This is a genomic window from Paenibacillus helianthi, from assembly GCF_001909055.1.
Classification (GTDB): domain Bacteria; phylum Bacillota; class Bacilli; order Paenibacillales; family Paenibacillaceae; genus Paenibacillus_AQ; species Paenibacillus_AQ helianthi.
Genome location: NZ_LVWI01000053.1, coordinates 1 through 55,639 on the forward strand (window position 1 = coordinate 1; position 55,639 = coordinate 55,639).

A 55,639-nucleotide genomic window follows, 5' to 3' on the forward strand; every position below is an offset into this window, starting at 1 on the left:
GGTATTAGCTACCGTTTCCGGTAGTTATCCCAGTCTAGAGGGTAGGTTGCCTACGTGTTACTCACCCGTCCGCCGCTAAGCTTATCCCGAAGGATAAGCTCCGCTCGACTTGCATGTATTAGGCACGCCGCCAGCGTTCGTCCTGAGCCAGGATCAAACTCTCCAAATTGGTATTTAGAAAGAGCGATTGCTCATTTTGAAACATCTGACGAGAATAAAATATTCTCTATTTTTGGATCTCACTTGCGTGAAATCCCACTCACTCGTTGTTCAGTTTTCAAAGATCAATGTCTCGTTTTCACTTCATCACCGCGTCTCAGCGGCGACCTTTATAATATATCACAGCTCTTAAGTATTTGGCAAGTGTTTTTTTGAAAAAATGTTTTTTTCATCTTTTCTTGCCGATGGCTACTCTTCAACACATTGAAAAGGAGCGCGAGATATAATGTATCACAGCGGCTCCCTTTTAGTCAACCTATTTAATTAAAATCACTTTTCTAATGTTTAGACTGGGAATAACGTCCTCCCCATGCATACTTGGATAGCTCCTTCTGCGGGGCAAAACGCGCATACATCCGGAATACAGTTTTATATCGATTGGCTATGGCATGTCTGATATTTTGGTCCAAGCGTTGATCACTTAAATCAAGGAGCATTTCATCAAGCTCTTTACGAAGAACATAATCCAGCTCCTTGCACTCTTTTTCATTGAACAACATTCCCAACATATGCTTGGCCTCCTTCATCAAATTAAATTCGACAAATTCTTAAATGCTGCTACTTGTGCTAAAGAAGATAGTCCATGGGTTGGGGAAAGCTGCGTTAGATATCCACTTACACTAGATTAACCGGAGCATCGCATCTATAACCATAATTATTAAAATATCCTACATGGCCATCTTCCAAGCTCGAGCATATAGCTTTACCTTTCTGTCCCCGGAATGAAAGGCTTTAATGTTATGCTCAATTCTCTGAATTTTTATGATAACAACGAAAAAGTAATTGTGCTTTCAATGATTGCGGCAATAAACAGCAGAATAACAATCCATATGGAGGCTCTTAGAGTTTGGCGCATAAAGGCCGGCCACGCACCGCTCCTCTGTTCTCTCGTGGCAGCTGAACTGAACAAATCGGAGATTACATTCCAGCCAAACTGCAAACCAAACGCGCAGGCGATAATGATCGCCGGGATTTCAATAATCCCATGCGGCAGCAGTCCTTTAACGATAAGGTCAAACATATCTAGTCCCTGCATGGCTGACAAATGAATCAGATAACCGATCACTCCACCATTAATCAATAAAAACACTGCAGGCAATATTCCGAATATAGCGCCTAAGAAGATAATGAGCACTCCTTTGATACTGTTGTTCAGAAATATAAATTGAAAAAAGCTCCATTTCGGATGTGAGGACTCTTTAAGGCTGCCGCTGATTTTACTCAAACCCTCCAACTGATCGGATAGAAGCCTTTGCAGACTGCCAGTGCCAATCCAGCCAATAATCCCTCCCGCCACAAATAATAAAAGAGCGAGTAATACTGCTTTGCGAATTGCGGATACATCTCTTGCGAAAGCGGGGAAAGACAGCATAATTACCTCCTGAACGTATGTTGGACATATATAAGGTCATAAGCGCCCTGTACGAGCATACATTTAGAACAAACAAGCATTTCGCATGGGAGAGGAGCGCTAACAATATGAATTCATTTTATGTATTCAGCGGCAAAAAGATAAAACGGTTCATCTATATCTTTGCCGCTGCGCTTCTTGCTGCCGGTGTCGTTTATGTCGAGAGAGGCAATATTACCGTTTTTTCGGAAACAGCCCCTTCCGCCATTTACAGCGTACCGACAGAGAAGAAGCTCATCGCCTTAACGTTTGACATCAGCTGGGGAGAGAAACGGCCTGGACCGATTCTGAAGGTGCTCGAAGATAAAAAGGTAGATAAAGCGACCTTCTTCCTCTCATCTCCCTGGAGCAAAACACATCCGGAAATTGTTACAAGCATTAAAGACGCCGGTTACGAAATCGGCAGCCATGGCCACAAGCACGTCAATTACAGCACCTTGAGTAATGAAGAAATCAAGACCCAGATTACAACTGCCCACACTGTACTGACTGAATTGACCGGCAAAGAGCCTAATTTGATCCGGATGCCGAATGGTGATTTTGACAAAAGGGTACTTCAGGTTGCAAGCGGTCTGGGATACAAGGTGATACAGTGGGATACAGACTCGCTGGATTGGAAAAACATCGGTGTGGATAATATCGTGAAACGTGTGACCAGCAAGGCACATCCCGGTGATATTGTGCTTTTACATGCGAGTGATTCCTGCAAGCAGACCCATGAAGCCCTTCCGCAGATTATTGATAACCTCCGTAGTCAAGGCTATGAATTTGTAACTGTATCCGAACTAATCAGCCAAAGCAGTGCTGAGGGCAAGGAAGTCCGTGATTCCGCTATGCTCAATGAAGGTTTGGAAGATGCTGCCGGCATGTAAGATCCAAGTTTGTTTCTCGCTGTCCTTCTGTTGCCCAAGGTGAATATCCTAGTGCCGCGGAGAAATGAGTTCTGAAATATCAGGTGTGGGAGTATCCAGCTTTGGATAGCTCAGATCCAGACTCTCCAGGGTCTTGACAACAATGGCTAAAGCCAAGTAATTGCGGTACCAACGGTGATTGGCAGGAATCCAATACCACGGTGCATTATCGGTACTGGTCTCCTTAAAGACATCTTCATATGCTTCCTGATAATCGTCCCAATACTCCCGCTCCTGCAGATCACTTGCATCAAACTTCCAATGTTTGGTCGGGTCCTGCAGCCGTTCCTGGATCTTTTCTAGCTGCTTATCCTTGGAGATGTGCAAAAAAAGCTTAATTATCGTTGTTCCCTCTTCCGCCAGCATGGCCTCAAACTCACGAATGTAGCGGAAACGACGTTTCATTTCTTCTTTTTTGAGATTGTCGTGCACCCGGGGTACCAGAACATCCTCATAATGAGAACGGTTGAATGCGGCGATGTAACCCTTGGGAGGTGTCTTCATGTGCACTCTCCACAGGAAATCGTGGGCTTCCTCCTCCAAGGAAGGTTTTTTGAAGCTGGTGACCATAAATCCTTGTGGATTAATGCCGGAGAAAATATGCTTGACCGTTCCATCTTTCCCGCTGGAGTCCATTCCTTGAAGAATGACCAGTAGTGAGTGCTTTTTCTGGGCGAAAAGAATATCCTGCAGTTCGGCGAGACGCTCCTTGAGCTTTGCCATTTCGGCCTCTGCCTCTTCCTTTGATTTAAAGTCCCCGCTCTCTTCGGGATCGAGTTTTTTCAGGACAGATTCATTTTTGTCTTTTATCATATAGCGCTTGATGTTCATATATACCCTCCTAGTCGTTTCAATCGATTTTTAGTTATGTACGCTGTTCTTAAAGATTAACCTGCTGCTTCTGTTTTTAATCTTATCAAGTAGAAACAGCTACGCCATGCTATTCAGGCTGGTATCCTTTTTTTACAAAACCCCGACTTCTCATAACCGAGGAGCGGGGTTGTTTACTGCATATTTTATCATTGTTTTGGCTTAAGGATCCGGTGGAGCATCAAGATTTGGAATGCATTACAGGCAATGAGCGGGACCACAATAAAAACAGTGGCACTGTCTACTCCTATGCGGAGTACTCCAATGATCTCCACTATGGTAATGGCTGTCAAAAAGAAAAATGTCGGAATCCAGGCTGATCTGTTCGTGCTCCGTACTTTGAAATAGGCCACGATAATCGCAGTAAGCAGAATGCCGATGCCCAAAAGCAAATCAGAGACTACATTTCTGCCTCCGCCTACAAAAGTACGCAAAAAAATCAGTTCGAGCAGGGCAAGCAGAGACAGTATAATCTGGATATATTGCCATGCCTTTCGCGGGAACACCCCGATTCCCATATAATTCAGAATCAGATACGCAAAAAAACCCAGTTGAGCGTAAACGCTCACAAGCATGCCGTAGCCTAGAAGGATCAGCGGATAGATTAATGAATCGGCTGTGCTTTTGAAATCAATTCCACCGTTAACAACTTGCAGTAAAAGTCCGGCAATGACGGCCCCTCCCGCCCCGATCAGAAGCGTGGTCCAGAATAAATAAAACCATTTCCTTATATTCAGCCTTTTCACCTCCCACACGTCAGATTTATTTTACCAAGCTTACCGTCAAAAAACCATTCCAAGCGCAACATAAAAGCTTACCTCTGCGGCATACTACATGCAGGAATCCCATAAAGGAGGGCAGCGCCAATGAAGTGGAGGACTTTGTGGACTGGGAGCTTGTTGCTCAGCATGGTTATCACCCTAACGGCTTGTGGCAGCGAACAGAGCAGTTCCTCTTCCGGACAGGTCAGTTACAAGGAAATGAAGACAATGGTTGTAGATATATTGAAAAGCGAAGAGGGAAAGAAAGCAGTGCAGGAGGCATTGTCTGCTCCAAGCTCCGGCTCTGAGGGAAGCAGCTCCAGCGGCCTGAGTATGAAGATGATGCCAATGCAAACCAACGAGCAAATCAGAGTTGCGGTAAAGGATACCATCACTGCACCGGAGTATCAGAAGGAAATTGAAAAAATCATGACAGATCCACAATTCGCAGGAGATTTCGCAAAAGCAATTAATTCACAAAACAAAGAGCTCCACCTTCAGTTGATTAAAGATCCAACATACCAGAAGTCCGTTGCTGAAATCATGAAATCACCTGAAATGATGAAGATGTTCCTTGATCTTACCAAAACTTCTGATTACCGCAAACAATCCATGACCATCATGCAGGAGGCCATGCAAAATCCATTGTTCCGAATGGAGGTACTCGATCTCCTTAAGACTGTAGTTCAAGACGAATTGCAGCCTAAGGTTGAAAAGAAGGATTCGGGTAAAGAGAAGGGAAGCAGTGGAAACAAAGGCAGTGATGATTCAGGATCCTGATTCAAAAAAAGAGGCCTTCCTATTAACGGAACCGGCCTCTTTTGGTTATTTACACACACTATTCGTATTTGGAAATCAACTTGTCAGCCATCTCAGCGAACAGCTGTGCGGTTGCTGTCTCCGCCTTGTACACAGACGGCGAGAAATCCGGCTCGGAAATATGATTATCCGGTGCGCCCAGAGGAATCTGGGCAAGCAGCTCCGTATGAAGGGTTTCAGCCAATCTCGCTCCGCCTCCCCGGCCAAAGATGTAATCCTTCTTTCCGCAGGAAGAACACTCATAATAAGCCATGTTCTCAATGACCCCAAGAACCTCATGATCGGTCTGCAGCGCCATAGAGCCCGCTCTCGCCGCTACAAATGCCGCGGTTGCATGAGGGGTAGTAACAATGATCTCCTTACTGTGCGGCAGCATCTGATGGACATCAAGTGCTACGTCACCCGTTCCAGGCGGCAAATCAAGCAGCATATAATCAAGCTCACCCCAGCCGACATCGCTGAAGAACTGGCGAAGCATTTTGCCAAGCATTGGTCCCCTCCAAATGACAGGGCTATTCTCACGGATAAAAAAGCCCATAGACATGACTTTTACTCCGAAACGTTCGACAGGAATAATAGTTCCTTCTTCTACAATCGGGCCTTCTTCAATCCCCATCATATCGGGAATGCTGAAACCATAGATGTCAGCGTCAATCAGTCCGACCTTTTTGCCTTTTCTGGCCAATGCCACTGCCAAATTAACGGTGACTGTCGATTTGCCTACTCCACCCTTGCCGCTGGCAATCGCGATGAACTTCACACCTGAGTTCTCATTGATCAGCTCATGCCCCTCAAGACCCGCTGCGTGTCCTTTTAACGGTTCGCCTTGTTCTTGCACGGTATGGTCCTCCGAGCTCTCTCCGCGAAGAATAGCACGCTCATAATCTGTGGCATCACGCAACCGGATATGAACATTGCCCGCTCCTCCCTCATCCAGCAAGAGGCGAACACTTTGTTCAAGCTCCATACGGCTTTTCTCATCGGTATCGAGACATACAAGAGATAGTGAGATTCGGTCCTCTTTGACCATGATATCGCGAATCAGCTGCAATTCGATAAGGCTTTTCCCGGATTCCGGGTCAGTAAGCGGCTGCAATAATTCCTGAATTTGTTCCCTGGTCAGCATGGAAAGCACCTCTATTTCCTCTCCGGACGGGTAAGGTACCGGTATTTTTGATTTATTATACCATTACCCTTCCGCAAAAGCGTAGTAACTACTCAAGACCGTTCAGAAGCGTATCTCAGAATCCCCCGGTAGATGCTGGTAGCAACCTTTCGCTGGTAGACGTCATCCCCAAGTAAAGCCGACTCCTGAGGATGGGAGAGGAAGCCTACCTCTACAAGTGCTGCAGGCATTTTTAATGCTTTCAGCAAATACACGGTATTCACAGTCTTCGCAACCCGGTCCGTGTTCTCAAGTGTGGTTCTGAGCTCATCCTGTACAAAGCCCGCCAAAGCTTTATTCCCTTCGTTGTTCGGGTAATAGAAGGTCTGCGCTCCGCTCCAGCGTCCTGAAGGCACACTATTCATATGCACACTTATAAACAAATCTGCCCCCTTCTCCTCTATACTTCTTACCCGTTGCTTCAGGTCTTCTGTCTTGCGCTTAGAGTAGCCTTTGGTATCTTGCTGGGCTAAGTCATAATCGCCTTCCCGGGTCATGATCACTATCGCTCCTGCCTGCTGTAAATAATCCCGCAGGTATAAAGAGACTGAAAGATTGATATCCTTTTCAATCAAGCCATCCCGGCTGACTGCCCCCCCATCAGGGCCTCCATGCCCTGCATCAATAGCAATTACTTTTCCTGACAATGGCAGGCTCCAGTAATTCAGCGTCTTGGCAGTTGGCATATCATAAGCAATAATGCCGATCATTATTACCAGCAAAACAGCACCTACCATGCTTTTTTTGATGCTGCTCCATGTGATCCAGACCGAGACTTCCCCTTGCTTCCGGCCAGACATAACAAAGACCCCCTCGTCCCGATAGATTCTACTCATCTATATGGGACAAGAGGGCCAAATAGTACTGGCTATTAGGATTGGGCAGTGACTTCTGCGGACATTCCCTCAATAAGAATTTCTGCTACCTCTGGACGCGTAAATTCCGGAGGCGGGCATTTCCCATCTCTTAGCAACGCGCGCACTTTCGTGCCTGACAATGTCAAATGCTGATCGCTTGGATGTGGGCAGGTCTTACTTGAAGCCATGTTACCGCATTTCACACAGAAGAAACTGTGTTCAAAGAATAATGGGGTAATTCCTAACTCATCTGCTGTGAAATTCGAAAAAATTTCTTGGGCTTCATAAGTGCCGTAATAATCACCTACACCCGCATGATCCCGGCCGACTATAAAATGGGTACAACCGTAATTTTTACGAACCATCGCATGAAAAATCGCTTCCCGCGGTCCGGCGTAACGCATTGCAGCAGGGAATACACCCAAAAAAGTGCGGTCTTCCGGATAATAGTTCTCCAGCAGTGCAAGATAGCTTTTCATGCGTACATTGGCTGGAACATCATCAGACTTCGTTTCTCCTACCAGAGGATTAAGGAACAGCGCATCCACAACCTCCATTGCACACTTCTGAATGTACTCATGTGCACGGTGCACCGGGTTGCGCGTCTGAAAGCCTACAACAGTTCTCCAACCCTTGTCCGCAAAAATTTGACGTGTCTCGGCCGGATCAAAGTAAAATTCTCCGAACTTCTCCGGCTGCGGACGATTTAGAACGGTAATGGGTCCACCAACATAAGTTGTCGGCCTAGCCAGCAACTTGCTCACACCTGGGTGTGCGGGATCCGTTGTTTTGAACACATTCTGCGCTTCAAGCTGCTGATCTACACTATAAATACTTTCAATATCAAGTAATCCATAAATAACTCCGTCGTCCTCACCAATCAGTGAGACCCTGTCACCTACCGCAAGACCTGAAACCACTTTATCTTCCACAGACAAAGTAACAGGTATACTCCATACCGTGCCATTTGCAAGACGCATGCTTTTGACTACAGAGTGGTAATCTTCTTCATTCAGAAAGCCTGTGAGCGGAGAAAATGCACCTACCCCGATCAGATCCAGATCTGACAAAGTCCAAGTGTTTAAGGTAATCGATTTGTGACCAGAAGCCTGCTGAAGCAGTTCTTCTCTCTGTGTCCCTTCAGCTACACGCTGGATCAGTGTTCCTCCATGAGGATGTATTGAAGTCATCTATGCTCTCTCTCCTTCTGTGCAATTCGATTTCCGTTCTTATTTATGCAATCCGCATTCAGTCTTGTCCGATCCGGACCATCTTCCCGCACGTGGATCTTCACCTGGCATCACCGCCCGTGTGCATTGCTCGCAGCCGATGCTCGGAAAATTACGGTCATGTAAAGGGTTATACACAACATCATTCTCACGGATATAGTTCCATACATCCTCTGTGGTCCAGTTAGCAATCGGATTAAATTTAACAAGACCGAACTTATTATCGTATTCGACTTTTTTGGAATTGGCGCGAGTTGGTGCCTGATCACGGCGAATTCCTGTAATCCAGGCATCATACTGTGAAAGAATCCGGGTAAGCGGTTCTACCTTACGGATCGCGCAGCATTGGTTGGGATCGGTATTCCATAGTGCCTCACCGTACTGAACCGCCTGTTCCTCCGGTGTAATTTGTGGGGATACGCGAACAAACTCCATTCCGTATTTTTCAGCCATCACATCTCTTGTCTCATACGTTTCCTTGAAATGATAATCTGTATCCAGATAAAAAACGTCTGTTGAGGGACTAACTTTCTGCAGCATATCAACGAGCACTACATCTTCAGCACCGAAGCTGCAGGCAAAGGTTATATTAGGAAAGGTATCTACGGCCCAGCGGATGATTTCCTCCGGCGTTGCATTTTCTAATTCCTCGGCCTTAACTCTGATTAAATCTTCTTTCTCCATTAAGTTCATTAATATGCTCCTCCATCCTGGTATCTCATTAAACACTAAAACCTCAATACCCGCTAATTCCAACTAATCTTATATGGAATAGTATAAGGCATTCGGGACCGAAGTCAATGGTTTTATCCATTTTGGGTGAAAGTTTTGAATGCATACAAAGCCCCGCAGCTTCTCAAGAGTTTTCGGAGAAAAAAAGCAGCCCTACCGGAATCCGGCAGAGCCAAAGCAGGCATGAAATATTACATACTAACTCGGGATATCTATAGTGTAATGGGGAAATGTTTTTGGAGTATTTTGGATGATGGGGAATTGAATTAAAAGTAAACAAAAAGCCCCTGACCATAAAGGCCAGAGGCTTGATTTCCTTGATATACAAGGGATATTAACGTTTCGAGAACTGTGGAGCACGACGAGCCGCTTTGAGGCCGTATTTCTTACGTTCCTTCATACGTGGGTCACGAGTCAGGAAGCCGGCTTTCTTCAGAGCACCGCGATATTCAGGGTCAACTTTGAGTAATGCACGGGAAATCCCGTGACGAATTGCTCCAGCTTGACCGGAAATGCCGCCACCATGTGCAAGAACGATTACATCGTAGTTGCCCAGAGTTTCAGTCAGGTTCAAAGGTTGTCTTACGATCATCTTCAGTGTTTCCACACCGAAATATTCGTCCATCTCGCGTTTGTTAATGACAATGCGTCCTTCACCCGGTACAAGGCGAACACGTGCTACCGAATGTTTACGACGACCTGTCCCATAGTATTGTACTTGTGCCATGAAACTGTCCTCCTCTATTCTTATCCGCGAAGTTCGTAAACTTCAGGTTTTTGTGCTGCATGTGGATGTTCAGCGCCAGCATATACTTTGAGTCTCAGTTTCATGTGATCCCCTTGACGAGTCTTAGGAATCATGCCGTGAACTGCGAATTCAATCATACGCTCAGGTCTGGTTTTGATCAGGTCTTCTGCAACAGTAACCTTCAGACCGCCTGGGTGCATCGAGTGACGGTAGTATTTCTTGTTTTGCATTTTCTTGCCGGTCAGGTGAATCTTCTCAGCGTTGATAACAATTACGAAATCTCCAGTATCAACATGTGGAGTGAATTGCGGTTTGTGTTTGCCACGGATCAGAGCAGCGGCTTCGCTTGCCAAACGACCAAGTGTTTTGCCTTCGGCATCAATGATGTGCCAATTGCGTTCAACTTCGTTCGGCTTCGCCATATAGGTGGTACGCATGAATGTTTCCTCCTTGTTCTCGTACGAAAATCATCTGTTTCGTATATCTTGTTTCTCATTGGATTACAATTATGTGAGTTAAGAAAAACTTGTTTGTTGGCATTCTCTTGATCGGGGCTGTGGGATAGCCATCAAGAAAACACAACTTTTATATTACAGCATAAACATAACTAGCGCAAGTGATTTCTTATATTCAACGCATAATATTTTATAAATACAAATGCACTGAACATCTAGCTACCTGCTTCGTCATATTCCACACTCCACAGTGCTAATCCCTTAGCTACAGCCGTAGGCCCCGCTTCTGCACGGTCGCAGGCAGCAAGAATATCGGCAACCGCCTCTGCACGAATCTTACCTTCCCCTACATGAATCAGCGTTCCCATAATAATGCGAACCATATGCTGTAGAAAGCCACTGCCTGTAATATAGGTATGAATTACTCCCTGGTCTGCAGATCCGTTCCGGCACATACTGAGATCAAGCTCCATATGCGCCTCAAAAATCGTCCGGACATGTGAAGTCTTCGTAGATTTCCTTGATGCGAACGACGTGAAGTCATGGGTGCCTACAATATGGGCCAGACCTTGCTGCATTGCAGAGATATCAAGCTTCACCGGATGATGATGCTGCCATCGCCGCTGGAATGGATCCGGGAAACGGTTGCCATTAATCGTATACCGATAGGTTTTGCGCTTAGCTCCTCTACGAGAGTGAAACTCTAGCGGTACCTCCTGTGCCTCAGTGACTACGATATCCTGGGGCAGCCGTGCATTCAAGGCCAAGCACCAACGCTCTAACGGGATCTTGGAAGAGGTAAGGAAGTTAAACGGCTGGCCATAAGCATGCACACCTGCATCAGTCCGTCCTGAGCCCGTTATTTTGAGTTTCTCGCCGGTCAGATGCAGTATGGCATGTTCAACATGGTCCTGTATCGTATTGCCCTGAGGCTGGGTCTGAAAGCCATCATAGCGGGTACCGTCATAATTGACCTTCATCAATAGATTACGCATTTCCGTTCTTCCTTTCAGCGGTTCCAAACTACATCACCATTCGTCTTCAAAAAAAAAGAGCCCCGGCAGGAGCTCCTTCTATTCTATACAAGGTGATTCCCGCGGATATTGTACGGCAGGGCCTAAATGCCCCTGCAGCACAATAACGTTAAATACTTCTCTGCCCATACTACATAGAGCATGTGCGATAAGGGGTACATCCGGAAATCATAACTTGTGATCCTACGCGCGGTCTACCAATTCAAGATAAACCATAGGCGCAGCATCGCCACGACGAGGTCCCAGCTTCAGGATACGAGTGTATCCGCCTGGACGCTCTGTGTAACGAGGAGCAATGTCAGAGAACAATTTTTGGATTGCATCCTGTTCACCGTCTACAGTCTCACGGCGGACAAATGCTGCTACTTGACGACGAGCATGAAGATCGCCCTTTTTCGCTTTAGTGATCAGCTTTTCAGCGATAGAACGAACTTCTTTCGCTTTAGCTTCTGTTGTTTGGATACGCTCATAAAGAAACAGATCCGTTACCATGTCCCGGAACAATGCTTTACGCGCACTGGAATCACGGCCCAACTTTTGGTATGCCATTTGTTTTCCCTCCTTTACTCAAGCAATCTGCCAGCTATTCTTCTGTACGGAGTCCCAAACCAAGTTCCTCAAGCTTCTCTTGAACTTCTTCCAAAGATTTGCGGCCCAGGTTACGGACCTTCATCATATCTTCTTCAGTTTTCGTAGTCAGCTCTTGCACGGTATTAATACCGGCACGTTTGAGGCAGTTGTAAGAACGCACAGAAAGATCAAGCTCTTCGATTGTCATCTCAAGCACTTTTTCTTTTTTGTCTTCTTCTTTTTCCACCATAATTTCGGCGTCTTTCGCTTCGTCCGTAAGACCTACGAACAAAACGAGGTGCTCGTTCAAAATTTTGGCTCCCAGGCTAACAGCTTCTTCCGGTCTGATACTGCCGTCCGTCCAAATTTCCATCGTCAACTTGTCATAGTTGGTCACTTGACCTACACGAGTATTGTCGATGCCATAATTCACACGGGAGATAGGCGTATAGATGGAATCCACCGGGATAACTCCGATGGGCTGATCGTCGCGCTTGTTACGGTCCGCTTGGACGTAACCGCGGCCACGGCCTGCAAAAATTCGCATGTGAAGTCTCGCGCCAGGTCCCAGCGTTGCAATATGAAGATCCGGGTTCAGGATCTCAACATCGCTGTCCGCACGGATATCACCTGCGGTAACGATGCCTTCACCTTCAGCATCAATCTCGAACACTTTCTCTTCGTCTGAATGGATTTTCAGGGAAAGAGCTTTAAGGTTCAGAATGATTTCCGTCACATCTTCCATTACGCCAGGAACGGTCGAGAACTCATGCAGAACGCCGTCAATTTGGACCGAAGTCACTGCGGCTCCCGGAAGGGAGGAAAGCAAGATCCGGCGAAGCGAGTTCCCCAGAGTCGTGCCATATCCACGTTCCAGCGGTTCAACTACGAATTTCCCATAGGTTCCTTCATCATTGGCTTCTACGGTCTCAATCTTCGGCTTTTCGATTTCTATCACGAGTGTACCCCTCCTTCAAACGTCGCTCCTATATGAAACTGTCACCCCATCAGGTGTATCATGTAGTATGCCTAAACACCTATTATTAGCAGATGCGTCAGAATTATACCACAATCACAATTCTGATTTCACTATACGCGGCGACGCTTCGGCGGACGGCATCCATTGTGAGGAACCGGAGTTACGTCTTTAATGAGGTTTACTTCAAGGCCAGCGGCCTGAAGGGAACGGATGGCTGCTTCGCGGCCCGCGCCCGGTCCTTTAACCATAACTTCAACGGACTTCATGCCGTGTTCCATAGCTGCTTTTGCAGCAGTTTCGGCTGCCATTTGCGCTGCAAATGGAGTCGATTTACGGGAACCTTTAAATCCTTGACCGCCGGAGCTTGCCCAGGAAATTGCATTTCCGTGAGGGTCCGTGATCGTAACGATAGTGTTGTTGAACGTGGAACGGATGTGTGCCACGCCAGACTCGATATTTTTCCGGTCGCGACGTTTAGTACGTACGACTTTTTTCGGTTTAGCCATTGTCTCTTATCACCTCTTCTTATTTCTTTTTGTTTGCTACCGTACGACGCGGGCCTTTCCGGGTACGGGCATTCGTTTTAGTACGTTGACCGCGAACAGGCAATCCACGACGGTGACGAACACCGCGGTAACAGCCGATCTCAGTAAGACGTTTAATATTCAAGGAAATTTCACGACGAAGGTCACCTTCAACCTTAACTTCTTTGTCGATCGTTTCACGCAGTTTGCTGACTTCATCTTCCGTCAAATCACGGACACGTGTGTTAACGTCAATGCCTGTTTCATTAAGAATTTTCTGGGAAGTCGTTTTACCGATTCCGAAAATATAAGTCAAGGCGATCTCAACGCGTTTATCACGTGGCAAATCCACTCCAGCTATACGAGCCATTTTACGCTACACCCCCTTCTTAACCTTGTTTTTGTTTGTGTTTCGGATTTTCGCAAATTACCATAACAGTCCCTTTGCGGCGGATGACTTTGCATTTTTCGCAAATGGGCTTTACAGAAGGTCTTACCTTCATGTTAATTACCTCCTCAAAGTTTTGCGAAGCAAAACTTTTGTTGTAGTTCCCATCTATTTACGGTAAGTTATACGTCCTTTTGATAAATCATAAGGCGATAACTGCACGACCACTTTGTCTCCGGTTAGGATACGGATAAAGTGCATCCGCAATTTCCCGGACACATGGGCAAGTATTTGATGACCGTTCTCAAGCTCAACCTTAAATGTTGCATTCGGCAACGGTTCAATGACCGTACCTTCCACTTCAATGACATCTTCCTTAGCCACAGTTAGTCTCCTTTCTCATAAGCACTTTTTCCAGCAGGTGTAGCATACTTCATGACTGCAAAACGCAGCTTTCCGTTCGTTACCCGGCCGGTTTCTTCCAAACTGTTCACAATCTCACTGCTGATGAAGGGTATGAGCTCCAAATGCTGAATATTCTTCTTCTTCGGTGCATCAAACTTGCGTTTGTCTCCATCGGCAATATATACAAATCTGCTATCAACAACTGCGATAACAACGGCAGCCTCTCCGGCATCTTTGCCTTTGAGAATTCTCACGATTTGACCAATCTGCGGGCTGCTCCCAGTATTCACGTGAAGATCACCTACGCATTCAGTTTTGTGAAAATTTCCATGCCGTCCGGTGTAACTGCTACTGTATGCTCAAAGTGAGCACAAAGTGAACCATCTACCGTAACGACCGTCCAGTTATCTTCCAGCGTTCTGACATATCTGTCCCCTGCGTTAACCATCGGCTCAATCGCGAGCACCATACCCGGTTTCAGACGTGGTCCGCGGTCCGCTATGCCATAATTCGGAATTTGCGGTTCTTCATGCAGTTCTGCCCCAATGCCATGGCCAACATACTCGCGTACGACGGAGAATCCGGCATCCTCGATGTATTGTTGAATTGCATGGGAGATTGTAAACAAGCGCACATCCGGTTTGACTAACGCCAGTCCCGCGTACAAGGAGCCTTCCGTAACATCCAGCAGACGCTGGGCCTGTTCGGAAATGCTGCCCACCCCGTAAGTCCAGGCGGAATCACCGTGATAACCGCGGTACTCTGCACCAATGTCCAGCGTAACAATATCGCCTTCGACCAGTTTTCGCTTACCCGGAAATCCATGCACCAATTGTTCGTTGACTGAAGCGCAAATGCTGGCAGGAAAACCGTTGTAACCTTTGAAAGACGGCACAGCACCTTGACTGCGAATGTATTGATCGGCGATTCTGTCGAGTTCTCCAGTCGTTACCCCAGGCTCAATGGCCTCAGCGATCAGACGGTGACTCTCGGCAACAATTCGACCAGCTTCCCTCATAAAGGCAAGTTCCTGTTCGGATTTACAAATGATCATTACATTAACCTCGCAGCAAAGATACGATTTCGGAAGAAACGACATTGATTTCGTTTTCCCCGTTCACCTGACGCAAAAGACCTTTATTGTCATAAAACGCAAGCAGTGGCGCTGTCTTATTGTCATACTCGTCCAGACGCTTGCCTACACTTTCTTCGTTGTCATCCGGACGTTGATACAATGCACCGCCATCAATATCGCAAATGCCTTCTTGCTTCGGCGGGTTGAAAATCAAATGGTAGGATGTCCCGCAAACAGTACAGATTCGGCGTCCGGTAAGGCGCGCCATCAACAGTCCACGGTCCACATTCAAGTTGATTACATGATCCAACGATCGATTCAAGCGGCTCAAGATATCTTCCAGCGCTTCCGCTTGCGAAAGGGTTCTTGGAAAGCCATCCAATAAGAAACCTTTTTCGCAATCGGACTGCTGCAGCCGTTCTTCAACAATTCCAATGGTCACATCATCAGGTACAAGCAGACCTTGATCGATATAAGATTTGGCCTTAAGTCCAACCGGAGTACCTTGCTTGATAGCCAAGCGGAAAGCATCACCTGTCGAAATATGAGGAATATCCAACTCTTTTACAACTACAGCAGCCTGTGTCCCCTTGCCTGCCCCAGGAGGGCCCATGAATAAAATGTTCACGATTTCTCTTCACCCCCCAAAAGTTCGCCACCAAGCAAGAAACAGCACAATAGGTGCCGGGAAGTCTGTGAGTCTATGCTTCGCCGGAACCTATCGACTATTTATTGATGAAGCCTTTGTAATGGCGTTTGATCAATTGGCTCTCGATCTGCTTCATCGTATCCAATGCTACACCAATTACGATCAGCAGTGAGGTACCACCAATCTTGACCGAACGGGGTAGACCAGACAAGTTACCAAAGAATACCGGAAGGACAGAGATCAGAGCCAGGAAAATCGCCCCTGACATAGTCAGACGAGACATTACCCGGGTCAAATATTTCTCAGTCGCTTTACCTGGACGAATGCCTGGGATATAGCCACCGTTTTTCTTCATATTGTCAGCCATTTGCTGCGGATTCATCTGAACAAACGTATAGAAGAACGTAAATCCGATGATCATGACCACATAGAGGACCATGCCGAGCGGCTTATCATAATAAAGATTTGCAGTAACCCATTTAGCCCATTCATGACTTGCCCAGAAGCTCGATATTACAATTGGAAATTGAAGCAGTGATACGGCGAAGATAACCGGAATTACACCTGCCGCATTGATTTTAAGCGGAATGTGTGTATTCTGTCCACCGTACATTTTGTTACCGACCACTCGTTTAGCGTATTGTACAGGGATTTTCCGGATACCTTGTTGTACAAAGATAACCCCTGCAATAATCGCTATAATCACGATCAGAACAATAACGACTTTAAGAATATTCAGGAACACCTGATCCGGCTGAATAAAGCTTGATTGTGCCGTAGTGGTAATATATCCCGGGATGGCGGCGACGATGCCCGCAAAAATCAGGATCGAAATCCCGTTTCCTATTCCCTTTTCTGTAATCTGCTCACCCAGCCACATCAGGAATGATGTACCAGCCGTCAAGATGATCGCGATAAGCAGGTAATCCGCAAAAGTTGCATTTGGAATCATCTCAGTGCCATATATCCGGTTAAACCCGATTGATGTAGCAAAAGCTTGAATCAAACCGAGTACTACGGTGCCGTAACGGGTAATTTGCGCCAGTTGCTTTTTCCCGTGCTCCCCTTGTTTAGCCCATTCGGCAAACTTAGGAATTACATCCATAGAGAGCAATTGCACAATGATAGATGCAGTAATGTACGGGTAAATACTGATCGCAAAGATAGAGAAGTTTTTGAGCGCTCCGCCCGAGAAGGTGTTTAAAAGACCCATCAAAGCGTCCCCGCTCTGATTTGTTGATTCCAGTACATCTTTGTTCACACCGGGAACCGGTACAAACGAACCGATGCGGTAAATGATCAGAACGAACAGGGTAAACAGGATCTTTTTGCGCAAATCTTCAACATGCCATATATTCTTAAGCGTCTTGAACATTAGATCACCTCGGTTTTACCGCCGGCAGCCTCGATTTTCTCTACCGCAGATTGAGAGAACTTATTTGCTTGTACAGTCAATTTAACGGCTAGTTCGCCATTACCGAGAATCTTAATGCCGCTTTTGGAATTCTTGACAACACCAGTTTCAATAAGCAACTGTGGAGTCACTTCAGTTCCTTCAGCAAAGCTGTTCAGATCTTCCAGGTTCACAATCGCATACTCTTTACGGGTAGGATTAATGAAACCACGTTTAGGCAGACGACGATAGAGTGGGTTTTGTCCACCTTCGAAGCCCGGACGAACACCGCCGCCGGAACGGGAGTTTTGCCCTTTATGACCGCGGCCGGAAGTTTTACCGTTCCCACTACTAGGACCACGACCAACGCGATTGCGTTCTTTGCGTGAACCAGGAGCTGGAGCAAGTTCATGTAACTTCATCGTTTGCACCTCCTTATATTTGTTAATTTATGAGAGGCGTTTAGCCTTCAATTTCAGTAACGGATAACAAGTGGCTCACTTTATTGATCATTCCGCGAATTGCAGGAGTGTCATTGTGGACCACGGACGAGTTGGTCTTACGCAGGCCGAGCGTCTTAACAGTAACACGTTGTGTTTCTGGACGTCCGATTACGCTGCGTACGAGGGTAATTTGCAATTTTGCCATTGACGTTCCCCTCCTTAACCGCGCAATTCTTCGACAGATTTGCCGCGAAGTTTCGCGACCTCTTCAATGCGTTTCAGACGGGAAAGTCCCTCCAAAGTTGCATTGACCATGTTCATGGAATTCGAAGAACCCAAAGATTTTGTCAAGATGTCGCCAACGCCTGCCAATTCCAATACCGCACGAACAGGACCACCGGCAATAACGCCAGTACCTTCTGATGCTGGTTTCAGCAACACGCGTCCTGCGCCGAAATGTCCAGTAACCAGATGGGGAATCGAAGTTCCTACGATTGGAATGTGAATCAGGTTTTTCTTGGCGTCTTCAATGCCTTTACGGATGGCATCCGGAACTTCGCCGGCTTTACCGATACCAGCACCGACGTAGCCGTTGCCGTCGCCCACAACAACAAGTGCGCTAAAGCTGAAACGGCGTCCGCCTTTTACAACTTTTGCAACACGGTTAATGTGTACAACTCTTTCTGTCAGTTCTAAACTGTTCGGATCTACACGCAAGTCGTTAACCTCCTTTTAGAAATATTCTAGAATTCAAGACCGGCTTCGCGAGCTGCGTTAGCCAAAGCCTGAATCCGTCCATGGTACAAGTATCCTCCGCGGTCAAATACAACCACAGCATATCCTTTTTCTTTGGCACGCTCAGCGATCAATTGACCTACTTTGCTTGCAGCTTCAACGCTACCGCCATTTCCGATGTTAGCACTCAGATCTTTATCGAGTGTCGAGGCAGATACGATAGTAACGCCTGACACGTCATCGATCAGTTGAGCGTAGATGTGTTTCGACGAACGGAACACATTCAAACGTGGACGCTCAGCAGTCCCCTGAATTTTCTTACGAACACGCAGGTGTCTTTTGAGACGAGCCTTGTTTTTATCCTCTTTTGTAATCATGACTTCCCTTTCACTCCCTTCAGTTTGCCGTAAACAGCTTCACTTTAAGATGCACGGGGTATCTTACAATTAAGATTAAACCGGTTATTTTTTCTTACCGGCTTTACCTTCCTTGCGGATGATACGCTCGCCTTCATATTTGATACCTTTACCTTTGTACGGTTCAGGTTCGCGTACGGAACGGATTTTGGCAGCATAAGCGCCAACGCGTTCTTTATCGATGCCCTTAACGATGATCTTCGTGTTCGCAGGAACTTCGAACTCGATACCCGCTTCCGGTGTGATTTCAACCGGGTGGGAGTAACCAACGTTCAGTACGATTTTATCTCCGGATTTGCTTGCACGATATCCGACCCCAACCAGCTCCAGAGATTTCGAGAAACCTTCAGTCACACCACTAACCATGTTGTTGACAACGGAGCGGGTTGTGCCGTGAAGTGAACGATGCAATTTGTTGTCCGACGGGCGAACAACGGTGATTTCGTTATTTTCAACTGTAACCTTCATGTCTTTATGAAGCTCACGAGTCAAAGTGCCTTTAGGACCTTTTACTGTAATAACGGTGTTGTCCAAAGTGACATCTACACCGCTAGGTACTGCGATTGGTTTGCGACCAATACGAGACATGTGTTGCACCTCCTTATCTTGTGACGTTTATTACCAAATGTAGCAGACAACTTCTCCGCCCGATTTAGATTGACGAGCTTCTTTGTCGGTCATAACTCCCTTAGATGTGGAGATAATCGCGATTCCAAGGCCGCCGAGTACACGAGGCACTTCATTGCTCTTCGTGTAAACGCGAAGGCCTGGTTTACTGATTCTTTTTAGACCGGAGATAACGCGCTCCTGGTTCGGGCCGTATTTCAAGAAGATACGGATAATCCCTTGTTTGCTGTCTTCAACGAATTCAGCGTCACGGATGAAACCTTCACGCTTCAGAATGTCCGCGATTTGTTTTTTCATTGTCGAAGCAGGCATTTCTACTGTCTCGTGACGCACAGTGTTGGCGTTACGAATACGAGTAAGCATATCTGCGATAGGATCAGACATAGTCATGTGTGTAAACCTCCTTCCCGTTTATAAACTTCTTACCAACTTGCTTTTTTCACGCCAGGAATCTGGCCTTTATAAGCTAACTCACGGAAACAAATTCTGCAAATTTTGAACTTTTGCAGTACCGAATGTGGACGACCGCAACGCTCGCAACGTGTGTATGCACGTACTTTGAACTTGGGCTCGCGTTGTTGTTTAACTTTCATTGAAGTTTTTGCCACTTAGCCTGACACCTCCTAAACATTTTCGGAGAAATGGATGAAACGTCCTTATTTTGTGAAAGGCATTCCCAGTTGAGTCAGAAGCTCACGGGATTCCTCATCCGTCTTAGCAGTCGTTACAATAACGATGTCCATACCGCGTGCTTTATCTACTTTATCATATTCGATTTCGGGGAAAATCAATTGGTCCTTAAGACCAAGTGTATAGTTACCGCGACCGTCAAATGATTTAGTCGAAACCCCACGGAAGTCACGTACGCGTGGAAGTGTTACGTTAAGCAATTTGTCCAGGAAGTAATACATGCGATCTCCGCGCAGTGTTACTTTAACCCCGATCGGCATGTTTTCGCGCAGTTTGAAACCGGCGATAGATTTCTTTGCTTTGGTGATTACCGGTTTTTGACCAGCAATCAGTTGCATATCGTTAACTGCAGCATCAAGTACTTTGGAGTTTTGAACAGCGTCACCTACACCCATGTTGATGACGATCTTCTCGATCTTAGGCACTTGCATTACAGTCGTGTAGTTGAACTTCTGCATCAAAGCAGGTGTGATTTCATTCAGAAAACGTTCTTTCATTCTTGCTGCCATGAAGATTTACCTCCTTTCTTTAGGACTGTATTAGTCGATAATCTCTCCGGATCTTTTAGCTACCCGAACCTTCTTACCGTTATCGAGCACTTTATAACCAATACGGGTAACTTTACCGCTCTTCGGATCAATGTGCATTACGTTGGACACATGAATCGAAGCTTCTTGCTCAATGATTCCACCTTGTGGATTCAACTGGTTCGGCTTCTGGTGTTTTTTCACCATGTTCACGCCTTCTACCAGAACGCGGTTTTCACGAGGATAAGCAGCGATGACACGGCCTTTTTTACCTTTGTCTTTCCCGCTAATCACAAGTACCACATCATCTTTTTTCACGTGCAGTTTATTGTTATGGGATTCCAGAACTTTTTTCACTCTAGGCATTTATTACACCTCCTATGACACTTTTTGGGACATTTCCTTTAGATTACTTCCGGTGCCAAGGAAACGATCTTCATGTAGTCTTTATCGCGAAGTTCGCGAGCAACTGGTCCGAAGATACGTGTTCCGCGCGGGCTTCTGTCGTCTTTTACAACAACAGCTGCATTTTCGTCGAATGCGATGTAAGATCCATCTTTACGGCGAACGGAACGTTTGGTACGTACAACTACCGCTTTAACAACATCACCCTTTTTGACAACGCCGCCTGGTGTTGCTTGTTTAACGGAACAAACGATCAAATCACCGATTGCTGCTGTACGGCGTCCAGTACCACCCAGTACGCGGATACACATCAGTTCCTTCGCACCAGAGTTATCAGCCACATGCAAACGTGTAAATGGTTGAATCATTATTAATTTCCTCCTTCCGATCAAGCTTCATAGGTCGTCTTAAATGATAACCGCTGCTTCTACCACTTCAACAAGTCTCCAGCGTTTGTCCTTAGACAACGGACGAGTTTCCATGACTTTCACGATATCACCGATTTTCGCAACATTCTCTTCATCATGTGCCTTGAATTTCTTCGTGGACTTGATGCGTTTGTGATACAGATTGTGCTTCTTATAGGTTTCAACAGCAATTACGATGGTTTTATCCATTTTGTCGCTGACTACTTTACCGATCAGCACTTTACGTGCATTACGTTCTTCGCTCATAGTTAGCCTCCTTCCTGATTACGGATTAAGCATCCGCCGTCACTTAACTGATCCCAAGTACTCTTTGATGGATAACGGTTTTAGCACGAGCTATTTCCTTGCGCACGTCACGAATCCGAGTCGGGTTATCCAGTTGGCCAGTTGCCAATTGAAAACGGAGATTGAAGAGTTCTTCTTTGAAACCAGCGATCTTCTGTTCAATCTCGGCAGTGGTTAAGTTGCGAAGTTCATTAGCTTTCATTTGCTTCACCACCCAATTCTTCACGTTTCACAAACTTAGTCTTTACAGGCAGCTTGTGAGCGGCAAGACGCATCGCTTCACGAGCGATTTCTTCCGACACGCCTCCGAGTTCGAACATAATCTTACCCGGTTTAACTACGGCTACCCATTTTTCAACGTTACCTTTACCACTACCCATACGAACCTCAAGAGGCTTTTGAGTAATAGGCTTATCTGGGAAAATCTTGATCCAAACCTGACCACCACGTTTGATGTAACGTGTCATTGCAATACGGGCAGCTTCGATCTGACGGTTAGTGATCCAAGATGGTTCCAGAGCTTGCAGGCCGAATTCGCCGAAGTTAAGTTCTGTACCGCCTTTTGCCATACCCTTCATGTGACCGCGTTGTTGCTTGCGGTGTTTAACGCGTTTTGGTACCAACATGATTAGTTGCCTCCTTCCTGAGCAGCTTGTTTCTTAGCTGGGGGAAGAACTTCTCCACGGTAGATCCATACTTTCACGCCGATGCGGCCGTAAGTAGTATGTGCTTCAGCCGTTCCGTAATCGATATCGGCACGAAGCGTATGAAGTGGAACTGTTCCTTCGCTATAACCTTCTGAACGGGCAATCTCAGCGCCGCCAAGACGTCCGCCAACTTGAGTTTTAATTCCTTTTGCGCCGGAACGCATAGTTCTTTGAATCGCTTGTTTCAGAGCACGACGGAACGATACACGACGCTCCAATTGTTGTGCAATGCTTTCAGCAACAAGAATAGCATCCAATTCAGGGTGCTTAATTTCGTTGATGTTGATGTGAACCTTTTTACCGCCAGCAATTGCTGTAACTGCGCTGCGAAGTACTTCTACTTCTGCTCCGCCTTTACCAATTACCATACCTGGCTTAGCAGTGTGAATTGTAACGTTCACTCGGCTTGCCGCTCTTTCAATCTCGATGCGGGAAACAGAGGAATCCTTCAACTTGCCTTTAAGGTATTCCCGGATTTTGACGTCTTCCATTAAAAGAGTACCGAAATCTTTGCCTGCATACCATTTAGATTCCCAATCGCGAATAATACCGATTCGGAGTCCGACTGGATTTACCTTTTGACCCACGTGTTATCCCTCCTTATTTCTCAGATACCACCAAAGTAATGTGGCTGGTACGTTTATTGATCCGGCTTGCGCGGCCCATGGCGCGCGGACGGAAACGTTTCATAGTAGGACCCTGATTAACGAAAACTTCGCTAACGAACAAACTGTTCACGTCCATTGAGTAGTTGTGCTCAGCATTGGCGATCGCCGAGTTAAGCAATTTCTCAACTACCGGAGAAGCGGATTTTGGAGTGTGGCGAAGAATTGCAATTGCTTCCCCCACTTGCTTGCCGCGAATCAAGTCAACAACCAGTTTCGCTTTGCGAGCGGAAATCCGCACCGATCTAGCATGTGCTTTTGCTTCCATTGTTTTCCCTCCTCTCAAACGAAGACGTTAATTATCTTCTGGTTTTCTTATCGTCACCCGCGTGGCCTTTGTAAGTACGTGTTGGCGCGAACTCGCCCAACTTGTGACCTACCATATCTTCCGTTACGTATACAGGCACGTGTTTGCGGCCGTCATATACACCAAACGTATGTCCGATAAACTGAGGGAAAATGGTTGAGCGACGGGACCAAGTTTTAACTACAACTTTTTTATCAGCCTCGTTCAAATCCTCAACTTTTTTCAGCAGGTAGCCATCAATAAACGGCCCCTTCTTTAAACTGCGACCCATGTGTGAATCCTCCCTTCATCCGGTTCTTCAAACCGCGAATCGACGCTTCGCGTTAAGCTAACTTATCAGAAGCGTCTTATTTTGTGCGGCGGCGAACGATATATTTATCAGATGCCTTGTTTTTCTTACGCGTTTTGTAGCCGAGGGTTGGTTTGCCCCAAGGAGACATAGGCGATTTACGTCCGATAGGAGCGCGACCTTCACCACCACCGTGCGGGTGATCGTTCGGGTTCATTACAACACCGCGTACTTCTGGACGTTGGCCAAGCCAGCGACTGCGTCCGGCTTTACCGATTTTGATCAGTTCGTGATCTTCGTTACCTACGGAACCAATCGTTGCGCGGCATACGCTGAGGATTCTGCGTACTTCACCGGAGTTCAAGCGAACGGATACGTATTTTTCTTCCTTACCCAGCAACTGAGCTTCAGTACCAGCAGCACGAACCAATTGTCCGCCTTTGCCAGGTTTCAACTCAATGTTGTGGATAATTGTACCTACCGGAATATTCTCCAGAGGAAGGCTGTTACCAACTTTGATGTCGGCTGCAGGGCCGGACTCAACTTTATCCCCAACTTTCAGACCTTTAGGAGCGATAATGTAACGTTTCTCTCCATCTGCATAGTGGATCAAAGCAATGTTGGAAGTACGGTTCGGGTCATACTCGATCGTAGCAACGCTACCTGGTATGCCGTCTTTAGTCCGTTTGAAATCGATGATACGATATTTACGTTTGTGTCCGCCGCCATGGTGACGAACCGTAATTTTACCTTGGTTGTTACGTCCCGCTTTTTTGCTCAGCGGCGCAAGCAACGATTTCTCTGGCTGGTTTGTTGTGATTTCTTCAAACGTAGACACGGACATGCCGCGTCTTGCCGGAGATGTCGGTTTGTACTTTTTGATTGGCACTATAGTTCCCTCCTTACTTCACAGAGTTTTATTCTACCGCTTCAAAGAATTCGAGCGGTTTGCTGTCCGGGCTAAGTTTAACGATGGCTTTTTTCCACTCTGGAGTGTAACCAGAATATTTGCCGTAACGTTTCAGTTTACCAGGCACGCGCATTGTATTCACACTAACTACTTTCACTTTAAAAATAGCTTCAACAGCTTTTTTGATTTCGGTCTTGTTAGAACGGATATCCACTTCAAAAGCGTATTTCAATTCGCTCATGTATTCGGATGTGCGTTCCGTAATCACCGGACGCTTGATAATATCACGCGGATCTTTCATTACGCGAACACCTCCTCTACCTTCAGAACTGCTTCTTTAGTGATGATCAGTTTGTCGTACGTCAGTACGTCAAGAACATTGATGCCGTCAGCCGCTACGAATTTCACCCCAGGGATGTTACGAGCGGAAAGTGCTACATTGTCATCATAGCTAGGAGCTACGATCAGAGCTTTGCTACCCACTTTAAGGTTGTTCAGAATCGCTGCGAATTCTTTCGTCTTCGGAGCATTCATAGTCAAGCTGTCCAATACGATGATGTCGTTCCCGAGTACTTTCGAGGACAACGCGGATTTGATGGCCAACCGGCGAACCTTCTTAGGCAATTTCCAGGAATAGCTGCGTGGTGTTGGTCCGAAGACTACGCCGCCGCCTTTCCATTGTGGTGAACGAATGGAGCCTTGACGAGCACGACCTGTACCTTTTTGTTTCCAAGGCTTACGTCCGCCGCCACGCACTTCAGAACGTCCTTTTACTTTGTGTGTACCACGACGAAGGGAAGCTCTTTGCATAAGTGCAGCTTCATGCAGCACATGTACGTTCGGTTCGATACCGAAAACTGAATCACTCAGTTCAACTTCGCCAACTTCGTTACCACTAATATTAAAAAGTGTTACTTTTGGCATTTCATGTTCCTCCTTTCTTCAGAAATTATTTCTTAACGGTTTGTTTAACTTTCACGAAGCTGTTTTTAGGGCCCGGAATCGCGCCTTTAACCAGCAATACATTACGTTCTACGTCAACTCGGATGATCTCAAGCTTTTGAACCGTTACAGTCGTGTGACCCATATGTCCTGGCAGGCGTTTACCCTTAGGAACACGGTTAGCTTGAATGGAACCCATGGAGCCTGGTCTTCTGTGGTAACGCGATCCGTGTGCCATTGGTCCGCGGCTTTGTCCCCAGCGCTTGATGTTACCCTGGAAACCTTTACCTTTCGAAGTACCTGTTACGTCAACAAATTCGCCTTCTGCGAAGATGTCAGCCTTAAGCTCTTGTCCAACCTCGAGTGACCCGAGGTCAACACCGCGAATTTCGCGAACGTAGCGCTTAGGTGTTGCATTTGCCTTTTTGGCGTGACCCTGTTCAGGCTTGTTAGAGCGACTTTCCTTCTTATCGGAAAAGCCCAACTGCACTGCTTCATATCCGTCGATATTCAGGTCTTTCTTTTGCAGTACCACACAAGGTCCAGCTTCGATTACCGAAACGGCAATTACATTACCTTCTGGAGTAAACACTTGAGTCATACCGAGTTTTTTTCCTAAGATACCTTTCAATGTTGACACCTCTTTTCTTTTCTTAATTACTCAATGATAGTATTACAATTTGATTTCGATATCTACACCGGACGGTAGATCCAAGCGCATCAAGGCATCCACAGTTTGTGGTGTTGGGTTCACAATATCGATCAAACGTTTGTGAGTCCGTTGTTCAAACTGTTCACGGGAATCCTTGTACTTGTGTACCGCACGGAGAATAGTAATAATTTGCTTCTCAGTTGGCAACGGAATCGGCCCGGATACACCAGCACCCGAACGTTTTGCTGTTTCAACGATTTTCTCTGCGGATTGATCAAGAATTCTGTGGTCGTATGCTTTCAAGCGGATACGAATTTTTTGCTTTGCCATTTTAGTCCCTCCTTCTATCGCCCAATTTATTATCGGACATACTCCGTGAAAATTTTCTGACGTCGACCTCATGGCAAAGGGGCCGGGTGTGTCAGTAACCTCTCACATCATCGCAACGTCTCAGAACAACATTTATTATTATATATAATAGACGGCAAGATTGCAAGTGATAATCAAAAATAGTTCACGATTTTTTCATCCGCTGTTTCTTTCTATAATATAGGCATTTCGATATTCCAAATCTATATTTCGGCCTTTTCAACGGTCACAATTTCCTGCATCTAAACTACCTGGATTCTGCTTCATAAATCAGATTGCCGATATGTAAAGCTATGCCAGTGTGCATATCCTTTCTTGTCATTCCCTGAGACTCTGGAACGTACAGAACAGTACTGTGGCACGTAATTTGTCCACTTCATCATTACACTCCACCAACTGCACTACAGCTGCATTAGTATCGATGCTCAGTGCAATGAGCTCAACGCTGAATTCAGTAATCTAGCTATTTGGGTACGGTCTGAATAACTTCTTGTGTTAATGATCTGGAAAAGACACTATTTCGGTTTTAATCTCTTATATATTGTTCATCAATAAAGAAATGCGACTCAGCTTTATTTATATCCCCCAATCCGTAAAAGTGAATCCATATCAAGGATCTCCACTTTTCTGTTACGTAAAGTAATTATATTAACACTTATTAATTTGCGCAGTTTTCGGCTTAATGTTTCCGCAGATGTTCCAATCATAGCTGCGATTTCTTTTTTTGCAGAGGGTAATTCTATGACTTGCCTCTGAGCTGTGTTGACTTCCCCCGATTTGTTTCCAGATGCAAGTTTCACTAGAAGTCTCGCAAGTCTTTTCTCCACCTCAAACATATGCATGACTCCTGCCGTCTCTTCCGCCTGCTGCAGTTGCTCACTCATTGACATAAGAAAACTGAATGCCAGCGAAGCGTTCTGTTCTAAAAGGGGCAGAAAATCCTTCCGTCGCATCTGACATACACTCCCGCTCTCAACAATCTCCGCCGTGAAATTATTCTGCTTATGATGCAGTAAGGCAAACTGCCCGAAATAATCTCCCGGGAAAAGATATCGCACTACATGCTGTTTTCCTTCTGCATTACATTGAGTTAATTTGATCAGGCCGCTTTTAACCACAAACAATGCATCTGATTCTTCGCCTTCTCTGAATACCTGTTGCCCTTTATTGTAGTAATTGGATTCGATTATGGACTGAATTACAGATAATTCTCCATCTGAAAGAGCCTGAAATACTGGCACTCCCCGGACACAGGAAAGCGATTCACAAATATCACAGTTCATTGTTTACACATCCTATTCCTTCACTTTTCTCTCAACATATCAAGAATGCTAAGGGAACCGAGTGACTACCCGCACAAATTCCAAAAAACTTGATCCACATCAAGGAATATTCTCTTCACATCCCTCAAAATAAAAGTATAGAGAGAGAACAATAAGAAGGAGATGAAATTAATGAATCTGCGATACACCTTTGATGATATGAAAAAAGTGGATCGATCACAGCTGGGGGAGATGGTTCCTCTGGAGCTATTTCGAACGATTCGTCTTATTGGCTTAAATCAAGGCTTACCGCTTGGCGGTAAAGGAACCACACTAACTATAGGAAGGAAGATTGGTGAGAGCCTGCCTGTTACCTCTGTAGAGGAACTGATTATGCTATTCGAAGATCTCAAGATTGGACTCCCCCGAATAGTTCATTCAGATGAACACAAAATAAACATTGCAGTCGAGGATTGCTTCTGCAAAGGTCTACCCACCCTTGCTGAGGAAAAAATGATTTGCGATTTGGAAGGAGCCATTCTGGAGGGAGCTCTAACTAAAATACTGGGAAGAAAAATTTCAGTAAAAGAGATCAAGTGTAATGCAACTGGCCATGAACATTGTGAATATGAGGTTAAACTGTCATCTTAACAAATCAAACAATTGAAAGCAGGGAATGACATGGAGAAAAAAACTGTAGCAGAAGCAATTCATTATCAGGAAGAGCGTTTTACAAAGAGAATTCTTTTTCAAAAAGGGGATAGCTTAGTCTTCGTGCTTAATTTCATGCCAGATCAGCAGTTACCTGTCCACAAGCATCCAGGATCCGAAGTATACATCTTAGCGTTAAAAGGAGAAGGGACCATTCAAGTGAATGATATTGATTATCCTTTCGCTGAAGGAGAAATTCTGCATATTGCCGGTGATGAATCATTTGCTTACAAAAACAGCAGTGATCAGCCCGCAAGCCTGCATGTAGTATTAAGTAAAACTCCTAATTCAATGTACTCTAAGGAGATATAGGAGATAGTTCCAACTCTACTTTCAATCTATTTGGAGGTAGAGTTTTTTTGCGTAAAAAAGCAGGGACTCTTCGTTAGAAGAATCCCTGCTCTTGTAGTTCAGATCTATCCTTACGGATAGAGCCGAATTATTTTTGGATGGAAGCTACGGAACCGGCACCAACTGTACGTCCGCCTTCACGAATGGAGAATTTAGTACCTTCTTCAATAGCGATTGGGGAGATCAGGGAAACAGTTACAGTGATGTTGTCACCAGGCATAACCATTTCAGTACCTTCTGGCAGGTTGATGATGCCAGTTACGTCAGTTGTACGGAAGTAGAATTGTGGACGGTAACCAGTAAAGAATGGTTTGTGACGTCCGCCTTCTTCTTTAGTCAGAACGTAGATCTGAGCAGTGAACTCAGTGTGTGGGTTAACGGAGTTCGGCTTAGCCAATACTTGGCCACGCTCGATCATGTTACGGTCTACACCACGCAGCAATGCGCCGATGTTGTCGCCCGCTTGAGCGGAATCGAGCAATTTACGGAACATTTCAACGCCTGTAACAACGGATTTTTTCTTTTCTTCGTGAATACCAACGATTTCGATTTCTTCTCCGACTTTAACTGTTCCGCGTTCTACGCGACCAGTTGCCACAGTACCGCGGCCAGTGATGGAGAATACATCTTCGACAGGCATCAAGAAAGGCTTGTCAGTTTGACGTTCTGGAAGCGGGATGTACGTGTCGATCGTTTCGAACATTTCAACGATCTTCTGTGCATATTCGCCTTCAGGGTTCTGCAGAGCTTCACGAGCAGATCCACGGATGATTGGAGTATCATCGCCTGGGAAGTCGTATTCGCTCAGCAAGTCGCGAACTTCCATTTCAACCAGTTCAAGCAACTCTTCGTCTTCAACCATGTCGCATTTGTTCAGGAACACGACGATGTAAGGAACACCTACTTGGCGGGACAGTAGGATGTGTTCACGAGTCTGTGGCATAGGGCCGTCAGCTGCGGATACAACCAGGATTGCTCCGTCCATTTGCGCTGCGCCAGTGATCATGTTTTTAACATAGTCGGCGTGTCCAGGGCAGTCTACGTGAGCGTAGTGACGGTTAGGAGTTTCATATTCAACGTGAGCTGTGGAAATAGTGATACCACGTTCGCGTTCTTCAGGAGCTTTGTCGATTTGGTCGAATGCTACAGCAGCGCCACCGTATTTTTTGGACAATACAGTAGTGATTGCAGCAGTCAGAGTCGTTTTACCATGGTCGACGTGACCAATGGTACCGATGTTAACGTGTGGTTTGTTACGTTCAAACTTTGCCTTTGCCATTTGAACAGTTCCTCCTTAATGTGGGGTTCCTTATATTTGAGCCGCCCGCCTACATGTAATTCTAGATGACTGAGTATTGATATCCGGACGGCAAGTTAAAATGGAGACTATTCTCCGCCTTTGTTCTTGGATACGATTTCTTCTGCAATGGATTTAGGAACTTCTTCATAGTGAGAAAGCTCCATTGAGAATACACCGCGTCCTTGAGTACCAGAACGGAGAGTTGTGGAGTATCCGAACATTTCGGAAAGAGGCACCTTTGCACGGATAATTTGCGCTCCACCACGGGAATCCATACCTTCGATTCTACCGCGACGGGAGTTCAGCATACCCATAACATCGCCCATGTATTCCTCAGGGACAGTTACTTCCACTTTCATGATTGGCTCGAGCAGTACAGGTTTGCACTTTTCTTTAGCCGCTTTGAGTGCCATCGAGCCGGCAATTTTGAACGCCATTTCGTTGGAGTCAACATCATGATAAGAACCATCTACGATGGTTGCCTTAACGTCTACAAGCGGGAAGCCTGCAAGAACGCCGTTTTTCATTTGCTCTTCAATACCGGCAAGTGCAGGAGCGATGTATTCTCTAGGTACAGAACCACCGACAACTTTACTTTCGAATTTGCTGCCTGTACCTGGCTCGAGGGGTTCAAACTCAACCCATACGTGACCGTACTGACCGCGACCGCCGGACTGGCGAACGAATTTACCTTCAACGCGTGCTGGTGCTTTGAATGTTTCGCGGTAAGCAACCTGTGGTTTACCCACGTTGGTTTCTACCTTGAATTCGCGGCGCATACGGTCGATGATAATATCCAGGTGAAGCTCACCCATACCTGCCAGGATAGTTTGGCCAGTTTCTTCATCAGTGTGAGCACGAAGAGTTGGATCCTCTTCAGTCAACTTTCCGAGAGCAACGCCCAATTTATCTTGGTCAGCTTTGGTTTTTGGTTCAACTGCGATTTCGATAACCGGATCAGGGAAGTTCATGGACTCCAGGATTACCGGGTGTTTCTCGTCGCAAAGTGTATCGCCTGTACTTGTGTCCTTCAGACCAACTGCTGCCGCGATATCACCGGAATATACAATGGAGATTTCTTGGCGGCTGTTCGCATGCATTTGCAGGATACGGCCGATACGCTCACGTTTATTCTTAGTAGCATTAACTACATAAGAACCGGATTCCAGTACACCGGAGTATACGCGGAAGAACGTAAGTTTACCTACATAAGGGTCTGTCATGATTTTAAATGCCAGTGCTGCGAATGGTTCTTCGTCCGAAGAGTGACGAACCGCTTCTGTACCGTCATCCAGATGACCTTGAATAGCAGGTACATCCAGTGGGGATGGCAAGTAATCAACAACAGCGTCCATCATGAGCTGAACACCTTTGTTACGGTAGGAGGATCCGACAATTACAGGGAAGATCTTAACGTCACATACGCCTTTGCGCAGTGCAGCTTTGATTTCGTCAACTGTGATTTCTTCGCCTTCCAGGTACTTCATAGTCAGATCTTCGTCAAGTTCTGCTACCTTCTCGATTAACTCAAGACGCAGAGTCTCAACTTGTTCCAAATAATCAGCAGGAATTTCTGTGATTTCGATATTTTGACCAAGGTCATCTTTGAAGATATGAGCTTTTTGCTCAACCAGGTCAATAATACCAACGAAGTCGTTTTCGGCACCAATTGGCAGTTGAATTGCAACTGCGTTGGCTTGCAAGCGATCACGCATGCTTTCTACGACGTTAAGGAAGTCCGCGCCAATGATATCCATTTTGTTAACATATGCGATACGGGGAACACCATAACGGTCAGCCTGTCTCCATACAGTTTCAGACTGAGGTTCAACGCCCTCTTTCGCACTGAAAACGCCTACTGCCCCATCCAATACACGAAGGGAACGTTCAACTTCAACAGTGAAGTCAACGTGTCCCGGAGTATCAATGATATTGATGCGGTGACCTTTCCATGCAGCAGTTGTAGCGGCGGAAGTAATAGTGATTCCGCGCTCCTGTTCCTGTTCCATCCAGTCCATTGTTGCAGCACCTTCGTGAACTTCACCGATTTTGTGCGTACGGCCTGTATAGAATAGAATCCGCTCAGTGGTAGTAGTCTTACCAGCATCAATATGTGCCATGATCCCGATATTACGTGTATTTTTCAAGGAGAACTCTCTTGCCATGAAATGGGTCTCCCTTCAAAATATAAGTTATTTGAACGGCTTTAGATCCTACCAGCGGTAGTGAGCAAACGCTTTGTTCGCTTCAGCCATTTTGTGCGTATCTTCGCGTTTCTTAACAGAAGCGCCTGTGTTGTTGGAAGCATCGATAATCTCAGCCGCCAAACGCTCTTCCATAGTCTTCTCACCGCGGTTGCGTGAGTAGTTCACGAGCCAACGTAATCCCAGAGCAGTACGTCTCTCAGGTTTAACCTCGATAGGCACTTGGTAGTTAGCACCGCCGACACGACGAGCTTTTACTTCCAATACCGGCATGATATTCTTGATGGCTGCTTCGAAAACTTCCATCGGTTCTTTGCCCGTACGTTCTTGGATCAATTTAAACGAATTGTACAGAATGCTTTGAGCGACACCTCTTTTACCACCCAGCATAATACGGTTGATCAAACGAGTAACCAACTTGCTATTATACAATGGATCTGGCAATACATCTCTCTTAGTAACTGGACCTTTGCGTGGCATGGATATCCCCCTTTCTTAAATGTTTATTATTCAGGTATTGCAATCTTATTTCTTAGCCTTAGGACGTTTCGCACCATATTTGGAACGAGCTTGCATCCGGTTAGCTACGCCTGCAGTATCTAGAGCGCCACGTACGATGTGGTAACGAACTCCTGCAAGGTCCTTAACTTTACCTCCGCGCAGCAATACTACACTGTGCTCTTGAAGGTTATGTCCGATCCCCGGAATGTAAGCAGTCACCTCAAGACGGTTCGTCAAACGAACACGGGCATACTTACGAAGTGCGGAGTTTGGTTTACGTGGTGTCATTGTGCCTACACGAGTGCATACACCGCGTTTTTGCGGAGCGCTCAAGTTTGTAGCCTCACGCTTCAGGGCGTTAAACCCTTTTTGCAGAGCGGGAGATTTGGACTTTTCGATTTTGGCTTGACGGCCTTTACGAACCAGTTGATTAATAGTTGGCATGTTGTGCCACCCCCTTCCTGAAATGATAATCCATTTACGAACATTAAGTCCACAGACCCAGGCGGTTCATAAAAAGACAAATGAAAAGTCTTTGCTGCCGGAGTGTACCCCGGTACAAAAACAATTTCCTTGCTATTGTTTTAAGACGGCTGCCATAGCAGCACCAACTTCTATACCGCAAGCTTTGCCCAAGTTCAGCATGGTATCAACATAAGTGATCTTCACGCCTTGTTTGTTGCAAAGCATAACAATTCTGGAAGTAAGCCGTTGATCTCCGTCCTCCGCCACATAGACTTCTGCGGCTTGGCCCAACTCTACCGCCTTGACGGTTTGTTTGGTACCGATCTTGACCTGAGCATCCTGCAATCCCATATCATCAGTCATAATATATGATTACCTCCAATGAACAAGAATAACAAGGCCACTCACGCACCTTAGACATATTAGCATTATCATCTGATGATGTCAAGATATTCGGCAATAAATTTATAAATATTCACAGTGGAGTGACCGCGTCACGATCTATAACGACCATGACGCGTAAAACTGCCACTATGATTATTCAACTATTCAGCAGGAACCGTCTCTAGAGCTTCCAGCTTGCTTTCTTCATTCGGATCGCTAAGCGTGACATTGCGGTAACGGTTCATACCCGTACCGGCAGGAATCAGCTTACCAATCAGAACGTTTTCTTTCAGGCCGAGAAGTTTATCCACTTTACCTTTGATCGCTGCATCTGTCAGGACACGAGTTGTTTCCTGGAAGGATGCCGCAGATAAGAAGGAGTCTGTTTCAAGCGAAGCTTTGGTAATACCTAGCAGTACCGGTTTGGCAACTGCCGGCTCCTTACCAGACAGAATTGCTTCCTTGTTGGCTGCTTCATACTCATGAATATCAGAGAAAGCACCCGGCAACAGATTCGTATCACCAGCTTCGATGATGCGGATCTTGCGCAGCATTTGCTTAATCATAACTTCAATGTGCTTATCATTGATTTCAACGCCCTGGTTACGATATACACGCTGTACTTCTTGCAGAATGTAGTTTTGTACCCCGCGGATCCCTTTGATGCGCAGCATTTCTTTCGGGTCGATCGAACCGTCTGTCAGTTCATCCCCAGCTTCGATTTCCTGGCCTTCACTAACACGTAGACGCGAGCCATAGGTAATAGAGTAGGTTTTGGATTCAGCTTCCCCTTGTACCTCGATTTCACGACGGTCCTTGGTTTCACGAATTTCCTTGATTACACCATCAATCTCACTAATTGTCGCCTGACCTTTAGGGTTACGGGCTTCAAACAGCTCTTGAATACGAGGCAAACCTTGCGTGATGTCATCACCGGCAACACCACCGGTATGGAACGTACGCATGGTAAGCTGGGTTCCTGGCTCACCGATGGATTGAGCGGCGATAATACCTACAGCTTCACCGATATCCACATGTTTGCCTGTTGCCAGATTACGTCCGTAGCATTTCTTGCAGACCCCGTGACGGGCACGGCAGCTCAATACAGAGCGAATCTGCAGCTTGGTTACCCCTGCGTTCACAATTTCCTCAGCCTTGTCGGAGTCAATCAGATCGTTACGGTTAACGATGACTTCCTTCGTCTCTGGATGACGAACAGTTTCAAAGGAGTAACGGCCTTCAATACGGTCATACAAATCCTCGATAACTTCCTTGCCATCCTGTATCCGGCTGACAGTGAAGCCTTTATCCGTACCACAGTCTTCTTCACGGACAATAACGTCCTGTGCAACGTCAACGAGACGACGGGTTAGATAACCAGAGTCCGCTGTACGCAGCGCTGTATCGGCCAGACCTTTACGAGCTCCGTGAGTGGAAATAAAGTACTCGAGGACGGTTAGGCCTTCACGGAAGTTCGCCTTGATTGGCAATTCAAAAATCCGTCCTGAAGGTGTAGCCATCAGACCACGCATACCACCCAGCTGTGTAATCTGCGATTTGTTACCACGCGCCTTGGAGTCAACCATGAGCATGATAGAATTGAACCGGTCCATCGATTTGAGCAGGATGTTCGTAAGATCATCCTTCGTCTTCGACCAGATTTCAATGACGCGGTCATACCGCTCATCATTGGTAATCAGACCACGACGGTATTGGTTGGCAACCACATCAACCTTAGCTTCCGATTCTTTAAGAATGGTTACTTTCTCTTCAGGTACAATAACATCCGATACGGCTACAGTAACACCGGAACGAGTGGAGTACGTGAAGCCGAGTTGCTTGATTTTATCCAAAATCATAGATGTCTTGGTTGTATGGTAAATCTCAAAGCAACGGGCAATAATCAAACCTAAATATTCTTTACCTACTGCACTTGCATCCGGCAGGCTCATGATCAATTCGCGAATATCCGCGCCTTTTTCATAAATGAAATATTTCTCAGGTGTGCCTTGCAGCAAGTTGGTTTTTGTTGCTTCGTTGATGTAAGGGAAACTGCTTGGATAGATTTCGTTGAAGATAATCTTACCGACAGTTGTAATTAGCATTGCATTCTGCTGAGCTTCCGTAAAGCATGTTTTGCCGAGAGCTTTGGCAGGAATAGCTACGCGAGCATGTAAGCCTGCAGTTCCGCGTTGGTAAGCCGATACAGCTTCGTTCACGGTACGCAGAATCATGCCACTTCCCTTTTCTTCCTTGTTGTCCATGGTCAAATAGAATGTACCAAGGACCATATCCTGAGAAGGTGTAACTACCGGTTTGCCATCTTTAGGGTTCAGAATGTTACCGGAAGCCAGCATCAGGATACGTGCTTCAGCCTGAGCTTCAGCGGACAGAGGAACGTGAACTGCCATCTGGTCACCGTCAAAGTCGGCATTGTAAGCCGTACATACGAGTGGGTGCAGACGGATAGCATGACCCTCAACCAGAATGGGTTCAAATGCTTGAATCCCGAGTCTGTGAAGCGTAGGTGCGCGGTTCAGCAGAACCGGATGCTCCTTAATGACATCTTCAAGCACATCCCACACTTCTGGGCTGACACGTTCAACTTTGCGTTTTGCACTCTTGATGTTATGGGCAAGGCCCTTGTTAACAAGTTCTTTCATCACGAACGGCTTGAACAATTCGAGCGCCATTTTCTTAGGCAGACCGCATTGATACATTTTCAGGTACGGGCCTACTACGATAACGGAACGTCCGGAATAGTCAACACGTTTACCGAGCAAGTTCTGGCGGAAACGTCCCTGTTTACCTTTCAGCATATGGCTGAGGGATTTGAGCGGACGGTTACCAGGACCTGTTACAGGACGGCCACGACGGCCGTTATCAATCAAAGCATCTACGGCCTCTTGAAGCATGCGTTTCTCGTTCTGCACGATAATGTCTGGCGCACCGAGGTCTAACAGTCTTTTCAGACGGTTATTACGGTTAATTACACGACGATACAGATCATTAAGGTCAGACGTAGCAAAACGGCCACCATCGAGTTGAACCATTGGACGAAGCTCAGGAGGAATAACCGGAAGTACATCCATGATCATCCAGTCAGGCTTGTTGCCGGAGTTGCGGAAAGCCTCGATCACTTCCAGGCGTTTGATCGCCCGGTTGCGGCGTTGACCTTGAGCTGTGCGCAGCTCTTCTTTGAGGAATTCCAGCTCTTTATCGATATCGATATCCTGAAGGAGCTTTTTAACCGCTTCAGCACCCATTCCGGCTTGGAATCCGTAACCGTATTTTTCACGATAGCTGCGGTATTCCTTCTCGGACAGAAGTTGTTTCTTCTCCAACGGTGTTTCACCTGGATCCGTTACAACATAAGATGCAAAGTAGATGATCTCTTCAAGCGATCTTGGGGACATATCAAGGGCCAGACCCATTCGGCTTGGAATCCCTTTGAAATACCAGATATGAGAAACCGGAGCAGCCAATTCGATGTGACCCATGCGTTCACGACGAACCTTGGCACGTGTAACTTCAACGCCGCAACGATCGCACACAACGCCTTTATAACGTACACGTTTGTATTTACCGCAATGGCATTCCCAGTCCTTTTGCGGTCCGAAAATGCGCTCGCAGAACAAGCCCTCTTTTTCCGGTTTCAACGTACGATAGTTAATGGTTTCCGGTTTTTTTACTTCTCCGCGGGACCAAGAGCGAATTTTTTCCGGAGAAGCAAGCCCGATTTTCATAAATTCAAAACTGTTGATGTCCAACAAGGAGCAACCCTCCTTAATCTATATCTTGATTTATTACCGCATAGGCCCTCTCTTGACGGTTAGGTCAACAGAGGGCACGGTTCATTTCAATGAAATTCAGCTTTACTAGAACTACTCTATCCCGACTTCCGCGCCTTCCAAATTCAGGCTCAGCTTGTCGCCTGACGTCTCGTCCTCATCGTCCAGTTCCTTCATCTCAATCTCCTGCTCATCGCCACTGAGGATCTTAACATCCATACCCAGCGACTGCAGTTCCTTGATCAATACTTTGAACGCTTCGGGTACACCAGGTTCCGGCAAGTTCTCACCCTTGACAATGGCTTCGTACGTTTTCACACGTCCAACCACGTCATCGGATTTTACTGTCAAGATTTCTTGCAGTGTATAAGCAGCGCCATAGGCTTCAAGCGCCCAAACTTCCATTTCCCCGAAACGCTGTCCACCAAACTGGGCTTTACCGCCGAGTGGCTGCTGGGTAACGAGTGAGTAAGGACCTGTGGAGCGGGCATGAATCTTATCATCAACCATGTGCGCCAGTTTGATCATGTGCATGACACCGACAGTTACTTCACGTTCGAAGCGTTCACCTGTACGGCCATCGTATAGCACAGTTTTACCATTGCGTTGCATGCCGGCTTCTTCCATCGTATCGAAGACGTCATACTCGCGCGCACCGTCAAATACCGGAGTGGCAACGTGAATCCCCAGACGAAGTGCAGCCATACCAATATGAACTTCCAGCACCTGTCCGATATTCATACGGGAAGGAACGCCCAGCGGGTTCAGTACTACCTGTACTGGCGTACCATCTGGCAGGAAAGGCATATCTTCTTCAGGAAGTATACGAGCAACGACACCCTTGTTACCGTGACGTCCGGCCATTTTGTCACCCTCAGAGATCTTACGTTTCTGAGCAATGTAGACACGAACCAATTGATTCACACCTGGTGGTAGTTCATCACCATTCTCACGGGTGAATACTTTAACGTCAACGATAATACCATCACTACCATGAGGAACGCGCAGGGAAGTATCACGCACTTCACGTGCCTTCTCACCAAAGATTGCATGGAGCAGGCGCTCTTCAGCAGTCAGTTCAGTTACACCCTTAGGGGTTACTTTACCGACAAGGATGTCACCAGCATTGATTTCCGCACCAATACGGATAATACCGCGTTCGTCGAGATTGCGAAGCGCTTCTTCACCGACATTTGGAATATCACGGGTAATCTCTTCTGGTCCCAGCTTGGTATCACGAGCCTCAGATTCGTATTCTTCAATATGAATCGAAGTGTATACATCTTCTTTGACCAGCTTTTCACTCAGCAGGATCGCATCCTCGTAGTTGTAACCTTCCCAAGTCATGAACGCAACAACTACGTTGCGGCCCAGGGCCAATTCACCCATCTCTGTAGAAGGTCCGTCTGCAAGAATGTCCCCCTTCTTCACAACGTCGCCTCTTTTAGCCAGTGGACGCTGATTTATACAGGTACCTTGGTTCGAACGCATAAATTTGTGTAATTTATATTTAACGATATCACCTTTAACCTCTTTGCCTTCAATCATCTCAACCCGGCGCAGCCAGATTTCGTTGGCAGAAGAACGTTCAATAATACCGTCATATTTGGAGACAATACATACGCCAGAGTCCTTAGCGGATTTATGCTCCATTCCTGTACCGACAAGTGGAGCCTTCGGAATCAGAAGTGGAACGGCTTGACGCTGCATGTTAGATCCCATCAGCGCGCGGTTGGAGTCATCATTCTCAAGGAACGGAATGAGCGCCGTAGCGACTGATACAACCTGTTTTGGTGATACGTCCATGTAGTCAACGCGGTTACTAGGCATAGTGGTAATGTTGTCTGAATCCTTGTTGTAACGAACGATAACCATATCTTCCTTAAAGGTTCCATCTTCATCGATCTGCACATTTGCCTGAGCAACGACATAGTTATCTTCTTCATCGGCGGTCAAATAATCGATATGTTCTGTCACCTTGCCGGTCTTCGGATCCACCCAACGGTACGGAGCCTCAATAAAGCCGTACTCATTGATGCGGGCAAAGGTGGACAAGGAGTTGATCAAACCGATATTCGGACCTTCCGGTGTTTCGATTGGACACATACGGCCGTAGTGACTGTGATGTACGTCGCGGACTTCAAAGCCTGCGCGTTCACGGGTCAGACCACCGGGTCCGAGTGCGGATAGACGACGCTTATGCGTAAGTTCAGCAAGCGGGTTCGTCTGGTCCATAAACTGCGACAGCTGGGAACTACCAAAGAACTCTTTAATAGACGCAATAACCGGGCGAATATTGATCAGAGCCTGCGGAGTAATTGCATTCGCATCTTGAATCGACATTCTCTCACGCACTACGCGTTCCATACGGGACAACCCGATACGGAATTGGTTCTGCAGCAATTCACCCACGGAACGCAGACGACGGTTACCCAAGTGGTCAATGTCATCTGTATTGCCGATACCATGCAGCAAATTAATAAAGTAGCTGATTGAGGAAATAATATCAGCCTGGGTAATATGTTTAACGGATTTATCGATATTGCCGTTGGCAATCAGCTTGATAACCCGGCCTTCCTCGATCGGCGAGAATACATCGATCGTTTGCAACGGGATATCTTCACTGTCCAGTACTCCACCGGTAACTCGGTAGGTTTTGGCAGCGACTTCTTTCTCAAAATAAGGGATCAGCTCATCAAGAAGTCTGCGGTCAACCATTTGTCCGGATTCCGCCAGAATTTCTCCAGTAGCCTCATCAACCAAAGGCTGTGCCAGCCGCTGATTAAACAACCGGTTCTTAATGTGCAGCTTTTTATTGATTTTGTAACGACCGACATTAGCCAAATCATAGCGCTTCGGATCGAAGAAACGTGCGACCAAAAGGCTCTTGGCGTTATCCAGTGTCGGCGGCTCGCCCGGACGCAGACGCTCGTAAATTTCAATAAGCGCCTTCTCAGTGGAGTCCGTATTGTCTTTATCCAGCGTATTGCGAATATATTCATCATTCCCAAGCAGTTCCAGAATCTCGGCATCACTGCCGAAACCGAGAGCACGCAGAAGGACAGTAACTGGAATCTTACGTGTCCGGTCGATACGAACATACATGATGTCCTTAGCGTCCGTTTCCAATTCAAGCCAAGCTCCGCGGTTTGGAATTACTGTGGCGGTGTAGGTTTTTTTGCCGTTCTTATCTACTTTCGTGCTGAAATAGACGCTTGGAGAGCGAACCAACTGGCTGACAATAACCCGTTCCGCACCATTGATAATAAAAGTGCCGGTCTCCGTCATCAGCGGGAAATCTCCCATGAACACTTCCTGCTCTTTGACCTCACCGGTCTCCTTATTGATGAGCCGCACCTTCACACGCAGAGGAGCCGCATATGTCACGTCCCGCTCTTTAGCGTCGTCAACCGTATACTTCGGTTCGCCTAGGCTGTAATCAATGAACTCAAGTACCAAATTGCCTGTGAAATCCTGGATTGGCGAGATGTCCTGGAACATTTCACGCAAACCTTCCTCCAAAAACCAATCATACGATTTCTGTTGGATCTCGATCAGGTTAGGGACCTCGAGTACCTCTTTAATTCTCGCATAGCTCCGCCGAGTGCGTCGACCATACTGAACAAGATGTCCTGCCAACTTTACTCACCCCTCATGTCTACTCACTTAAAAATTGATTGCGAACCCTTGTTTGGACCCGTATAATGGAACCATAACACAAGGACTCAGCCATAAATAAAGAAAAGCCCTTATCGAAATCTTCGAAAAAAGAGCGCATCTTTCCACGGCCAAAATACTCCTTATCCGTAGATTTGCCTAAAACGTAGGTATTATACGTCACCAAGCAACAGTTTATGCGCTATTATCTATTGACCCGGCGACCCTCGCCGTGACAGGAACATAGAGAACTGAATTCGCAAAAACTTGCCGTACGGCATGCGCTTACCGGCGACAATATATTACTTGACATTTCAGCAAACTAAAGACATGGAGCCTATCTTAATACTGACATTTTATAATAATAACACTATCGACAATACATGTCAACATGCTATTTATTTTTATTTTTGTGCTTTAATAATCCGATAGCCTTTGTCTTTCCCTACTTCTTCTACATCCTCAAACATGCTCTCAAGCTTGGCTACTGCCGATGGTGCCCCCTGTTTCTTCTGAATCACAACCCACAGCGCTCCGCCCTTATTCAAATGCTCATAGGCTTGTTCGAAAATTTGATGCACCACCGTCTTACCGGCACGAATCGGAGGATTTGTCACAATCACATCGAATTTCCGTCCCTTCACGGCAGAGAGTACATCACTCTCCAATACGGTTACATTGCTAATCCCATTGTTCCGGGCATTCTCACGAGCTAGTTCTACCGCCCTGCTGTTAATATCAATCATCGTGATATGTCCCTTGGGGGCCAGATAAGCTGCGCTAATCCCGATCGGGCCGTAACCACAACCCACATCAAGTACGGAGGTTCCATCCGGAATATCCATCGTTTCGATTAGTACACGGCTGCCGTAATCGATATCTCCTTTGGAAAAAACACCGGCGTCGCTGGTAAAGCGGAGGCTTTTTCCTCTTAGAACCGTATCGATGGTGCGTCTATCATGACGCGCATCCGGCTGCTGCGAGTAATAATGCTGCGACATATTATATATCCTCCCTTTCGTTCTGCTCTTTCTAGCAAGGCATAGCTTATACAGCAACCCCCTTGAACAAGTTCAAGGGGGTTGCTAGAACTGGGAACAGGCATAACACCTATTCCCGGTGCAAAACCATAAAAGTTATATTACTTCACTTCTACAGCTGCGCCTGCTTCTTCCAATTTTGCTTTGGTAGCTTCGGCTTCTTCTTTGCTTACCTTTTCTTTGATTGCTTTTGGAGCGTTGTCTACGAGGTCTTTAGCTTCTTTCAAGCCCAGGCCTGTGATTTCGCGAACGATCTTGATAACGTTGATCTTGGAAGCGCCAGCGCCTGTCAAGATTACGTCGAATTCGGATTGTTCTTCTTCTACTGCTGCTACTGCACCGCCAGCTGCTACTGGAGCTGCCGCAGTTACGCCGAACTCTTCTTCGATTGCTTTTACCAGGTCGTTCAGTTCCAATACGCTCATGCCTTTAATTTCTTCCAAGATTGTTTCTTTGCTCATGATTGAACCTCCATTTTATATTTAAATTTATTTGTGGTAATGATTATAATACTAGAATCAAAGGCTTACGCGCTTTGTTCTTCCTTCTCAGCAACAGCCTTAACTGCAAGCGCGAAGTTGCGCATTGGAGCTTGAAGTACGCTAAGCAGCATAGACAGCAAACCTTCACGGGAAGGAAGCTCAGCCAGTGCTTTCAGTTGGTCCGCATCGATGACACGGCCCTCCACAACGCCACCCTTAAGTTTCAGAGCATCGTTCTTTTTAGCGAAATCGTTCAGAATCTTAGCGGCTACTACTGCGTCTGTTTCGCTGAAAGCGATCGCTGTAGGACCAGTCAGAACGGCATCGAGTTCAGTCAGTTCAGCCGCAGCTGTTGCACGACGAACCAATGTGTTCTTCAGGACTTGAAAATCAACCCCAGCTTCACGAAGCTGCTTGCGCAGTTCAGTCACTTGGGCAACGTTCAATCCGCGGTAGTCCGCAACAACAGTAGAAACACTGTTCTGCAGTTTGCCGGTAACAACATCAACCGCGTCCTGTTTAGCTTGGATTACTTTTGCATTTGCCAATTGTATACACCTCCTGAAAAATTATGTTACGGCGATTGTTTCCGAAGAAACCACACCGTCCTACGCAGGCATTAGAAAAGCCTCCGCAGATTCACGAAGGCTTGATAAAACGATAGTGGTCCGGCAAGCGCCATACACTTCTTGTTTCTATCACAACACCTCGGTAGGGAATTAAGCCTCACGGCACCTACTGTCTACGGTAAGCATATTCAAGTTGAAGAATGATCACCTTAAAGTTCACAACTGTTACAGATTATCAAAGATGACCCAGAGAGTCAACCTTTATTTATCTGAAAGCAGCTGCATTCACACGAGCGCTTGGTCCCATAGTAGACGAAATTGCGATGCCTTTAAGATATACACCTTTGGCAGCAGCTGGTTTCGCACGGTTCAGAGCATCGATCAGGGATTTAAGGTTTTCGTTCAGTTGTTCAGCATTAAAAGACACTTTGCCGATAGGCGCGTGAATTTGGCCTGCTTTATCGAGACGGTATTCGATTTTACCGGCTTTAATTTCTTGAACAGCCTTAGTAACATCGAAAGTAACTGTGCCGGCTTTAGGGTTAGGCATGAGACCTTTACCACCAAGCAAACGACCAAGTTTACCGACTTCACTCATCATATCAGGTGTAGCTACGCAGACGTCGAATTCAAACCAGCCCTGTTGGATCTTGTTGATCATATCCTGATCACCTACAAAATCCGCGCCAGCAGCTTCCGCTTCTTTCGCTTTTTCACCTTTTGCAAATACAAGCACGCGTTGTGTTTTGCCTGTGCCGTGTGGCAGGACAACAACACCACGTACTGCTTGGTCTTGTTTACGGGGGTCTACACCCAGACGAACTGCTGCTTCAACGGTTTCGTCGAATTTAGCAGTGGCTGCCTTTTTCACAAGCTCTACAGCTTCTGAAGGCTCGTAAGTCGCTTCGCTATTGATTAGCTTAGCAGATTCCTGGTATTTCTTACCATGTTTAGCCATGAAAATGTTCCTCCTTTGTGGTATTAGCGGAAATTCCTCCCACATATTACGGTCATGCAAGACCGGTTCATCGAAAACATATTAGTCTTCGATTGTAATCCCCATACTGCGGGCAGTACCTTCAACCATACGCATTGCAGCTTCGATAGATGCAGCGTTCAGGTCGGGCATTTTTGTTTCAGCGATTTCACGAACCGCTGCGCGGCCCAGCTTCGCTACTTTTTTCTTGTTTGGTTCACCGGATCCTTTTTCTACTTTCGCAGCAATGCGAAGCAGAACAGCAGCCGGAGGAGTTTTGGTGATGAAGGTAAAGGAACGGTCTTCAAATACTGTAATTTCAACCGGAATGATCAAGCCAGCCTGGTCGGCAGTACGAGCGTTGAATTCCTTACAGAATGCCATGATGTTGACACCTGCTTGACCTAACGCCGGACCTACTGGAGGCGCTGGATTCGCTTTCCCTGCAGGAATCTGCAGTTTCACCATTTTAATAACTTTTTTAGCCATGAGTGACACCTCCTTGCAAAAATAGTGGTATTCGAACACTAAATAGCGTTCTCCCACAAGAAACCCTTGCGACTGTTATATTTTCTCCACTTGAGTGAAATCCAACTCCAGCGGGGTTTCCCGTCCAAACATGTTGACATGCACTTTGATCTTGCTCTTGTCAGCCAAAATTTCTTCCACAGAGCCCACAAAATTCGCAAAGGGACCAACCATAATACGTACGGATTCCTTAATTTCGAAATCAATCTTCGCTTTAGGTTCAACCATGCCCATATGCTTCAGAATTTGTTCAACTTCTTCCGGAAGCAGAGCGGTAGGTTTGGACCCGGAACCTGTCGAACCAACAAATCCGGTAACGCCCGGCGTATTGCGGACTACATACCATGAATCATCAGTTTGAACCATTTCGACCAAAACATAACCAGGGTAAACTTTACGCATGACGGTTTTTTTCTTGCCGTCCTTGTTTACCAGTTCTTCTTCCATAGGAACAAGAACACGGAATATTTTGTCTTCCATGCCCATGGACTCAACGCGTTTTTCCAAATTGGCCTTAACCTTATTCTCATACCCGGAATAGGTATGAACAACATACCATCTTTTTTCCATACCAAGCCACCTGGGACCTCTCTAAATAATCCTTTCGATCACAGCGGAAATACCGATGTCCAGAACCCAGAAGTAAAGAGCGATTACTACAATTGTACCGAGAACGATCAATGTGTAGTTTTTCAATTCCTTACGGCTAGGCCAGCGAACTTTTTTGAGTTCACTCCAGCTCTCAGTGAAAAAGGAAAACAAAGACTTGAAACTACGTTTCACGCCGACTACACCTCCAAAGACTATCTGGTTTCGCGATGAGGAGTTTGCTCGTTACAGAACTTGCAAAATTTCTTCATCTCCAAGCGGTCGGGGTGATTTCGCTTGTTTTTGGTTGTCGCATAGTTTCTTTGTTTGCAACTTGTACAAGCCAAAGTGATAATTACCCGCATGATGTGCACCTCCCGAAGACGTCCCTCTAACTATGAAATTAGAAGACGCAAATATTGATCCTAAAAAAAGCCGCGAATTTAGGCCTACCTAAAACACTTTAGCATAATGTCAACCTCTGTGTCAACGAAAGATTTCCCCCATCGCGTTGGGTAATTTCGGGTGCTGAAGCCTTATTGCGTACGTAGTCTCTGGCCTTACCTTTTCACGCCAAATCACTGTCCATCCTGTAAGATCAGAATCCATAATTGCATGAACCCTCTTCAGATCCTCCAGGAGAATCTGCCGTTATAGCCCGCCGATAAAACGAAGGTCTTCTTTTTTTGGGATTGACTTATCCATTACTACCTATCATTATGGAGCATTTGCACTGTCTATAAACCTGCTGTCGACGGCAACGGACTATAATCTCGTGTCAATTCAATTGAACAATCTCAAAACACTAAAAAAAGACTCGATGTCCGAGCCTTTCCTGTACATTGTATCATCAATTGTCACGCACTTCCAGATATCTTTCCAATTTCCGTTTCACTCGCTGCAAAGCATTGTCAATCGACTTCACATGACGCTTCAAATCCTCAGCAATCTCCTGATAGGACCGTCCGTCCAGATAGAGCATTAGAACCTTACGTTCCAGATCACTCAGAATCTCGGCCATCTTATCTTCCAGACCAATGAACTCTTCCTGGTTAATAATCAATTCTTCCGGATCAAGCACCTGTGTTCCACAAATGACATCCATCAGTGTCCGGTCTGAATCCTCATCGTAGATTGGCTTGTCCAATGAGACATAGGAATTGAGCGGAATATGCTTCTGACGGGTAGCTGTCTTAATTGCGGTAATAATCTGACGGGTGATGCAGAGCTCGGCAAACGCCTTGAATGAAGAAAGCTTGTCGCCCTTGAAATCACGAATCGCCTTGTATAGGCCTATCATGCCTTCTTGTACGATATCTTCACGGTCTGCCCCAATCAGAAAATATGAACGGGCTTTGGCACGGACAAAATTGCGGTACTTGTTAATTAAATGCTCCAATGCGCCACTGTCGCCACCACGGAAGATCTCGACAATTTCTTCATCGCTTATGAAATCATACTCGGATAGCATTATTTCCTTGAGGTCGACACTCACCAAGAATCCCCCCGGCTGCAACGCAAGACACATCGTTACTTCGCGAAATATAGGATCAGTATATATTATGTTACCTTACACCGTCAACCGCAGATTGTCCAAAATCAATCTTCAATAACATATTATGGTATTTTACGCGAAAACGCTTCAATCTCCGTCCCTCTACTGACGGCGCCAGTCCTCCAGCCGTTTGCGAACTTCAGGCGGCAGCTTTTCTTCCAGTGAATGCCTGTTGGAACTGATGCTCCCGGGCTCGATGGCCTTCTTAACCTGTTTCTGGTTTTCTTCGATTTCCAGCCGCAGCTCACGGGCTGATATCCGTAGCGCTCCTTGCGCAAAGATGACATGCTGCTCCACAAAATCGCTGGTCGCCACATAAATCTGCCGTCTGCGGTGATTGAACTCACCGACCAGCCGTTCAATGCATTCATCTGCCGTTTCTTTTTCCTTGGTGAAGAACACCTGGACTTTCCCCTGCACAAAGGATTTACCCAGTCCCGGCACACGGTACGCATCAAAAACGGCTATGACACGCAGCCCGGAAAACGCCTGATATTCAGCCAGCATATCCAGCAGCCGGTCGCGCGCTCCCTGCATTCCTATAAGTGACAATGCGGCAAGATCAGGCCAGCCGCCAATCATATTGTAGCCATCCACAAGAAGAATATCGCGCCAGTCGGCCATATCTATCCTTGCTGATGCCGGCGGCGAAGCACCTCGTACATAATAACGCCTGCGGCAACTGAAGCATTTAGCGAATTGATCTTCCCGGCCATCGGCAACTTCAGCAGCACATCGCATTTCTCCCGGATCAGGCGGCCCATTCCTTTATTCTCATTCCCGATTACCACGGCTACCGGACCTGTAAATATATCAGAAGCATACAGATTCTGATCCGTATCCACATCGGTTCCAACCACCCAGACCCCAAGCTCCTTGAGGCGGTCAATGGTCTGTCCGAGGTTGGTTACGCGTGCGACTGGTACATATTCAACAGCTCCTGCAGAAGTTTTGGACACCGTCGCCGTGATTTGTGCGGACCGCCGTTTTGGCACAATAACTCCGTGCACACCGGTGCAGTCGGCTGTTCTTAGGATGGAGCCCAGATTATGCGGATCCTCAATTTCATCAAGCAGAATCAGAAACGGCGGTTCTCCCTTAGCTTCTGCCGCTGCCAAAATATCCGCAACCTCTGCATAGGCAAAGGGTGCCGCTTGTGCTACTACCCCTTGGTGCTGTACTCCAGGTGCAAGCTGGTCCAGCTTTCTTTTATCCACATGTTGGATCACTATTCCCGCTTTACGCGCTTCAGCAATAATAGGTGCTGTTAAGTGCTTTTGCGCTGTTTCGGCGATCCATATCTTATTGAGTGTACGACCGGCACGAAGCGCTTCAAGCACTGAATGCTTGCCCGCCAATATTTCCTCTTCTGTTCTTAATTCTTCCATGTTCATGCCTCCTGTTCTAATATCTATACCCTTATAGCCTTACTTAGGCCGGTTCATCATATACTGTATACTGCTGTCAACGAGTTCTTGGATTCGGGCTTGCTGGCCTGTGTAATACAAATGACCGATTAGGCACTCAAAGGCAGTAGCATGCCGGTATTCCAGCACATCTGCATTTTTGGGAATGGTTCCGGATTTGGCATTCCGTCCTTGCCGGGCAACATCCTTCTCTTCATCTGTAAGCATCGGCTCCAGATAAGTAAGGATTGTGCTCTGCGCTTTGGCCGAGACCAGTCCGGTCGCAGTACGATGCAAATGGTTCGGACGCAGATTCGGCAGCGAGATCAAATACTGGCGAACCGCCACTTCATAGATAGCATCACCAGCATACGCCAGAACCAGCGGAGAGAGAAGTCGGACCGGCTTGGAGGGCTCATAGGGAAACCAGGCACTCTCCAGATTAAATGGTCCGCTCATTTCCGCCGCCACCGCATTCCTTGTGGAGTATCCTCAAGCAGAATGCCCATTGCATTCAGCTCATCACGGATCTCATCGGAGCGTCCCCAGTTCTTGTTCTTTCGTGCTTCGGCACGTTCAGCGATCAGTCTTTCTACTTCTTCTCCAGCGACCTCTTCCTCAATCTCCGGGGTCAGGCGCAGCACACCATTCATTTCGGCAAAAGCTTGCAGCAGCGCAGCGAAGTCCGCAGACAACGCTTCTGAATTTGCAAGCGTATTGTTCGCAAGACTTACCCAGTCAAACATAGCAGTAATGGCATCAGGAGTGTTAAAGTCATCCTGCATCTTGGCATGGAAGTTGCCTACAATGGCAGCCAACCGTTCTGTCATCTGCCCGCTTGCCTGGCCTTTGGCCCCTTCTGGATCAAGCTCAAGCCGGTGCTTCACATTACTCTCCGCAAATGCGATACGCTCAGCGCTTTTTTCTGCGGACAGCATGGATTCTTCAGTAAAATTCAGCGGATTGCGGTAATGGGTTGAAAGCATGAAATAACGGATCGTCCCTGCCTTGAAGCGCTGGCGGATATCCTTCACCAGCAAACCGTTGCCGAGCGATTTCGACATTTTTTCATCACCGATGTTAATGAACCCGTTGTGCATCCAGTAGTTAGATAGCGGCTTGCCGCTCAACGCTTCTGTCTGAGCGCATTCGCACTCATGGTGCGGGAACTGCAGATCCTGTCCGCCGCCATGAATATCAATCGTGTCGCCAAGAAACTCACGGGCCATGGCCGAGCATTCGATATGCCAACCAGGACGTCCGTCTCCCCATGGGCTGCTCCAATGGATTTCTCCTGGCTTCGCTGCTTTCCAGAGGACAAAATCCTCGGGTTTTTCTTTACGCGAGTCTACTTCCACCCGAATACCGAAGTGCAGTTCCTCCAAGTTCTGGCGGGACAGCTTGCCGTAATTGGTAAATTTGGATGTACGGTAATAGACGTCACCGCCATTTTCATAGGCATAGCCCTTCTCTTCGAGCTCCTTAATGAACTCAATGATCAACTCCATGCTCTGCGTGACCCGGGGATTCATAGTCGCTGGTTTTACACTAAGCCCTGCAAGGTCCTCCCAATAGGCATTGATAAAGATTTCCGCAACCTCAGCTACTGTAGTGTTCATCTCCTCGGCCTTGCGAATCAGCTTGTCGTCGACATCTGTGAAGTTGGTCACATAATTGACTTCATACCCTATCTGTTCCAGATAGTTCCGGACCGTATCAAAAACAATTACGGGTCTGGCATTTCCGATATGCATATAGCCGTAGACGGTTGGACCGCATACGTACATCTTCACCCTGCCTGATTCCTGCGGGACAAATTGTTCCTTGCTGCGCGTCATTGTGTTGTAGATTTGCAATGCCATGTTTGTTCCCAATCCTTTCTGTTTGACCCCGGATTCTACCGAATTCCGGTATGCTTAAATTTCATAATCACCGATATACTGCTGGCTTTCTATGCGGCGCTGCTCTTGTTTCTGTTTGTCCTCTGTACCTAGCTTTTCTCTGATCTCTTCGATCTCTTTCTGTAAAAAACGCAGGGAATCGATCAGTGGATCCGGCATTTGGGTGTGGTTGAGCCTGTCAGATACCCGTTCGCCATTTCGTTTGACCACCCGTCCAGGATTACCCACAACTGTACTGTTGCTTGGCACTTCACGGAGAACAACCGAATTGGAACCGATATTGCAATTATCGCCGATCCGGAACGATCCCAGTACTTTCGCGCCGGAGCCAATCACAACATTGTTGCCTACGGTCGGATGACGCTTCCCTTTTTCTTTACCCGTTCCCCCGAGAGTAACTCCCTGATAGATAATCACATCATCCCCGATTTCGCAGGTTTCCCCGATCACAATACCCATTCCATGGTCAATAAACAGGCGGTTACCGATCGTTGCCCCTGGATGGATTTCAACACCGGTCATAAATCTGCTGATCTGGGAAACGAGGCGTGCAAGAGTAAACCAGCGCCGTTTATATAAAGAGTGGGCTACCCGGTGTGCCCAAATGGCATGAAGTCCGGCGTAGGTGAAGACAACCTCAAACCAGCTGCGGGCTGCGGGATCGTTGTCGAATACTGCCCGAATGTCCGACTTGATATGCTTAAACATCACGGTTCCCCTCTTCTTTGACTTCCCCGCCTCCTGTTTACAGGTACGCATAAGGAAGGTATTGTCTACAACCCACATTCTCTCTCTATTCATAAATTTCAACAAAAAACGCCCCTGCAGCATAAAGCTGCAGAGACGTTTAACCGTGGTCCCACTCTGCTTGGACTTCGCATGATTCACCGGATTCACATTTCAAAGCCAGTAATTGCTATTGTCCCTCTTGGCGTCTGTAACGGCAACGTTCCCGGCACGGTCTAACATCCCATTGCAGGAACGCTCAACCGAGCAGCTCACAGGCGCATATTCAGCGGCAGACAAATGAATAACTCCCAGCCTGCAAAGGGAAAATCCCTTAGCGGTTATTCTCTCTGGTAATTGCCCTTGTACGCATACTTTTCCTGATCCCAGCTATTATCATATACTTCTATCTTAGCTAAAAGACAACGGACTGACAAGGGGTTCATCTTCCGGTTATTCCTTTTTAAGCCCCTTCGATCTGCGATTTCAGACGTTCGATGACCCGGCTACGGCCCAGCAGAACTATCGTTATATTCAAATCACGCCCATGTGTTTGTCCGGTTAAAGCGACACGGATCGGCATGAACAGCGCTTTGCCTTTATGTCCCGTCTCTTTCTGTACTTCTTTAATCAGGACGGCCATGTTGCTGGCAGTAAAGTCGTCAGTAGCTTCCACCTTATTCAGGAAAGCGGACAGGACTTCAGGAACCTGGCTTTCGGCCAGAATCTGGGCAGCTTCTGTTTCAAGCTCCACATGACTGCGGAAAAACAGCTCGGACAGCTCCACGATGTTCGATGCAGAAGTCATCTGCTCTTGATACAGAGCAACCAGACTTTCCGCCCAGGCCTGCTGTTCCTCACCAAGCGTTTCCGGCAATCTTCCGGCTTTTTGCAAATGTGGAATAGCCAGAGCCGCGATACGCTTTGGATCCGCGTGCTTGATGTAGTGGTTATTCAAATGCGACAGTTTGTTGGTATCGAATACGGCTGGACTCTTGGATAGACGGTTTGCCGTGAAGATGGAGATCAGCTCATCTTTGCTGAAAATCTCCTCTTCGCCCTCCGGTGACCAACCGAGCATTGCGATAAAATTGAACAGTGCCTCAGGTAAATAGCCCAGCTGATCGTACTGCTCAATGAACTGAATAATGGATTCGTTGCGTTTGCTCAGTTTCTTGTGGTCATCACCGACAATCAGGGTCATGTGTCCAAACAGCGGCGCTTCCCAGCCCAGGGCTTCATAAATCATCAATTGACGCGGTGTATTCGAGATATGGTCTTCCCCGCGTAATACATGAGTGATTTCCATCAGATGATCATCCACAGCCACAGCGAAGTTATAGGTTGGTATTCCATCCTTCTTCACAATGACAAAGTCGCCCATTTCCTTGGTATTAAAAGAAATGCTGCCCTTAACGATATCATCAAAGGTATAAATGCGGTCTTCAGGCACACGGAAACGGATACTTGCTATACGTCCTTCTGCTTCATAGGCCTGGCGCTGCTCTACAGTCAAATTCCTGTGTTTGCCGGAATAACGTGGAGTCTCGCCTCTAGCGGTCTGCTCTTCACGTTCCGCTTCCAGCTCTTCTTCTGTGCAGTAGCAGCGGTATGCAAGACCACGGTCCAGCAGGTCCTGCCAGTATATGCGGTACAGATCCAAACGTTCTGTTTGGCGATAAGGACCATATTCACCGCCGACATCGACACTCTCATCCCAATCCATTCCCAGCCATTTCAAATATTTGAGCTGGCTTTCTTCCCCTTCAGCAATATTACGCTTTACGTCCGTATCTTCGATCCGGATAATGAATTTGCCGCCCAGATTACGGGCGAACAAATAATTGAATAACGCCGTTCTGGCATTTCCGATATGTAAATGTCCCGTAGGGCTTGGTGCGTAACGCACCCGGACTTGACCCGTCATGTCATTCCCTCCGCTTCATAATGGTTAAAATTAGGCTGCAAACAGCCATCTCAAGATGATATCACATCTTGGAGCAGACAGACAATAGATTGTGCTGCAATCCCTTCTCCACGCCCGGTAAAGCCAAGTTGTTCGGTAGTAGTTGCTTTGACATTCACCTTCGATGTCTCAGCTCCCAGTGCCTTAGCGATAACCTCAATCATTTGCGGGATATAAGGTGCCATCTTAGGCTTTTGGGCAATAATAGTAGAATCAATATTCCCAAGCTTATAACCGCGTTCACGGGCAAGCGCCCATACATGCTCCAGCAGCTTCAGACTATCCGCATCCTTAAAGGCCGGGTCCGTATCGGGAAAATGTCTGCCGATATCGCCAAGTCCCAAGGCTCCCAGAATAGCGTCGCTCACTGCATGCAGTAGCACATCAGCGTCAGAGTGCCCAAGCAGTCCCTTTTCATAAGGAATAGTGACACCGCCAATAATGCACGGCCTGCCTTCCACCAGCTGGTGTACATCAAAACCTTGTCCTACAGCAATCATGTTTGTACCTCTCCCCTGTTTCTTTGTGTAAATTCAGCGAAATCCAGATCCTCCGGTGTGGTGATCTTAATGTTTGCGTAGCTTCCTTCCACTACGGCAACCGGAATACCGCTGCGCTCCGCGAGACTCGAATCATCGGTGCCGAGAAATCCGTCCCGCTCTGCCGACTCATACGCCATAATCAGTTCGGACAGACGAAAAGTCTGCGGGGTCTGAATCGCCCACAGACTTCGCCGATCGGGTGTGGACAGCACTTTGCCCTCCCCGTCCACCTGCTTGATCGTATCTTTTACGGGTACAGCAAGCACTGAGGCACCGATCTCTTTGGCATACTCGTAACAGGCAGTAATTTCTTCCTCCTGCACAAATGGACGGACACCGTCATGAACCATTACCCAGGTGGTCCCCAGTTTTCTCAGACCCAAATGAACAGAATGCTGGCGTTCGGAGCCTCCTGTCACTACAGATGACACTTTGTCAAGCTTGTAGGCCTTTACCCACTCCCGGCAGCGATCCACATCCTCTTGGCCCGTAACCAGTACGATTTCAGAGATGAGCGGATGCCGTTGAAACACCTCCAGGGTATGAACGATAATCGGTTTCCCCTGCAGCAGCAAATATTGCTTGCTCTCCGCAGTCCCCATTCTTGTTCCTCTGCCCGCCGCGACAATCACGGCACCTACACTGTTTGACATTCTGCCCTTCTCCTGCCCTTCACGTATACCCCCATCATAACGTGTTTGGCGGCTATTTCCAACCCATTGGAGAAGCTTTCACTGCTCTGAAACCGTTTATTGCGCTTTTTCCATCAGCTTCGGCTTGGCAAAGATCATGCGTCCCGCCGAAGTCTGCAGCACACTAGTTACCAGAACCTCCATCGTTGTACCGATGTATTCGCGGCCGCCCTCGACCACAATCATTGTTCCGTCATCAAGATAGGCAACCCCTTGTCCATGCTCCTTGCCATCTTTAATAACCTGGACTATGATCTCTTCACCAGGCAGGACCACCGGCTTCACCGCATTGGCCAGATCATTGATATTGAGAACCGACACGCCTTGCAGCTCACACACCTTGTTAAGGTTAAAGTCATTGGTTACTACCTTGCCCCGCAGCACTTTAGCCAGTTTGACCAGTTTACTGTCCACTTCGGAGATTTCTTCAAAATCACCTTCGTAGATCAGCACCTTCACATCCAGCTCTTTTTGGATTTTGTTGAGGATATCCAATCCGCGACGTCCGCGGTTGCGTTTCAGCAGATCCGATGAATCGGCAATATGCTGAAGCTCCTCCAGAACAAATTCCGGGATTACGATGGTTCCTTCAATGAAACCCGTCTTGCAGATATCCGCGATCCGTCCGTCTATAATGACACTTGTATCCAGAATCTTATGCTCTTCCAAGCCGCGGCCTTCCGGTTCTGCAGCCTGTCCCCAGCGCCCGATTGTCCATAGAGAGGCCAACTCTTCTTTCTTTTCCAGCCCGACCCGGAGACCCATGTACCCAAACGTAAGCGTTGCAGCGACCTGCAGCAGCTCTCCTGCCTTTCCAAGCCAAACCATGGCAGGATATAGCAGCAGGGACAAGAGAAGGCCTCCCGTAAGCCCAGCAGCGCCTGCAGCCAATTCATTCATGGGGATGCGCGAACAATACAATACCGCCTCCCGCAGTTTAGAACCTCCCCATTCCGCGCATAAAGTCCCCGCAAACAAAAAAATAATGGCTCCCAGCACTGCAAACAAAATGCTTCCCTGCACAGGCAAGCTATTCCCCAGTTTTCCCATTCCCTCCGGGAATCCTCTTTCTGCCGCATGGTATAATGTATACCCTGACCAGGCTCCGCAAAGTGCGGCAAGCATCAAAATCATTTTTTTCCACATTACCTCTGGCACCTCCTTATTATTCATCCTAAAATGATCTATACATCACCAGTATGTTCCAATTTTTAGGACGGTAATCCGGGGGATCGTTATTTTTTCTGACACTGAACAATATCGTTGCTGCAAAGGCAACCGTAAACTTCTAATACTGGTTGAAAACAGGGGAAGGACTGACATATAATGAACTCAATTACGAACCCAGGGGTGAATGGAAAATGAGCGCACCAAGTTTACAGGCCTTCCAGGATCAAGTCTCCGAACTGCTGCTCCGTCACCGTAGTCTTCTGGATGTAATGTCCAAGAAC

73 protein-coding genes, 1 rRNA gene and 1 other annotated feature (1 of these 75 cut by a window edge) are annotated in these 55,639 nt (G+C 46.8%); of the genes, 5 read left to right on the forward strand and 69 right to left on the reverse strand.

All coding sequences use genetic code 11. The features are described 5' to 3' along the window. From A3844_RS20050 to A3844_RS20060, 3 genes are all read right to left on the reverse strand, one after another. Positions 1–169: ribosomal RNA gene (locus A3844_RS20050) — 16S ribosomal RNA — on the reverse strand; the annotation flags it as partial. Between the two features lie 328 nt (positions 170–497). Beyond that, complete coding sequence (locus A3844_RS20055; RefSeq protein ID WP_025706563.1) at positions 498–728, reverse strand: hypothetical protein; 231 nt, start codon at positions 726–728, stop codon at positions 498–500. A gap of 251 nt (positions 729–979) precedes the next feature. Continuing rightward, entirely contained in the window at positions 980–1,588 is a 609-nt protein-coding gene (locus A3844_RS20060; protein WP_371916028.1) for a stage II sporulation protein M, read from the reverse strand. Positions 1,589–1,698: 110 nt separating this feature from the next. On the opposite strand from A3844_RS20060, the gene pdaB reads away from it, so the two are divergent. Next, positions 1,699–2,502: a polysaccharide deacetylase family sporulation protein PdaB gene (gene pdaB, locus A3844_RS20065; RefSeq protein ID WP_074086544.1), complete on the forward strand. Its 804-nt coding sequence runs from the start codon at positions 1,699–1,701 to the stop codon at positions 2,500–2,502. Between the two features lie 48 nt (positions 2,503–2,550). On the opposite strand, the gene A3844_RS20070 is transcribed toward pdaB, so the two are convergent. Both A3844_RS20070 and A3844_RS20075 read right to left on the reverse strand, forming a co-directional pair. Further along, entirely contained in the window at positions 2,551–3,372 is an 822-nt protein-coding gene (locus tag A3844_RS20070; RefSeq protein ID WP_074086543.1) for a PPK2 family polyphosphate kinase, read from the reverse strand. Positions 3,373–3,560: 188 nt separating this feature from the next. Further along, positions 3,561–4,148: a KinB-signaling pathway activation protein gene (locus tag A3844_RS20075; protein WP_074108334.1), complete on the reverse strand. Its 588-nt coding sequence runs from the start codon at positions 4,146–4,148 to the stop codon at positions 3,561–3,563. Positions 4,149–4,277: 129 nt separating this feature from the next. Here A3844_RS20075 and gerD point away from each other — a divergent pair, with 129 nt between their 5' ends. After that, positions 4,278–4,952, forward strand: a complete 675-nt coding sequence (gene gerD / locus A3844_RS20080; RefSeq protein WP_074086542.1) for a spore germination lipoprotein GerD — start codon at positions 4,278–4,280, stop codon at positions 4,950–4,952. A 58-nt stretch (positions 4,953–5,010) separates the two neighbouring features. On the opposite strand, the gene A3844_RS20085 is transcribed toward gerD, so the two are convergent. From A3844_RS20085 to A3844_RS20275, 39 genes are all read right to left on the reverse strand, one after another. Continuing rightward, entirely contained in the window at positions 5,011–6,117 is a 1,107-nt protein-coding gene (locus A3844_RS20085) for an Mrp/NBP35 family ATP-binding protein (protein WP_074086541.1), read from the reverse strand. Between the two features lie 92 nt (positions 6,118–6,209). Continuing rightward, positions 6,210–6,956 carry an N-acetylmuramoyl-L-alanine amidase CwlD gene (cwlD, locus tag A3844_RS20090; RefSeq protein WP_074086540.1) on the reverse strand — a complete coding sequence of 249 codons (747 nt, stop codon included), beginning with the start codon at positions 6,954–6,956 and terminating at the stop codon, positions 6,210–6,212. 71 nt (positions 6,957–7,027) lie between these two features. Continuing rightward, on the reverse strand, positions 7,028–8,203 hold the full coding sequence (sat, locus tag A3844_RS20095) for a sulfate adenylyltransferase (RefSeq protein ID WP_074108329.1): 1,176 nt from the start codon (positions 8,201–8,203) through the stop codon (positions 7,028–7,030). A 39-nt stretch (positions 8,204–8,242) separates the two neighbouring features. Continuing rightward, a complete protein-coding gene (locus A3844_RS20100; protein WP_074108330.1) occupies positions 8,243–8,935 on the reverse strand; it encodes a phosphoadenylyl-sulfate reductase in 693 nt (230 codons plus the stop codon). Between the two features lie 373 nt (positions 8,936–9,308). After that, positions 9,309–9,701, reverse strand: coding sequence for a 30S ribosomal protein S9 (gene rpsI, locus A3844_RS20105; RefSeq protein ID WP_042140127.1), 393 nt, complete (start codon positions 9,699–9,701; stop codon positions 9,309–9,311). A 20-nt stretch (positions 9,702–9,721) separates the two neighbouring features. Beyond that, the gene (rplM, locus tag A3844_RS20110) at positions 9,722–10,159 is read right to left on the reverse strand and encodes a 50S ribosomal protein L13 (protein WP_074086537.1); all 438 of its coding nucleotides are present in this window, start codon (positions 10,157–10,159) and stop codon (positions 9,722–9,724) included. A 233-nt stretch (positions 10,160–10,392) separates the two neighbouring features. Continuing rightward, on the reverse strand, positions 10,393–11,172 hold the full coding sequence (gene truA / locus A3844_RS20115; protein WP_074086536.1) for a tRNA pseudouridine(38-40) synthase TruA: 780 nt from the start codon (positions 11,170–11,172) through the stop codon (positions 10,393–10,395). Positions 11,173–11,394: 222 nt separating this feature from the next. Beyond that, positions 11,395–11,760, reverse strand: a complete 366-nt coding sequence (gene rplQ / locus A3844_RS20120; RefSeq protein WP_019908254.1) for a 50S ribosomal protein L17 — start codon at positions 11,758–11,760, stop codon at positions 11,395–11,397. A 34-nt stretch (positions 11,761–11,794) separates the two neighbouring features. Further along, positions 11,795–12,739: a DNA-directed RNA polymerase subunit alpha gene (locus A3844_RS20125; RefSeq protein ID WP_025706576.1), complete on the reverse strand. Its 945-nt coding sequence runs from the start codon at positions 12,737–12,739 to the stop codon at positions 11,795–11,797. 131 nt (positions 12,740–12,870) lie between these two features. Further along, complete coding sequence (gene rpsK / locus A3844_RS20130; protein ID WP_020427052.1) at positions 12,871–13,266, reverse strand: 30S ribosomal protein S11; 396 nt, start codon at positions 13,264–13,266, stop codon at positions 12,871–12,873. A gap of 19 nt (positions 13,267–13,285) precedes the next feature. Beyond that, positions 13,286–13,654 (reverse strand): 30S ribosomal protein S13, encoded by a 369-nt coding sequence (gene rpsM, locus A3844_RS20135; protein WP_036721817.1) that lies wholly within the window; start codon positions 13,652–13,654, stop codon positions 13,286–13,288. A gap of 19 nt (positions 13,655–13,673) precedes the next feature. Next, a complete protein-coding gene (gene rpmJ / locus A3844_RS20140; RefSeq protein WP_003322638.1) occupies positions 13,674–13,787 on the reverse strand; it encodes a 50S ribosomal protein L36 in 114 nt (37 codons plus the stop codon). A gap of 53 nt (positions 13,788–13,840) precedes the next feature. Continuing rightward, entirely contained in the window at positions 13,841–14,056 is a 216-nt protein-coding gene (infA, locus tag A3844_RS20145) for a translation initiation factor IF-1 (protein ID WP_018753971.1), read from the reverse strand. A gap of 2 nt (positions 14,057–14,058) precedes the next feature. Further along, positions 14,059–14,367, reverse strand: coding sequence for a KOW domain-containing RNA-binding protein (locus tag A3844_RS20150; RefSeq protein WP_074086535.1), 309 nt, complete (start codon positions 14,365–14,367; stop codon positions 14,059–14,061). An 11-nt stretch (positions 14,368–14,378) separates the two neighbouring features. Next, the gene (gene map / locus A3844_RS20155) at positions 14,379–15,131 is read right to left on the reverse strand and encodes a type I methionyl aminopeptidase (RefSeq protein WP_074086534.1); all 753 of its coding nucleotides are present in this window, start codon (positions 15,129–15,131) and stop codon (positions 14,379–14,381) included. A gap of 4 nt (positions 15,132–15,135) precedes the next feature. Further along, a complete protein-coding gene (locus A3844_RS20160) occupies positions 15,136–15,780 on the reverse strand; it encodes an adenylate kinase (RefSeq protein WP_074086533.1) in 645 nt (214 codons plus the stop codon). Positions 15,781–15,877: 97 nt separating this feature from the next. After that, positions 15,878–17,176 carry a preprotein translocase subunit SecY gene (secY, locus tag A3844_RS20165; RefSeq protein WP_074086532.1) on the reverse strand — a complete coding sequence of 433 codons (1,299 nt, stop codon included), beginning with the start codon at positions 17,174–17,176 and terminating at the stop codon, positions 15,878–15,880. After that, the gene (gene rplO, locus A3844_RS20170) at positions 17,176–17,616 is read right to left on the reverse strand and encodes a 50S ribosomal protein L15 (protein WP_020427058.1); all 441 of its coding nucleotides are present in this window, start codon (positions 17,614–17,616) and stop codon (positions 17,176–17,178) included. The genes secY and rplO overlap by 1 nt, the downstream gene beginning before the upstream one ends. Before the next feature lie 40 nt (positions 17,617–17,656). Continuing rightward, positions 17,657–17,842, reverse strand: a complete 186-nt coding sequence (rpmD, locus tag A3844_RS20175; protein WP_019908243.1) for a 50S ribosomal protein L30 — start codon at positions 17,840–17,842, stop codon at positions 17,657–17,659. A gap of 14 nt (positions 17,843–17,856) precedes the next feature. Further along, positions 17,857–18,354, reverse strand: coding sequence for a 30S ribosomal protein S5 (rpsE, locus tag A3844_RS20180; RefSeq protein ID WP_036652980.1), 498 nt, complete (start codon positions 18,352–18,354; stop codon positions 17,857–17,859). 26 nt (positions 18,355–18,380) lie between these two features. Further along, positions 18,381–18,749 carry a 50S ribosomal protein L18 gene (gene rplR, locus A3844_RS20185; RefSeq protein WP_074086531.1) on the reverse strand — a complete coding sequence of 123 codons (369 nt, stop codon included), beginning with the start codon at positions 18,747–18,749 and terminating at the stop codon, positions 18,381–18,383. 84 nt (positions 18,750–18,833) lie between these two features. Beyond that, positions 18,834–19,376, reverse strand: coding sequence for a 50S ribosomal protein L6 (gene rplF, locus A3844_RS20190; RefSeq protein WP_025706584.1), 543 nt, complete (start codon positions 19,374–19,376; stop codon positions 18,834–18,836). Positions 19,377–19,406: 30 nt separating this feature from the next. After that, a complete protein-coding gene (gene rpsH, locus A3844_RS20195; protein ID WP_019908239.1) occupies positions 19,407–19,805 on the reverse strand; it encodes a 30S ribosomal protein S8 in 399 nt (132 codons plus the stop codon). A gap of 32 nt (positions 19,806–19,837) precedes the next feature. Next, complete coding sequence (locus A3844_RS20200; protein ID WP_036589425.1) at positions 19,838–20,023, reverse strand: type Z 30S ribosomal protein S14; 186 nt, start codon at positions 20,021–20,023, stop codon at positions 19,838–19,840. A gap of 48 nt (positions 20,024–20,071) precedes the next feature. Beyond that, positions 20,072–20,614 carry a 50S ribosomal protein L5 gene (rplE, locus tag A3844_RS20205; RefSeq protein ID WP_074086530.1) on the reverse strand — a complete coding sequence of 181 codons (543 nt, stop codon included), beginning with the start codon at positions 20,612–20,614 and terminating at the stop codon, positions 20,072–20,074. A 30-nt stretch (positions 20,615–20,644) separates the two neighbouring features. Continuing rightward, complete coding sequence (gene rplX, locus A3844_RS20210; protein WP_019908235.1) at positions 20,645–20,998, reverse strand: 50S ribosomal protein L24; 354 nt, start codon at positions 20,996–20,998, stop codon at positions 20,645–20,647. A gap of 38 nt (positions 20,999–21,036) precedes the next feature. After that, positions 21,037–21,405: a 50S ribosomal protein L14 gene (rplN, locus tag A3844_RS20215; protein ID WP_019908234.1), complete on the reverse strand. Its 369-nt coding sequence runs from the start codon at positions 21,403–21,405 to the stop codon at positions 21,037–21,039. Positions 21,406–21,444: 39 nt separating this feature from the next. After that, complete coding sequence (gene rpsQ / locus A3844_RS20220; RefSeq protein ID WP_020427063.1) at positions 21,445–21,711, reverse strand: 30S ribosomal protein S17; 267 nt, start codon at positions 21,709–21,711, stop codon at positions 21,445–21,447. Positions 21,712–21,754: 43 nt separating this feature from the next. Further along, positions 21,755–21,952 carry a 50S ribosomal protein L29 gene (rpmC, locus tag A3844_RS20225; protein ID WP_019908232.1) on the reverse strand — a complete coding sequence of 66 codons (198 nt, stop codon included), beginning with the start codon at positions 21,950–21,952 and terminating at the stop codon, positions 21,755–21,757. Beyond that, positions 21,942–22,376: a 50S ribosomal protein L16 gene (rplP, locus tag A3844_RS20230; RefSeq protein ID WP_020427064.1), complete on the reverse strand. Its 435-nt coding sequence runs from the start codon at positions 22,374–22,376 to the stop codon at positions 21,942–21,944. Before rplP ends, rpmC begins: the two co-directional genes overlap by 11 nt. A 2-nt stretch (positions 22,377–22,378) precedes the next feature. Continuing rightward, positions 22,379–23,044: a 30S ribosomal protein S3 gene (rpsC, locus tag A3844_RS20235; RefSeq protein WP_074086529.1), complete on the reverse strand. Its 666-nt coding sequence runs from the start codon at positions 23,042–23,044 to the stop codon at positions 22,379–22,381. A 13-nt stretch (positions 23,045–23,057) separates the two neighbouring features. Beyond that, positions 23,058–23,390, reverse strand: coding sequence for a 50S ribosomal protein L22 (rplV, locus tag A3844_RS20240; protein ID WP_019908228.1), 333 nt, complete (start codon positions 23,388–23,390; stop codon positions 23,058–23,060). A gap of 31 nt (positions 23,391–23,421) precedes the next feature. Next, positions 23,422–23,700 carry a 30S ribosomal protein S19 gene (gene rpsS, locus A3844_RS20245; protein WP_039298640.1) on the reverse strand — a complete coding sequence of 93 codons (279 nt, stop codon included), beginning with the start codon at positions 23,698–23,700 and terminating at the stop codon, positions 23,422–23,424. 76 nt (positions 23,701–23,776) lie between these two features. Continuing rightward, a complete protein-coding gene (gene rplB, locus A3844_RS20250; protein ID WP_074086528.1) occupies positions 23,777–24,607 on the reverse strand; it encodes a 50S ribosomal protein L2 in 831 nt (276 codons plus the stop codon). Positions 24,608–24,635: 28 nt separating this feature from the next. Beyond that, complete coding sequence (gene rplW / locus A3844_RS20255; protein ID WP_039298634.1) at positions 24,636–24,929, reverse strand: 50S ribosomal protein L23; 294 nt, start codon at positions 24,927–24,929, stop codon at positions 24,636–24,638. Continuing rightward, complete coding sequence (gene rplD / locus A3844_RS20260) at positions 24,929–25,552, reverse strand: 50S ribosomal protein L4 (RefSeq protein WP_074086527.1); 624 nt, start codon at positions 25,550–25,552, stop codon at positions 24,929–24,931. Before rplD ends, rplW begins: the two co-directional genes overlap by 1 nt. Positions 25,553–25,577: 25 nt before the next feature. Beyond that, positions 25,578–26,201 (reverse strand): 50S ribosomal protein L3, encoded by a 624-nt coding sequence (rplC, locus tag A3844_RS20265; protein ID WP_036721840.1) that lies wholly within the window; start codon positions 26,199–26,201, stop codon positions 25,578–25,580. 42 nt (positions 26,202–26,243) lie between these two features. After that, positions 26,244–26,552, reverse strand: coding sequence for a 30S ribosomal protein S10 (rpsJ, locus tag A3844_RS20270; protein WP_017692074.1), 309 nt, complete (start codon positions 26,550–26,552; stop codon positions 26,244–26,246). Between the two features lie 611 nt (positions 26,553–27,163). Beyond that, entirely contained in the window at positions 27,164–27,874 is a 711-nt protein-coding gene (locus A3844_RS20275) for a Crp/Fnr family transcriptional regulator (RefSeq protein ID WP_074108331.1), read from the reverse strand. Positions 27,875–28,045: 171 nt separating this feature from the next. Between A3844_RS20275 and A3844_RS20280 the strand changes: the two genes are divergently transcribed. Together A3844_RS20280 and A3844_RS20285 are read left to right on the forward strand one after the other, a co-directional pair. Beyond that, positions 28,046–28,504, forward strand: coding sequence for a V4R domain-containing protein (locus A3844_RS20280; RefSeq protein ID WP_074108332.1), 459 nt, complete (start codon positions 28,046–28,048; stop codon positions 28,502–28,504). A 30-nt stretch (positions 28,505–28,534) separates the two neighbouring features. Further along, the gene (locus A3844_RS20285; protein WP_074102290.1) at positions 28,535–28,876 is read left to right on the forward strand and encodes a cupin domain-containing protein; all 342 of its coding nucleotides are present in this window, start codon (positions 28,535–28,537) and stop codon (positions 28,874–28,876) included. Between the two features lie 127 nt (positions 28,877–29,003). Here A3844_RS20285 and tuf read toward each other — a convergent pair whose 3' ends face one another. The 25 genes from tuf to A3844_RS20410 form a co-directional block, all read right to left on the reverse strand. Then, entirely contained in the window at positions 29,004–30,194 is a 1,191-nt protein-coding gene (gene tuf, locus A3844_RS20290; protein ID WP_039298612.1) for an elongation factor Tu, read from the reverse strand. 107 nt (positions 30,195–30,301) lie between these two features. Beyond that, positions 30,302–32,380: an elongation factor G gene (fusA, locus tag A3844_RS20295; protein WP_074086522.1), complete on the reverse strand. Its 2,079-nt coding sequence runs from the start codon at positions 32,378–32,380 to the stop codon at positions 30,302–30,304. Positions 32,381–32,428: 48 nt separating this feature from the next. Beyond that, positions 32,429–32,899: a 30S ribosomal protein S7 gene (rpsG, locus tag A3844_RS20300; protein ID WP_020427074.1), complete on the reverse strand. Its 471-nt coding sequence runs from the start codon at positions 32,897–32,899 to the stop codon at positions 32,429–32,431. Positions 32,900–32,944: 45 nt separating this feature from the next. After that, entirely contained in the window at positions 32,945–33,364 is a 420-nt protein-coding gene (rpsL, locus tag A3844_RS20305; protein ID WP_020427075.1) for a 30S ribosomal protein S12, read from the reverse strand. Positions 33,365–33,496: 132 nt separating this feature from the next. Next, the gene (locus tag A3844_RS20310) at positions 33,497–33,748 is read right to left on the reverse strand and encodes a ribosomal L7Ae/L30e/S12e/Gadd45 family protein (protein WP_020427076.1); all 252 of its coding nucleotides are present in this window, start codon (positions 33,746–33,748) and stop codon (positions 33,497–33,499) included. Positions 33,749–33,930: 182 nt separating this feature from the next. Next, a complete protein-coding gene (gene rpoC / locus A3844_RS20315) occupies positions 33,931–37,542 on the reverse strand; it encodes a DNA-directed RNA polymerase subunit beta' (protein ID WP_074086521.1) in 3,612 nt (1,203 codons plus the stop codon). A 111-nt stretch (positions 37,543–37,653) separates the two neighbouring features. Then, complete coding sequence (gene rpoB, locus A3844_RS20320) at positions 37,654–41,199, reverse strand: DNA-directed RNA polymerase subunit beta (protein ID WP_074086520.1); 3,546 nt, start codon at positions 41,197–41,199, stop codon at positions 37,654–37,656. Positions 41,200–41,621: 422 nt separating this feature from the next. Beyond that, positions 41,622–42,218, reverse strand: a complete 597-nt coding sequence (locus tag A3844_RS20325) for a class I SAM-dependent methyltransferase (protein WP_074086519.1) — start codon at positions 42,216–42,218, stop codon at positions 41,622–41,624. Between the two features lie 140 nt (positions 42,219–42,358). Next, complete coding sequence (gene rplL, locus A3844_RS20330; protein WP_074086518.1) at positions 42,359–42,718, reverse strand: 50S ribosomal protein L7/L12; 360 nt, start codon at positions 42,716–42,718, stop codon at positions 42,359–42,361. Between the two features lie 65 nt (positions 42,719–42,783). Continuing rightward, the gene (gene rplJ, locus A3844_RS20335) at positions 42,784–43,287 is read right to left on the reverse strand and encodes a 50S ribosomal protein L10 (RefSeq protein ID WP_074086517.1); all 504 of its coding nucleotides are present in this window, start codon (positions 43,285–43,287) and stop codon (positions 42,784–42,786) included. Positions 43,288–43,351: 64 nt separating this feature from the next. Next, positions 43,352–43,505: a sequence feature (ribosomal protein L10 leader region), on the reverse strand. 68 nt (positions 43,506–43,573) lie between these two features. Further along, the gene (gene rplA, locus A3844_RS20340; RefSeq protein ID WP_074086516.1) at positions 43,574–44,266 is read right to left on the reverse strand and encodes a 50S ribosomal protein L1; all 693 of its coding nucleotides are present in this window, start codon (positions 44,264–44,266) and stop codon (positions 43,574–43,576) included. A gap of 81 nt (positions 44,267–44,347) precedes the next feature. Then, positions 44,348–44,773 (reverse strand): 50S ribosomal protein L11, encoded by a 426-nt coding sequence (gene rplK / locus A3844_RS20345; RefSeq protein ID WP_020427083.1) that lies wholly within the window; start codon positions 44,771–44,773, stop codon positions 44,348–44,350. A 75-nt stretch (positions 44,774–44,848) separates the two neighbouring features. After that, positions 44,849–45,382, reverse strand: a complete 534-nt coding sequence (nusG, locus tag A3844_RS20350) for a transcription termination/antitermination protein NusG (RefSeq protein ID WP_020427084.1) — start codon at positions 45,380–45,382, stop codon at positions 44,849–44,851. A gap of 21 nt (positions 45,383–45,403) precedes the next feature. Beyond that, entirely contained in the window at positions 45,404–45,595 is a 192-nt protein-coding gene (secE, locus tag A3844_RS20355) for a preprotein translocase subunit SecE (RefSeq protein ID WP_019908206.1), read from the reverse strand. A gap of 20 nt (positions 45,596–45,615) precedes the next feature. Next, a complete protein-coding gene (gene rpmG, locus A3844_RS20360; protein ID WP_074086515.1) occupies positions 45,616–45,765 on the reverse strand; it encodes a 50S ribosomal protein L33 in 150 nt (49 codons plus the stop codon). Positions 45,766–46,250: 485 nt separating this feature from the next. Continuing rightward, on the reverse strand, positions 46,251–46,895 hold the full coding sequence (gene sigH / locus A3844_RS20365; RefSeq protein WP_019908203.1) for an RNA polymerase sporulation sigma factor SigH: 645 nt from the start codon (positions 46,893–46,895) through the stop codon (positions 46,251–46,253). Between the two features lie 162 nt (positions 46,896–47,057). Next, complete coding sequence (locus A3844_RS20370) at positions 47,058–47,579, reverse strand: NYN domain-containing protein (protein WP_074086514.1); 522 nt, start codon at positions 47,577–47,579, stop codon at positions 47,058–47,060. 2 nt (positions 47,580–47,581) lie between these two features. Further along, positions 47,582–48,343: a 23S rRNA (guanosine(2251)-2'-O)-methyltransferase RlmB gene (rlmB, locus tag A3844_RS20375; protein ID WP_074086513.1), complete on the reverse strand. Its 762-nt coding sequence runs from the start codon at positions 48,341–48,343 to the stop codon at positions 47,582–47,584. Positions 48,344–48,382: 39 nt separating this feature from the next. Further along, a complete protein-coding gene (locus A3844_RS20380; protein ID WP_074086512.1) occupies positions 48,383–48,820 on the reverse strand; it encodes a Mini-ribonuclease 3 in 438 nt (145 codons plus the stop codon). Then, complete coding sequence (gene cysS, locus A3844_RS20385) at positions 48,817–50,223, reverse strand: cysteine--tRNA ligase (protein WP_074102294.1); 1,407 nt, start codon at positions 50,221–50,223, stop codon at positions 48,817–48,819. Before cysS ends, A3844_RS20380 begins: the two co-directional genes overlap by 4 nt. A gap of 54 nt (positions 50,224–50,277) precedes the next feature. Then, positions 50,278–50,970, reverse strand: coding sequence for a serine O-acetyltransferase (cysE, locus tag A3844_RS20390; protein WP_074102297.1), 693 nt, complete (start codon positions 50,968–50,970; stop codon positions 50,278–50,280). A 481-nt stretch (positions 50,971–51,451) separates the two neighbouring features. Further along, the gene (gltX, locus tag A3844_RS20395) at positions 51,452–52,915 is read right to left on the reverse strand and encodes a glutamate--tRNA ligase (protein WP_074108333.1); all 1,464 of its coding nucleotides are present in this window, start codon (positions 52,913–52,915) and stop codon (positions 51,452–51,454) included. A gap of 50 nt (positions 52,916–52,965) precedes the next feature. Continuing rightward, positions 52,966–53,454, reverse strand: a complete 489-nt coding sequence (ispF, locus tag A3844_RS20400) for a 2-C-methyl-D-erythritol 2,4-cyclodiphosphate synthase (protein WP_074086509.1) — start codon at positions 53,452–53,454, stop codon at positions 52,966–52,968. After that, complete coding sequence (gene ispD / locus A3844_RS20405) at positions 53,451–54,149, reverse strand: 2-C-methyl-D-erythritol 4-phosphate cytidylyltransferase (protein ID WP_074086508.1); 699 nt, start codon at positions 54,147–54,149, stop codon at positions 53,451–53,453. Before ispD ends, ispF begins: the two co-directional genes overlap by 4 nt. A gap of 96 nt (positions 54,150–54,245) precedes the next feature. Next, positions 54,246–55,334, reverse strand: a complete 1,089-nt coding sequence (locus A3844_RS20410) for a PIN/TRAM domain-containing protein (RefSeq protein WP_074086507.1) — start codon at positions 55,332–55,334, stop codon at positions 54,246–54,248. A gap of 215 nt (positions 55,335–55,549) precedes the next feature. Here A3844_RS20410 and A3844_RS20415 point away from each other — a divergent pair, with 215 nt between their 5' ends. Continuing rightward, positions 55,550–55,639: the 5' portion of a nucleoside triphosphate pyrophosphohydrolase family protein gene (locus A3844_RS20415; RefSeq protein WP_074086506.1), read on the forward strand. It continues 306 nt past the right edge of the window; 90 of the gene's 396 nt are visible here — the first part of the coding sequence; it begins with the start codon at positions 55,550–55,552; its stop codon lies off the right edge, out of view.

Coding starts and splice junctions, on each gene's coding strand:
- A3844_RS20055 (WP_025706563.1), bottom strand. CDS start 728: ATGTTGGGAATGTTGTTCAATGAAAAAGAGTGCAAGGAGCTGGATTAT.
- pdaB (WP_074086544.1), top strand. CDS start 1,699: ATGAATTCATTTTATGTATTCAGCGGCAAAAAGATAAAACGGTTCATC.
- A3844_RS20070 (WP_074086543.1), bottom strand. CDS start 3,372: ATGAACATCAAGCGCTATATGATAAAAGACAAAAATGAATCTGTCCTG.
- gerD (WP_074086542.1), top strand. CDS start 4,278: ATGAAGTGGAGGACTTTGTGGACTGGGAGCTTGTTGCTCAGCATGGTT.
- A3844_RS20085 (WP_074086541.1), bottom strand. CDS start 6,117: ATGCTGACCAGGGAACAAATTCAGGAATTATTGCAGCCGCTTACTGAC.
- cwlD (WP_074086540.1), bottom strand. CDS start 6,956: ATGTCTGGCCGGAAGCAAGGGGAAGTCTCGGTCTGGATCACATGGAGC.
- sat (WP_074108329.1), bottom strand. CDS start 8,203: ATGACTTCAATACATCCTCATGGAGGAACACTGATCCAGCGTGTAGCT.
- A3844_RS20100 (WP_074108330.1), bottom strand. CDS start 8,935: ATGAACTTAATGGAGAAAGAAGATTTAATCAGAGTTAAGGCCGAGGAA.
- rpsI (WP_042140127.1), bottom strand. CDS start 9,701: ATGGCACAAGTACAATACTATGGGACAGGTCGTCGTAAACATTCGGTA.
- rplM (WP_074086537.1), bottom strand. CDS start 10,159: ATGCGTACCACCTATATGGCGAAGCCGAACGAAGTTGAACGCAATTGG.
- truA (WP_074086536.1), bottom strand. CDS start 11,172: ATGCGTAATCTATTGATGAAGGTCAATTATGACGGTACCCGCTATGAT.
- rplQ (WP_019908254.1), bottom strand. CDS start 11,760: ATGGCATACCAAAAGTTGGGCCGTGATTCCAGTGCGCGTAAAGCATTG.
- rpsK (WP_020427052.1), bottom strand. CDS start 13,266: ATGGCTAAACCGAAAAAAGTCGTACGTACTAAACGTCGCGACCGGAAA.
- rpsM (WP_036721817.1), bottom strand. CDS start 13,654: ATGGCTCGTATAGCTGGAGTGGATTTGCCACGTGATAAACGCGTTGAG.
- rpmJ (WP_003322638.1), bottom strand. CDS start 13,787: ATGAAGGTAAGACCTTCTGTAAAGCCCATTTGCGAAAAATGCAAAGTC.
- map (WP_074086534.1), bottom strand. CDS start 15,131: ATGATCATTTGTAAATCCGAACAGGAACTTGCCTTTATGAGGGAAGCT.
- secY (WP_074086532.1), bottom strand. CDS start 17,176: ATGTTCAAGACGCTTAAGAATATATGGCATGTTGAAGATTTGCGCAAA.
- rplO (WP_020427058.1), bottom strand. CDS start 17,616: ATGAAGTTACATGAACTTGCTCCAGCTCCTGGTTCACGCAAAGAACGC.
- rpmD (WP_019908243.1), bottom strand. CDS start 17,842: ATGGCAAAATTGCAAATTACCCTCGTACGCAGCGTAATCGGACGTCCA.
- rplR (WP_074086531.1), bottom strand. CDS start 18,749: ATGATTACAAAAGAGGATAAAAACAAGGCTCGTCTCAAAAGACACCTG.
- rplF (WP_025706584.1), bottom strand. CDS start 19,376: ATGTCTCGTATTGGTCGCAAACCAATCGCAGTACCTAGCGGTGTAGAT.
- rpsH (WP_019908239.1), bottom strand. CDS start 19,805: ATGACTATGTCTGATCCTATCGCAGATATGCTTACTCGTATTCGTAAC.
- rplE (WP_074086530.1), bottom strand. CDS start 20,614: ATGGCAGCAAGAATGAAAGAACGTTTTCTGAATGAAATCACACCTGCT.
- rplX (WP_019908235.1), bottom strand. CDS start 20,998: ATGCCTAGAGTGAAAAAAGTTCTGGAATCCCATAACAATAAACTGCAC.
- rplN (WP_019908234.1), bottom strand. CDS start 21,405: ATGATTCAACCATTTACACGTTTGCATGTGGCTGATAACTCTGGTGCG.
- rpsQ (WP_020427063.1), bottom strand. CDS start 21,711: ATGAGCGAAGAACGTAATGCACGTAAAGTGCTGATCGGTAAAGTAGTC.
- rpmC (WP_019908232.1), bottom strand. CDS start 21,952: ATGAAAGCTAATGAACTTCGCAACTTAACCACTGCCGAGATTGAACAG.
- rplP (WP_020427064.1), bottom strand. CDS start 22,376: ATGTTGGTACCAAAACGCGTTAAACACCGCAAGCAACAACGCGGTCAC.
- rplV (WP_019908228.1), bottom strand. CDS start 23,390: ATGGAAGCAAAAGCACATGCTAGATCGGTGCGGATTTCCGCTCGCAAA.
- rpsS (WP_039298640.1), bottom strand. CDS start 23,700: ATGGGTCGCAGTTTAAAGAAGGGGCCGTTTATTGATGGCTACCTGCTG.
- rplW (WP_039298634.1), bottom strand. CDS start 24,929: ATGAAAGATCCGCGTGATATTATCAAGCGTCCGGTGATTACGGAACGC.
- rplD (WP_074086527.1), bottom strand. CDS start 25,552: ATGCCAAAAGTAACACTTTTTAATATTAGTGGTAACGAAGTTGGCGAA.
- rpsJ (WP_017692074.1), bottom strand. CDS start 26,552: ATGGCAAAGCAAAAAATTCGTATCCGCTTGAAAGCATACGACCACAGA.
- A3844_RS20275 (WP_074108331.1), bottom strand. CDS start 27,874: ATGAACTGTGATATTTGTGAATCGCTTTCCTGTGTCCGGGGAGTGCCA.
- A3844_RS20280 (WP_074108332.1), top strand. CDS start 28,046: ATGAATCTGCGATACACCTTTGATGATATGAAAAAAGTGGATCGATCA.
- A3844_RS20285 (WP_074102290.1), top strand. CDS start 28,535: ATGGAGAAAAAAACTGTAGCAGAAGCAATTCATTATCAGGAAGAGCGT.
- tuf (WP_039298612.1), bottom strand. CDS start 30,194: ATGGCAAAGGCAAAGTTTGAACGTAACAAACCACACGTTAACATCGGT.
- fusA (WP_074086522.1), bottom strand. CDS start 32,380: ATGGCAAGAGAGTTCTCCTTGAAAAATACACGTAATATCGGGATCATG.
- rpsG (WP_020427074.1), bottom strand. CDS start 32,899: ATGCCACGCAAAGGTCCAGTTACTAAGAGAGATGTATTGCCAGATCCA.
- rpsL (WP_020427075.1), bottom strand. CDS start 33,364: ATGCCAACTATTAATCAACTGGTTCGTAAAGGCCGTCAAGCCAAAATC.
- A3844_RS20310 (WP_020427076.1), bottom strand. CDS start 33,748: ATGACTGATGATATGGGATTGCAGGATGCTCAGGTCAAGATCGGTACC.
- A3844_RS20325 (WP_074086519.1), bottom strand. CDS start 42,218: ATGTCGCAGCATTATTACTCGCAGCAGCCGGATGCGCGTCATGATAGA.
- rplL (WP_074086518.1), bottom strand. CDS start 42,718: ATGAGCAAAGAAACAATCTTGGAAGAAATTAAAGGCATGAGCGTATTG.
- rplA (WP_074086516.1), bottom strand. CDS start 44,266: ATGGCTAAACATGGTAAGAAATACCAGGAATCTGCTAAGCTAATCAAT.
- rplK (WP_020427083.1), bottom strand. CDS start 44,773: ATGGCTAAAAAAGTTATTAAAATGGTGAAACTGCAGATTCCTGCAGGG.
- nusG (WP_020427084.1), bottom strand. CDS start 45,382: ATGGAAAAAAGATGGTATGTTGTTCATACCTATTCCGGGTATGAGAAT.
- rpmG (WP_074086515.1), bottom strand. CDS start 45,765: ATGCGGGTAATTATCACTTTGGCTTGTACAAGTTGCAAACAAAGAAAC.
- A3844_RS20370 (WP_074086514.1), bottom strand. CDS start 47,579: ATGGCCGACTGGCGCGATATTCTTCTTGTGGATGGCTACAATATGATT.
- rlmB (WP_074086513.1), bottom strand. CDS start 48,343: ATGGAAGAATTAAGAACAGAAGAGGAAATATTGGCGGGCAAGCATTCA.
- A3844_RS20380 (WP_074086512.1), bottom strand. CDS start 48,820: ATGAGCGGACCATTTAATCTGGAGAGTGCCTGGTTTCCCTATGAGCCC.
- cysS (WP_074102294.1), bottom strand. CDS start 50,223: ATGGCATTGCAAATCTACAACACAATGACGCGCAGCAAGGAACAATTT.
- cysE (WP_074102297.1), bottom strand. CDS start 50,970: ATGTTTAAGCATATCAAGTCGGACATTCGGGCAGTATTCGACAACGAT.
- gltX (WP_074108333.1), bottom strand. CDS start 52,915: ATGACGGGTCAAGTCCGGGTGCGTTACGCACCAAGCCCTACGGGACAT.
- ispF (WP_074086509.1), bottom strand. CDS start 53,454: ATGATTGCTGTAGGACAAGGTTTTGATGTACACCAGCTGGTGGAAGGC.
- ispD (WP_074086508.1), bottom strand. CDS start 54,149: ATGTCAAACAGTGTAGGTGCCGTGATTGTCGCGGCGGGCAGAGGAACA.
- A3844_RS20410 (WP_074086507.1), bottom strand. CDS start 55,334: ATGTGGAAAAAAATGATTTTGATGCTTGCCGCACTTTGCGGAGCCTGG.